Origin of the sequence: Acaryochloris sp. IP29b_bin.148, assembly GCF_028285565.1 — a bacterium.
GTDB lineage: Bacteria > Cyanobacteriota > Cyanobacteriia > Thermosynechococcales > Thermosynechococcaceae > Acaryochloris.
Genome location: NZ_JANQOY010000001.1, coordinates 1 through 41,611, shown reverse-complemented (window position 1 = coordinate 41,611; position 41,611 = coordinate 1). Strand labels below are relative to the sequence as shown.

Sequence of the window (41,611 nt, the reverse complement as noted above, 5' to 3'; positions counted from 1 at the left end):
TAGGGGATAACTTTACCCACCAAGGAGGTGATTTTTAATGGGCAAGAAAAAACCTCACGAACACTCCCAAAAAGCACTAGAGGTAAGCGTTAGCGAGGCGGGCCTAAAAATCCTAGCCCCTATACTCATTGCAACTGCATTAAGTCTATGGGGTATCAAGGTATCTGGTGTCAGTTCTTACAACCAGATCAGCCGAACACAGAGGTTCAACAGAACCACGATGTGCAATAGCTAACGACCTCTTCAAGCCTTAGGCTGTGTCAGCAGTCTAAGGCTCTTCTAGGATAGTTATTGCTCAAAGTTGTATGAGAGTATTACCCCTCTTACAACTATTTTAGCGTCACTTCACTACGGTTGAATTGACCTTGACCTCATAAATTGAACATCAAGCATGGTGGTAGACCGTGAAGATAATGAACATCTCTTCATTGGGCGTTAGCAACTGTAATAAGATTTGAGGTATGGCGACACAAGTCCCCTCCTATCGTTCATTGCAGAGTCCTACTGGTTATGTTTCCCACCCATCGCCCGCGCCGTCTTCGCAGCCATCCTCAATTGCGCCGCATGGTGCAAGAAACCGTTGTCACCACCAACGATCTGATTTATCCGCTGTTTGCCGTACCGGGTGAAAGCGTGGCTCAAGAAGTCTCATCCATGCCAGGGGTCTACCAGCTTTCCATCGATAAGGTGGTAGAAGAAGCCAAAGAAGTCTATGACCTGGGCATCCCCGCCGTGATACTGTTTGGGATTCCCACAGAGAAAGATACCGATGCCACTGGGGCTTGGCATGATCATGGCATTGTCCAAAAAGCGTCTACCGCCGTCAAAGAAGCGGTGCCGGATCTGATTGTAATTGTCGATACCTGCCTGTGTGAATACACTCAGCATGGGCATTGTGGCTATTTAGAAACGGGAGACTTAACCGGCCGCGTCCTCAACGATCCGACCCTAGAACTGCTGAAGAAAACCGCCGTCTCTCAAGCGAAAGCAGGGGCCGATATTATTGCCCCTTCTGGGATGATGGATGGTTTTGTGCAAGCGATACGGGCCGGATTGGATGAGGGAGGCTTTGAAGACATTCCGATTATGTCCTACGCCGCTAAGTATTCCTCTGCCTACTATGGGCCGTTTCGCGATGCGGCTGAATCTGCGCCTCAATTTGGCGATCGCAGAACGTATCAGATGGACCCGGCCAACTCCCGCGAAGCGATCAAAGAAATTGAGCTGGATATCGCCGAAGGAGCCGATATGCTCATGGTCAAACCTGCCCTCGCCTATATGGATATCATCTGGCAGGTGAAGCAAGCCTCTAACTTACCCGTCGCGGCCTACAACGTGTCCGGTGAATATTCCATGGTCAAAGCCGCAGCCCTCAAAGGTTGGGTCGATGAAGAAAAAGTCGTCATGGAAACCCTGACCAGCTTTAAACGCTCTGGAGCCGATATGATTTTGACCTACCATGCCAAAGATGCGGCGCGGTGGCTGTCGTAATGGTGGCCCAGATATCAATCCCCCATCCTATTGCTGATCAATCTCTTTCATTAGTAAAAGGGCGCGGGGACGATATCCTAACTTTTCATATAACGCTAACGCAGGCTGGGCAATGGTAAAGACCTGTAAGCCAATCTGATCATCGCCCTGTTGAGCAGCCCAGTCCTCAGCCACTTGTAACAGCGCCGTGCCGAGTCCTTGTCTCCGATAGTTAGGATCGACAAACAGCATAAACAGATGGGTATAGGCCTCTCCTGAAAGTTGGTCGATAGCGGTTCCCAACCAGAGGCCAGCCACAAACTGTTGGTGGTTGGTGGGAGAGGTGACCCACCAGAACGGGGTCTGCTCGGACCAATATTGATCAATCACATCCTGGAGATGCTGATAGTCATAACCGGGATACAGTTCGGCATAAGTACGCTGCATAAACCGGAGTAACAGATACCGCTCATCCTTCCTGCCCAAACGGAGGCTATAACCTGAGACAAACGCGCTAGCCAAAATTTATCCAGAGGTTCAACGACACACATCAAAAAACATTTAAAGATGGCTCTAGCTCGTTTGGAGCCATGCAGGCGCTAACTTCTTCCATCGGAGCCGGTTGAGCCATATCATCTGGCAAAAAGATTCGGGCACTAACCGCCACTAAAGCCATGACAAAAATCAAAACAATTAAAAAAGGCGCAATATTTTGGCGAAAAAAGGTCATGGCTCTAGCAAGAAAGACGTCTACTGTTATCCTACCGCTGTCCTGAGGAGGACAGGGTGGGTCTGCAGGTAGAATGTAGCTACCCTGGCGAATAAAGGATCTTGCTATGACGTTGGCAGTTGGTGACGATGCACCCGACTTTACCTTACCCGATGCAGAGGGCAACGCTATCCACCTGCAAGCCTTCCAAGGACAATGGGTGGTGCTATATTTTTATCCTCGCGATAACACCCCAGGTTGCACCAAAGAAGCCTGTGGATTTCGCGATCAATATGAACATTATCAAACAAACCAGGCTGTCATTTTAGGGGTAAGTGGAGATGATGCCAAGTCTCATCAAAAATTTATTCAAAAGCAGGATTTGCCCTTTTACTTACTCTCAGATCTAACCCTAGACGTGGCAAAAACCTACGAAGCCTATGGGCCGAAAAAATTTATGGGGAAAGAGTATGAGGGCATCTATCGACATACTTTTTTGATTAATCCTGAAGGAAAACTCGCCAAGATTTATCGTAAAGTCAAACCGGCTGATCATGCTGAAGCAATTCTAAAAGACTTAGCATTACTACAGAAATAAATTGCAAAAGATGCTAGCTTTAAAGCAGTCTTTATGGCTAAAGATAGGCAAAGCCGTAATGGATAATTAAATCACTTTAAATTCATTCATCAAAAGGTTAACCCAGTCCTTTTTCGATGCATTTTTATAAGATCCCGCAGTCTGGGTTATATTTTTTGCTGGTTAGGTTATGAGACGCTTCGCGTATGTTGTCCAGACAGTACTGGGCTTACTGTTTAGGCATCCCCTATTAGGAGTCTGCCTAATTCCCATTCTCGAAGATGGACAGATCGTCTTAGTGAAGCGGCGTGACAATGGGTGTTGGAGCTTACCCGGCGGCATGGTGGATTGGGGAGAGCAGATTCAGGACAGTATTAGCCGTGAACTAACGGAGGAAACGGGGTTAACCCTGGAGAGGATTGGACGATGCGTAGGCGTTTATTCCGATCCCTATCGAGATCCTCGGGTGCACTCCATTTGTCTGACCTTTGAAATTCACGTCCAAGGCGAATTAAAGGTCCATGATATCCATGAAATCGCCGAGGCCAACGTATTTGCCCTCGATCAAGCGGCACAGATGCCCCTCAGTCACGATCACACTCAGCAACTCGCAGACTATTTACAGGGGCAATGGGTGATTCGCTAAAACTTAAATAGCGCTGCTATTCCTCACTCCAACTGACGCAAGCGTTGAAGGCCACGCCCTGGGAGTAAGGGGTCTAGGATCAGACCCTCCATCAGTGGTGCTGTTGCAGGCTGGCCAGCCAAGTAGCGATGGAGCATGGCGGCATCTCCCCCTGTGATCACAATCTTGCTGGTGGGATACTCGTCTAACCAGGCTTGGATAAAATCCGTCATGCCTGCAATCAAGGTATGCAAAATACCACTTTGGATGGCCGAGGGGGTTTCTAAGGCCCACCGCTTAGGCAGCTGAGGTGGAAGAGCAACGGCAGGTAAATCTGAGGTGGCTTGGTTAAGCGATCGCAACTGCAATCCCAACCCTGGCAAGATAGCGCCCCCCACACAGTGGGCTGGGGAAGTAGCCCCCGTATAGGTCATAGCAGTCCCCGCATCTATAACCAGGACAGGCCATTGATAGAGTGTACCAGCGGCCCAGAGGGCTAAGGCCCGATCGAGACCGAAGGTCGGATAAGGTTGCTGTAAAGGAATATCGGCATGGCTTAAAACCTTCGCCTGAGGATAGGTTTGCCAAAACAGGGTTTGGGATGACACCACTGAGACAATCCATAACGCGGGTAGGGGGTGGGATACGGGATGATCGGCAAAAGCGGGAGAATGCTGTTGCCACTCTGCCCAGCGTGCAGGCGCTTGATCAATCGGTGTACCAACGTGAGGCGTATCCCACGTGCGATCGAGCTGTGACCCTTGGTAATAAAACCAGTGCAGTCGCGAATTCCCAATGCTGAGCCCAATCCAGGGGGCCAACACCTTAGCAGTTAGGCGCATACTAAGGAAGATATTTGATAATCGACAGGCAATTACACCGATTATTGACTCTCCGATACTGCAAATGATCGGCAATTCGATTGATCAGCAGCAACCCTCGACCACTGTCTGCGTCCTGCCCCGGGAAGGTGGGATGGTGTCGCAAATACTGACACAGATCAAAGGTGGGGCCTTGGTCCCAAATGCGGATTTCAATATGATCTAACTCAATCCCTAACTCTAATTGAATCGGTGTGTGAGTAGGAAGGGACTGATGGGCATGACGGACAGCATTAGTAAATCCCTCTGCTAGGGCAATTTGACATTCTATCCACTCCCGTTCTGGGATCAGAGTCGGATGACTCTGATGAAACCAGTCTAGGACTTGAGCCAAGTTATTGAGATCAGTATCAACGCTGAGATGGTAATGCTTTGGCATCTGCTGTGGGGAGGTCAACACCTCCATTGCCTGGGTCCAAGGCTATGCATATCGGAAGGAGTACAGTGGATGAAGGGAATTACTTTAGCTTAATTATAGGAAACTCATACCCTCAATCCCTACTTTTATGATCGATATTGCCCCTTGTGAAATGCCAGGGATGAGCGATCGACTTGATCTCTGCACTGCTGATCTAAACCTTAGGAGCCTGAGTGTTGACTCGCAATAATGCTATGGTGCAAATTTTGATCATCGATGATGATCCCATCACCCAGCTCCTGATCCGCCGTGCATTAGAGAAACAAGGCTATCAAGTGGCGGTTGCGGCCAATGGTCAAGACGGGCTAGCGAGGGCAAAACAGACTCAACCTGCCTTGGTGATCTGCGACTGGATGATGCCCGTATTGGATGGAATTGAGGTGTGTCAGCACTTAAAATCTACTCCTTATTTATCGGCGACGTTTTTTATTCTGCTCACCTCTCGCTCTGACCTAGAAGATCGAATTGCGGGCCTGAATGCTGGGGCCGATGAATTTCTCACCAAACCCATTGATATGAGCGAGCTGCAGGCTCGGGTAAGGGCGGGGTTACGGATCTATCATTTGCATCAAGACTTACAAACTCAAAAACAAAAGTTGGAGACAGCGCTAGCGGAGGCCGCGCAATATGTGCATTCCATCCTGCCTGCCCCCTTAGAGTCGCCCATTCAAATTACGTCTCGGTTTATTCCGTCCCAGCAATTGGGAGGAGATTGTTTTGATTATTACTGGCTGACGCCAGAGACACTCGTTGTCTATTTACTCGATGTGTCAGGACATGGGTTAGGCGCAGCGCTGCCGTCTGTTTCTATTTTGAATATGTTGCGATCGCAAGCCTTTCCTGGGATTAACTACGAACATCCCCATGAAGTGTTGCATGCTCTCAATCTGCAATTTGCCATGAGTCAGGAAAATCCCAAATATTTAACCATTTGGTATGGGGTCTATCATCACTTACGCCGGGAATTAGTGTATGCCAGTGCGGGGCATCCTCCAGCCTTGCTGGTATCCAACTCACAAACACTCGACATTCAGCCGTTGAAAACGCCGGGTCTCCCCTTAGGCATGTTTACAGAGTCCCAATATGTCAGTCACCGCTGTCATATTGCCCCTGAGCAGATTCTCTATATTTTTAGCGATGGCATTTATGAAATCCACCAACCCAATGACGCCATGTTGGGGCTAGAGGGATTCTCCACTATACTCAAACAGCTCCATCAGCAAGGCACCCCGTCTATCGAGCAACTGTTGGCTCAAATTCAGCAGCGTTGCAATAGCCCAGGTTTCACCGATGACTTAGCCCTGATGCAAGTCTCCTTCTGCGAGGATGCATCCTCCGTACCCTACAATCCAGTACCTAGGCATTGAGCAATCCGCTTTGTTCAAACTGCTGCCGATTTTTATAAATGTGAAAAATTTGCGCAATATCCGTTAACTGGAATAACGTCTCGACTTGTCGATTCAGAGAACACAGGGCTAGCTGGCGCTCTGCTGCTCGCACCGACTTGAGGGCCAGGACTAACGCGCCCAGCCCAGAACTATCCATAAATTTCAGATCTTGACAATCCACCAAAATAATATCGGCTCCCGCTGCGATCGCAGCGGTAACATCTTGGCGAAAAGTGATACCTGTAACACCGTCTAAAATATTATGAGGTTGTAGGGTTGTGACCTTAGGATGCGTCATAGATTAGTCGGATAACGATTAAACTGAATCCGCAGAAAATCACCCTGCACTCCAGTCCCAATCTTAGGTTGAGTTCTACACCCCTTTGAGAGCAGTGCCCTTAAAGAATGACATCGATTGAGCAGAGAGCCGTTCCTCAGAATACTCTTTTTTCTCTTGAGATCGCCACACTCGATGGCTTTTTGTTATCCTCAATGCATCCTCTATCCTGTTGGCCTGGATATCCGAAAAGCCATCGACGTAGGATAATAACGCTGAGGGAAATAATTTTCTGCTTATATGCCTTGGGCTCGAATCATCAGTGGACTAATTGCCATCGTTTTAGCGTTGGGCATGATTTTATTGGGTGGATGGTACTTTACCCTGGGATTTAGCATCTTGGTGTACCTTGCCCAAGTCGAATATTTCGATCTGGTGCGAGCCAAAGGGAATCGGCCTGCGGGTAAAACCACCATGATTGTCAGTCAATTACTGTTGATCACGGCAACGATTAATGCAGAACTTGCCGATGCTGTTTTACCCGTTGCGGGCACTTTTATTTGTTTTTATCTTCTCTTTCAACCCAAGCTGGCCACCATTTCAGATATTTCCAGCTCTATTCTAGGACTGTTTTACGGCGGATATTTACCCAGCTATTGGATCAGATTACGAGCACTGGGCGCGGGTGAAGCCAGTAATCTCCCCCTTTGGGGATATTGGCCAGAGCAATGGTCCAACATTAATCTCCTCCCCACCGGACTCAGCATCACCCTGTTAGCCTTCGGATGTATTTGGGCCGCTGATATTGGAGCCTATACCTTTGGTCGCTTGTTTGGTAAAACGCGCCTATCCGATATTAGTCCCAAGAAAACGGTAGAAGGAGCGGTATTTGGAGTAGCAGGTAGCGTCAGTATCGCAGTCATAGGAGCCAGCGCCTTTGTCTGGCCCTTTTGGTCCTTACTCGGTGCCGCCTTAGGTTTACTTATTGGGATTGCCAGTTTGTTAGGAGACTTAACCGAGTCAATGATGAAGCGAGATGCAGGCGTCAAAGACTCCGGACAGCTGATTCCCGGACATGGCGGCATCCTTGACCGTGCCGATAGTTACGTGTTTACGGCGCCGTTGGTTTATTATTTCGTCACCCTGCTGCTGCCCATTGTTAAAACTCTTTAGTACCTGTTGGCAAAAGCCTGAAGTCGTCTGCACGGAAATTCCCAAGAATGTGGAGACCACTATATGCACTCATCTGGATTGACGAGCACATCGCAGCAAGAAAGCTAACTTCTTCAAAAGCAGCTTTACGAAAAATTTATCTTGTTTGAGTGAAAAAAAGCAGGAGTGATCGAGACAATGTTCAAGCACAAGTTCGGCATTGATCACTGACTCAATGGGTAAGCAAGACTGATTACCTTGCATCATTCAAGCGAAACCATCAACAAACTGATAATTTAATTTGCTTTAAATGGGATATAGGCAAGTATCAATCCAAAAAAAACTAAGGCGCAACTTTCTCTTTAAAGAGTTTCCCAGCGCTAAAGGCAGGTACTCTAGTCGCAGGAATTTTTAGTTTTTTGCCTGTTTGTGGATTACGTCCATTTCTGGCTTTGCGATCGCGCGGCTCAAAACTGCCAAAGCCTACTAGCGTGACTTTATCGCCATGACTGACTGCATCAATAATGACATCAACAGCAGCACTTAGAGTGACATCTGCTTGCTTTTTAGTCACCCCAGTTTTATCAGCAATAGCATCTACTAATTCACCTTTATTCATTGAGGTATCCTCAAAACCTTGCTGAGCATTCTATCTCAAGTTTTTAAAAAGTGAACATAGATAGCAAAGAAATTGCACAAAAGTAACAAAAAAGCCGAGAAAAAGTAACATTGAGGACCTTTTCAGGCTCTTTTGATCCTCAGAATTAAACGCATTAATTTCTCTCATGATTGAAAATAGCTAACTCACGCAAAGCAAGCTTTTTCATATATATGAACCTATATGACTAAAGAGGGGGCAAACCATTAGCTGGCTCGGCGAGCGAAGGCGTCGCAAGCTTCTGACATTTGGAAGGGAACGGTTTGAGAAAATCTGGCTCGGCTCCCCTTTTGCTGCACTTCCACATGTAAATGGGGACCCGAAGACCATCCAGAATTGCCACTATATCCAATCAGCTGACCTGCTTTCACCCAATCTCCAGACTTGAGTTGAACCTGACTGCGAAACCCCTGCTGTAAATGGGCGTAAACGGAGCGATAACCATTGTCATGCTCTATCCACACATAGTTGAACTTAGACGCACTGGCTTTTGAGCCACCGGTATCTGGGTATTTATCTTGCAGTCTGATCACCCGGCCTGACCGCATGGCATAAACCGGTGTGCCAATCGGGCTCGCTAAATCATAGGCATATTCCATACGATTTTGATGGGTCCGACCCCGAATCCCTTGAGACAGATACCCTTTGCCCTTCAGCGGATGGCAAAATCCTCGCAGTGGAGAGGCAACTGTCGGGTGAGGATTAACCGCAACGGTTGTGGCTCGCTTGAACGGTTCAGAAAAGGCTGGCCTTTGAACCGTAGGGGGCTGAGCATACCGAAGGCGATCGGGATGGGTTCCACCCACCGCTGACTGAGAGGAATTCAATGTGTTCTCACGGGTTTCAGAATTCTGGAGACTCGCCGATTTGGGTGGAGTGATCCAAAAAGCGGGTCCTACCGTACTGAGCGTTAATAAAGAACAAGCAACCCAGTTGCGATATCGTTGCTCTAATAAAGCTTGCTGAAGCTGTAAACGGGTGACATGCCCTTGCTGAATCAGGATCTCACCCAGTTTCTGGCCATTTTGCTGTTGGACCTGAAGGGCCTGCTGGAGTTGAAAGTCGTTAATAAGTCCTTTTTGAGTCAGGACTTTGCCAATACGCACTGGATACATCGTTAAGGGAAAGAGGGAATCAATAAGAACGACTGTGGAAGGCAGTGCAGCTGGTTCTCAACTGCTATGGTGGTGCTTCAATAGACAAGATCTGGCACCGATAGCTCTACCTTAACCATCCGACCTAAGAAATGAGATCCGAGTTGACACGGATTTTCAAGAAAACTTTTAGAAACAAAAATATTGTCTTTTCACCTACAGAGAAGCACAATGAAATACTTACAGAGAAAGCACTTCAGATTAAGTTCTCATTAAAATCACTCCAAACATTAGACCGTATAATTACTGTAATCTACCTATTTTTTGAGCCGATCCTAAATATTATAGAAATCAGAAATCAAGTCGCCATTCACTTCTTGATAGATCCAAACGCCTGACGGACGCCTTGGCACATCCCCCTAGCAAGTAAGTTTGTTTTGTACGCTTAGAAAGACTAACCCACCTGTTTTGAGCGTGATTATGGCGGATTTCGAGATCATTGTGATTGGTAGTGGCATTGGCGGACTGGTGGCGGGAAGCTTGCTGGCCCGTTATGGCAAGCGAGTTCTAACTTGCGAAAGCCACTCGGTTCCGGGCGGTGCTGCCCACGGTTTTCAACGCCAGGGATTTCATTTTGATACGGGGCCTTCGTTTTACTGTGGCCTTAGCGATCCACAGAGCTTAAATCCCGTTCGCCAAGTCTTGCAGGCCTTGGGGGAAACGGTGGATGCGATCGCATACGATCCCCTAGGCTACTATCACTTTCCCGCCGATGACCCTGCAGGACAGTTACAGGCGGGCTTTCCGATCTATGGAGATGCCCAAAAATACCGTGAAGCCGTTGCCCAAATCACCCCCGACGGTGCCCACCAACTCCAGCAATTAGAGCAAAAATTTCTGGCTCTCTTTGCCCCACTCCAACAGATTCCATTGCTGACCTTACGCAGCAACTGGACGTTGATTCCCTGGCTCCTCCGACATCAGCCCATGGCCCTCGCCCAGCTCTTGCCTCAACTCCGCAACATCCAAAGCTCAGCCGGGGCAATCCTGAATCGAACCGTGCGCGATCCGTGGGTGCGGCGGTTGTTTGATCTGGAATGCTTTTTACTCTCGGGCTTACCTGCACAAGATACCGTTGCCCCAGAAATGGCGTTTATGTTTGGCGAACGATCTCGCTCTACTATCGACTATCCGCTGGGCGGTAGTCCCGCTATTGTCAATGCTTTAGTGCGAGGATTGACCCGTTGGGGCGGACAACTCCGTTTAAAGACTCACGTGGATCGGATTATCGTCAACGCAGGCAAAGTTCAGGGCATTCAGCTTAAGAATGGCGATCAAATCACTGCCCCCGTCGTCATTTCTAATGCCACCCTTTGGGATACCTACACCCAGTTATTACAGCCAGAGGATTTACCTGCCACCTATCGGCAAAAATCTCTGTCGACGCCTGCTGTAGATAGCTTTATGCATCTGCACTTAGGAATTCGGACGGAGGGATTAAGGCCCCTGCCTGGGCATCATGTGGTCATTCACAGCAATCAGCAACCGATTACCCACCCCGGCAATACCTGTATGATTTCTATCCCCTCCGTTTGGGATGAAAGCTTAGCGCCTGAAGGTCACCATGTGGTCCATGCCTATACGCTAGAACCCTTTGCTCACTGGGAGCACTGTGAGGACTATGAAGGACTCAAGCAGGAACGCGTGCAGCCGTTGTATCGAGCGGTAGAGACCGTCATCCCGGATCTGCGATCGCGCATCACTCTAGAACTGATTGGTACACCTCTGACTCATCGTCGCTTTTTGCGGCGGTTTCAGGGCTCCTATGGTCCAGCGATTGCGGCGGGCAAGGGCACTTTCCCCAGTTGTCACACCCCCATTTCTGGTCTATATCGAGTGGGCGATTCCACCTTACCTGGGATTGGGGTGCCAGCAGTGGCGGCCTCCGGTATCCTCTGTGCCAATACGCTGGTCTCTCCCCAACAGATCCAGGAACTGCTGCAAACAGTGGCTGAAACTTAAAACCAGGTTTAGCAATGAGGCCCGCTTTAGCTAGGGGCTTGATTTTCGTGTTATGACCCGCGCGATCGCATCCACAATCCCGTCTATCTTGTAGAACTGGGGCGTGACTTTACATCCGCTCTAACACTTCGATGCCCAGTAGGGACAGCCCCAGCTTCAGCGTGCGGGCTGTCAGATCAGACAGCACCAGGCGCGATGTTCGGGCTGGTTCTTCGGCATTAAGAACCGGACATTGATCATAGAACTGGTTGAACTTTTGGCTCAGCTCAAACAGGTACTGACATAGTCGGTTGGGTAATAGGTCAGCAGCGACCTCAGATAAGATATCCTGCATTTGCAATAGATGCTTCGCTAAAGCCAACTCGGAAGGCTCGGCAACGATAAGCGAAACATCATCTAACTGGGAAAAATCAATACTTCCCTTGCGACTAATTCCCTGTACTCGAACATAGGCATAGATCATATAGGGAGCCGTATTCCCCTGCAACGCCAGCATTTTGTCATAGCTAAACACATAATTGCTGGTGCGGTTTTGACTCAGATCCGCGTACTTCACGGCTCCCAAACCGATGACCTGGGCAACATTGGCGATGAACTCTGGGGTTTCAGTTCGTTCGTCCTCCGCCAATCGTGATTCAACATCAACCTGAGCACGATTAATGGCCTCATCCAACAGACCTCGTAAACGAATCGTTTCGCCCGAGCGAGTTTTCAGCTTTTTCCCATCTTCGCCCTGGACCATACCAAAGGGAACATGGACAACCTGGACAGTATCAGGAATCCAATGTGCCCGCGTTGCAACTTGAAAGACCTGAGCAAAGTGGTTAATCTGCTCCGCACCCGTGATGTAAATAATTCGTGTAGCAGATTCAGTAGTAATTCGGTGCCGTAAAGCGGCTAAATCCGTGGTGGCGTAGTTAAACCCCCCGTCGGATTTCTGGACGATCAACGGTTGAGGATCGCCCTGTTTATTCGTGAAACCGTCCAAGAAGACGCATTTTGCCCCTTGATCTGTTTCTAATAGACCTGCTTTATCCAAGTCGTTGGGGACATCAGCCAGTAAAGGGTTATAAAAAGACTCCCCTCGCTCCGTCAGCTCAATATCCAAATCTCGATAAATCTTCTCAAACTCGCGCCGAGATTGATCGCATAAGAGTTGCCAAGCTTGAGTCGCCTCTGGATCACCTTGCTGTAGCTTGACGACTGCGTTTCGGGACTGCGCCTGAAAGTCTTCATCCTCATCAAAGCGCTGCTTGGCTTTTTTATAAAACGCGACTAAATCACCTAAATCTAGAGCATCCGAAGTGGTTAACGCTGCGGGATGAACCTCAGATAGGTAAGTAATCAGCATGCCAAACTGCGTTCCCCAATCCCCCACATGGTTGAGCCGCAACACATCGTGCCCCTGGAATTCAAGGATTCGGGCAATACAGTCACCGATAATCGTAGACCGCAAGTGGCCCACATGCATTTCCTTGGCAATATTAGGGCTGGAGAAATCGACGATCACCCGCTGCGGATCAGCAATCGGCGCAATCCCTAAGCGCGGATCCGCCTGCATTTGCTGAAGTTGATCTGCCAGGAAAGCGGGCTTGAGGGTTAAGTTGATAAATCCCGGTCCAGCAATGGTGGGCAATTCGCAGAGATCCTCCACCTCTAGGTGGGCCAGAATCTGATCTGCGATCGCACGTGGTGGCTGACCTAAGGGCTTCGCTAAGGCGAGGGATACATTCGATTGATAGTCGCCAAACTTAGGATTACTGGCAACCCCCACAACCGGAACCGAAATCGTTATCTCAGACCCGAACGCAGCATCTAACGCTCGATCGAATCGAGCCTCTAGGGTTTTTAAAATGGACTTCATGAGCTTAACTGCGTTTTCTTCTACCTGCACGCTGATCGCGATCGCGCCGTCTGCGATCTCGCCACTCGGCGGCAGTCAGATAAACAATGCCGCCAGAGACGATGACTAACATACTAAGCGCGACTAACGCCAAGACATTGGTGATTGAGAAGTCCACAATAATTGGGTTAAGGATAAATGGATGAACAGAGGCCGATTACATGCCGTGGCGACCCCACACCACCATAGCGATGGAGTAAGTGAAGAGAGTAAGAACTGAAACCCAACCCAAGGTCAAGATATCCATTATGCTGTTTGTGAACCAATTACGACGTTTAGCTATTCTATCCTGAAACCCCGTGATCACGGCAAGCATCTCCCTCTCACCGGGCTGAAAATTTTTTCTCCACTGTGCCACCAACCATGCCTGCAACGCTCTCTCAGCAAATTCAACAGTTCTATGACACCTCTTCTGGTCTGTGGGAGCAGGTTTGGGGAGAACATATGCACCACGGCTACTACGGCCCGACCGGACAGCAGGCCAAACCCCGACGCCAAGCCCAAATTGATTTAATCGAAGAATTGCTGGCCTGGGGACAGGTTCAACAGCCACAGCAGATTTTGGATGTGGGCTGTGGCATTGGGGGCAGTTCCCTCTATCTCGCCCAAAAATATAATGCTCAAGTGACAGGTATTACCCTGAGCCCCGTACAGGCCGATCGGGCTCAGGCCCGCGCGACAGAGGCAGGGCTCTCTTCCCAAGCGGCGTTCAAAGTGGCCGATGCTCAACATACGTCCTTTCCTGATGCCTCCTTCGATCTGGTTTGGTCCTTAGAAAGTGGCGAACATATGCCCGACAAGACCCAGTTCTTGCAAGAATGTTGTCGGGTGCTCAAACCAGGGGGAACGCTGCTCGTTGCCACTTGGTGTCACCGTCCTACCCCACCAGTATTGACCTGGAGTGAACAACGGCTGCTGAATGATATCTATCGGGTCTACTACTTACCCTTTGTGATGTCCTTGCCAGAGTATCAAGAGATTGCACAAACCCTACCCTTGTCAGGGCTACAGACGGCAGATTGGTCTACAGCCGTTGCCCCTTTTTGGGATGAGGTGATTACATCGGCCCTTGACTTACAGGTTATCCTCGGCATTTTGAGAGCAGGACTGCAAACACTACAAGGCGCGTTGGCCCTCAGCTTTATGGCTCGGGGATATCGGCAAGGTCTGATTCGCTATGGACTCTTAAAGGGAACGAAAACGTGACTGCCGACACCAGCCCCCTTAAACGGTGGCTGCACGCCCTATGGAAGTTCTCCCGTCCCCATACCATTATTGGCACGAGTCTAAGCGTGATCGGTTTGGCATTGATTGCCCTCTCCACTCAATATCGAGGGAGTGCATTGATCACGGGGCTTCCCATCCCTGCACTGGCGTTTTACCAGCAGTTCTTGCTATGGATAGTCGCTGTCCTGATACCCAGTTTGGGAGCCAATATTTATATTGTGGGCCTCAATCAACTGACGGATATCGAGATTGATCGCATTAATAAACCGAAATTGCCTTTGGCATCCGGTGAGTTTTCCCCTCAACAGGGCAGATGGATTGTAGGTGGGGCCGGGCTTTTGGCTCTCGCACTCTCTTCTGTCCAAGGTGTTCGATTACTCTGGACGGTGGGGTTGAGTATGCTGATGGGGACGGTATATTCCATTCCCCCCATTCGCCTTAAGCGGTTTCCTTTTTGGGCCGCACTGTGTATTTTTGGGGTGCGTGGGGGAGTGGTCAATATTGGTTTCTTTCTCCACTTTCGCCATTTACTAGGAGGAACGGGCGAGATCCCGCTGAAGGTGTGGGTACTGACGGGGTTTGTGATTTTGTTTGCCTTTGCGATCTCAATCTGCAAAGACATCCCTGATTACGAAGGAGACCTGAAATTTAACATCCGCACCTTAACCGTTCGCTTAGGGGGACAATGGGTCTTCAGATTGTCTTGTTGGGTCCTCAGTCTGGCATACCTCGGCATCATCGGAATGGCCCTCTGGGGATTACCCGAGACGTATCAAAGCGGGTTACTGTTCACCCACCTTGGCCTTCTATTTCTGTTTTGGTATCGAAGTCAACGGGTCAATCTCAAGCATCATCAGCAAGTGACCCAGTTCTACCAATGGATCTGGAAGCTCTTCTTCTTAGAATATATAATCTTCCCTTTAGCCTGCCTATGGCGATAGCCCGTTAGCAGCGGCCTTTCTTGCCTCGTTTACCGTTGGGATAAACCGTTAACCAGTTGGTCTGGGCAAAGGATAATTGCGACTCAGTCAGTTTAGCTCCCGACAGATCTGCCCCACAGAGGTTAGCCCCTCGCAAGTTGGCATGGCTCAGATAGGCATCGCTGAGGTTTGCACCGCGCAAATCGGCATTGGCTAAATCGGCATGGCTCATATAAGCCTGCATTAAATTAGCATTACGCAAATTCGCTCCAGAGAAATTCGCCCGGCCAAAATTGGCATTAATGAGAATGGCATCGCGCAAGTCGGTATTTTGGAACTTGCCTTCATGGAAGTTGGCACTAGGGAGTTGGAACTTACGAAGATTCAAATTGCGCAAATCTTGACCACTAAAGTCGCGCTGTCCGCGGCCATAAGCATGCTGAATAGCATTAGGCGTTAAGCGTGCTTGTCCCCGTCCCTTAGAACTCAAGCTAGAGGAAGAATCCAGTCCTGTATAAGTCGAGCGAGGGGTTGAGAGATGACCAGATACTTTAGAAAAAGAGTCTGTCAAGGGCGGCTGAGCACCGGATCTCGTATTGTTATACTGGCGGATTCGGGAGGCTGATCGTGCCGAGGGAGAATGGGAACGAGGTCGAGTAGGCGAATAGGACCGAGCCCCCGACGGTGAGCGATTCGGCGGTTGTGAAACTGGAATACCCGATGAGTTGCCAGCTGAATAAGGACTTTGTTTCGTCAGTGCTTGCAACACTTCTCTAGCAGAGCGATAGCGATCTCGCAATGAGACCTCTAGCATATTGCCTAATAAGTCCTGGAGATCAGGGCTGACCCTAACATGCTCCCGCCAGCTTAAGTCGCCAGAAACGGGGTTATAACTCAAATCTTTAGGAGACTTTCCCGTCAGTAAGTAGATACAGGTGACACCCAAACTATAAATATCACTCGCATAGACGGGACGCATGGCCATTTGCTCTGGCGGCGCAAAACCTGGCGTTCCTACCGCAAACGAGGTCAGCGTGCTGTGTTCATCAGGATTGGCAATGGCTGTTTGGTTGACTTGATCTTTGACCGCACCGAAGTCAATCAAAACGAGCTTGTCATCAATTTCCCGGCGAATAATGTTAGCAGGCTTAATATCGCGATGGATCACTTCCCGACCGTGCAGATGCTCCAGCAAGGGCAAGACTTCCTCTAGGACGTTATACACCATGGACTCATCAAAGGGACCTGAACGGCGTACTTCTTGCTGAAGCGTCGCCCCTTTGACATATTCTTGAACGAGGAAAAATTCTTGATCCAGGTCAAAATAATCGAGCAGACGGGGCAGTTGAGGATGGTTGCCAATTTTACCGAGGGTCTCTGCTTCACGCTGAAACAGTTCCCGTGACATTTCCAAAATATGAGGGGCAGTGACCACGGGGCGAAGCTGTTTAATCACACAGGTAGGCTTGCCGGGTAGACCTTCATCTTCAGCCAGGAATGTAGTTGCAAATCCTCCACGGCCCAAAATCCGAGTGGACCGATAGCGATCGCGCAACACCAATTTACTCCCACAAGCCTGACAGATGGTTTGCCGTGGTGCATTATTAGGATTCGTACAAGCTGGATTTAAGCAATAGCTCATTCAGCATCTCTCAGGTGATTGTGAATCAGGCGTGACATTGCGGAGGGCGCAAACTGTCCTATAGTCATTCTGCCCGTTTTTGTTCCCTTCACACGCATACGCCTTGAATTCAATTGGCTGAGTTAATGAATCAGTGGTGATGTGTCAACACTAGGAATAGCCCCTTCTCTACCCTCAGAGTTTTTACCCTACATGAAAGTTATAGAGCATACCCCTGTCTTGCTGGTTCTACAAGAACGCCTACTTGGAATTCGGATGCTGGGAGGAGCCACCGCTTTGTTAGGATTTTTGATTTTCATTATTTTCGAATTTCCCTTCGATCTGTTTGGCTGCTGTTGCATTGCGATCGCAGCCTTGATGAGTACCGTCAGTCCCGTCGAGATTTGTAGTTTTAATAAACATGACGACCTAGTGACGTTAGAAAAACACCGTTGGTTTAGCCGTCAGATTCAGCGGTACACCATCACCCAAATCGAAGCCATTGAGGTTGAAGAAAAAAGCTGGCTAGGGACTCCGTTTTATCAAGTTAAACTGAACTTCGTATCAGGGCATCAATCGACCCTCACTCAGTTTGCAACCACCGATAAAATTGCCCAACATAGCCTCGCTGCCAGAATTAGAGATTTTCTGAAAGTTGGTTGCCTAACAGTCGTCTCATAACCCTTCAAGAGCGGTGCTGTGACGACAGGTTTTGAATTTAAAAACTCCCCAGGTAGGATTCGAACCTACGACCAATCGGTTAACAGCCGACCGCTCTACCACTGAGCTACTGAGGATAGCGAATCTAATCCTAGCGATAAATAGATCACTTTGGCAAGGTTCATTTGCAGATTATGAGTCAGGAACGTTAGAAGGCTGGTTACGCAGCCAATCCTGGCCGACCCGAATGGTCAAATCGGATCCTAAGTCACCGGTCGAATTCGCTAAGAGTTGACTCTCCTCAAGCAATGTTTGCAAATATTCCGCAGATTCCAGATCACCCCACTGGGGAATAACTTGCGTTTTAGAGAGGGGTTGGGGCCAGTCTTCATCGGCGTAGTGAACATTGTAAAAGCCCTGGGTTTGCAAATACTCAATCATCACAGAATCCCCCTCCGGATCATCCGTCGCATTTTGCACCACAATTCTGATGTCCTTAAACTCAGACGGATCTCTAGTCGCCACTTCGTAGCCAACGGGTGGAGAAACCTCAAAATAGGTCTGCATCACTCGATCCATGCCCACTAAGTCCATTAGCCAAAAACTTAGTTCGTACTCCTCTGGACCACTAAAACGGCCGGGTAGCAGAACCATTTGCAGTTGATCAGAATCCACCTGCAAACCAAACTGCATCAAGGCCAGCATTTCTCCCACACTTAGATTGGAATCAATATGCTTCTGTAAAACCGATAAAATTTGAGGCAGGCGAGTCAGCATCGTGGGATTGGCCATTTTCTTCTGCAACGCTTTTAACAAAATTTGTTGGCGCTGGGCACGACCAATATCTCCCAGATTATTGTTGCGAAAACGAACAAATCCTTCAGCTTCTTCGCCATTGAGTTCTTGTAGTCCTGGTTGAAGGTCAATCTTGAGCTTCTGAGTCTGATCCTCATACTGCATAGCAATCGGGACATACACTTCCACTCCGCCAACCACATCAACCAACTCCCGAAAAGCGCCCGTACTGACGCGTACGTAGCGATCAATTTGGACATCGTTGAGTGTTTTGCTCACCACTTCGGTGACTAAATCAGGGCCACCCCACCAGTTAGCAGAATTGATCTTGGTGATGCCAACATCTGGGATTTCGACACGGGTATCACGAGGAATCGAAAGAATACTGACACGATCTTCCCCCGGATTAAGGCGAACCAGCAACATCGTGTCGCTCCGGCTTTTGAACGGATCAAAGACTTCCCCTTCTTCAGGCTCTTCTAAATTGAGATCAACCCCCATCACAATGATATTGACGGGGCGAGAGATACCGTAGCGCAAGCCGCCCTGAAACAGTTCTGGCAATGAGACAGGACCATCCTTATCTCCTAATAAACGAACAGGTGCGACTAAAGCCAGTGTGGCCCCTAACCCTGCCGAAAGAGTCATGGCAAACGAGAAAATAACCCCCCAAGTTAACCATCTGAATACCTTATCCATCCGGTTCGTTCGCTGGGGCTGAACGATTTTCGACGTTTTGTGCTGACGCGACGCTCGCGATTCACTTGCAGCTCGACGTTTGGATTGGCGTTTCGTGGGAAATGCTCCTTTTTTTACGTTGGCACTATTCAGAGTATTATCGGCCACGGTAATTTTGTGTGAAGGGTTAACAAAAGGCGACGGTTCTTAGCTTTCGACGGTTCCCTTTGCGCTTAACGCTACGATTCTACACAATTGGGTTTGAATGGCAAGGGGATTGGTTATATTGACTGACAGTTTACCCAGATCCGTCTTTGAACTTAAGGTTATTAACTATGCAAGCTGTAATCATTGCTGGTGGGAAGGGAACAAGGCTGTCACCCTTGACATTACGGAGTCCTAAACCCATGCTGCCCCTTTTTGAGCGCCCTTTTCTCAGTTGGATGGTGGAGCGGTGTAAAGAAGTCGGATTAACCGATATTTTGATGAATATTCGCTACCAGGCGACTCAAATTCAAGATTATTTTGGGGATGGGCAAGCCTTTGGTGTAAAGATTCGCTACGTGATTGAAAAAGAAGCTTTGGATACGGCAGGAGCCATGAAGCTAGCGGAACCATACTATACGGGAGAACCGTTGGTTGTGTTTAACGCGGATATCCTCACTAACCTCGATCTGCGGGCGTTGATGCAAGCTCATAAACAAACGAACGCCCAAGCGACTATCGCCTTGGCAAGGGTAGACGATCCCACGGCGTTTGGGTTAGTGGAGTTAACAGATGTCACCGCTAGCGAGCATTCATCCACCGGCACCATTCAATCCTTTCGCGAAAAGCCGACGCCAGAGGAAGCAGCCACGTTAGGCATTGATACGATCAACGCAGGGACGTATGTGCTCAATCCCGAGATTTTTGCCCAGTATCCTGCCGATCAGCCCCTGAGTTTTGAACGAACGGTTTTCCCAAATCTCTTAGCGAGTCAACAAAAAATTGCTGGCTTTGTCTGGGAGGGCTATTGGATGGATCTCGGGACACCGGCTAAATTCTACGGGGCTCATTTAGATATATTGCAGGGAAAAATGCCGTTCCCTTTACCTGAAGCCATGGAAGAGCGTCAGCCTCAAGTCTGGGTTGCAAACAATGCCACCATTGATCCCCAAGCGAAGATGTCTGGACCTTGCTTTGTGGGTGAGAACGCTAAGCTTGGTCCCGAAGCAGAGATTTCTAGTGGGGTCATTTTAGGGGCCAGTGGGTTAATTGATCGCCCCTTGTCGCCGGGCATCTATCCCCCTGGAACCGTTGCTGTATAGATATTAGGTATGAGGTAGGATAACAGCTTTGATGGTTTTGCGATCGCGCATATCTGCAAAGACCTGCCCCAGATGATTGAGGGGTTGAGTATCGTTCAGGAGTTGCTCAAACGGCAGCTCCTGGCTGGCTAACAAGGCTAGGGATTCTCTTACAAACGTGGGGGTATTGTGGAAGACTCCTTTCAATGTGAGTTCGCTGTAGTGCAGCAAATCCGTATTGACGGTAATACTCGTATCTCGGGGACAGCCGCCAAATAAATTGATGGTTGCTCCTGGCCGTCCACAGGCAATGGCCGTTTCCCAAACGCTAGGCACTCCTGTTGCTTCGATTACCACATCAGCCCCGTAGTTTTCAGTTAGCTCCAAAGTGGTGGCTGTTAGGTCGGTGTGATGATGATTAAAAATATGGGCAGCGCCTAGTTTCTGTCCTAGTTGTAACCGCTGATCGGATCCGCCGAATAAAATCACTTCTGCACCACGATGGGCTAAAACACCCACAAACATCAGGCCAATGGCACCATCCCCAATGACAACCACTCGTTGGGCAGGACCGTCCTTTTGTTTAGGCTTAAAACCAGAGCGAGCAATACCATGAAGAACACACGCTAAGGGCTCGGTCAAAGAGGCAGCCGCCATGGACAAATGTTCTGGAATGGGGAGCAAGTTCTGCTCAACAATGGCGGCAGGAATTCGTAAATATTGGGCAAAGGTGCCGTTATTAAAGGTTAAATCAGTACAAAGGGAATATTCTTGGCGTTGGCAAAAAAAGCATTGTCCACAGGGCGCTGAATTATTGGCAACGACGCGATCGCCAAGGGACCAGCCTTGAACCCCCGAGCCTATGGCTACAATCTGACCGGCTGCTTCATGGCCAAATAGCGTGGGCGGTTTGAGCATTTTGGCATGACCCCCACGTCGCCACACTTTCAAGTCCGTGCCACAGGTCGTCGCGACATCCACTTGAATCACAACTTCACCTGGCTCAGGGGTAGGGTCAGGAACTGTTTCTAGGCGGAGATCGGTTTGGCCATGTAATACCGCTGCTAGCACGTTACGTCAGTCCTCTATTCGGCTTCATCATCTTAACGGGAATCGCTGAAGTCGTAATTCCTGAATTTCAAGCAAGTGGGTCAGGAAGGGATTGGCGACGATTTATACTGAGCATCTGATAAGTGCTGTATTGCTGGTGCTGCTTATAGATCTCCTGCTAGGCGGATGCCTAAAGGTTTAGACTGTGTCAATGGCATCTTGGGCAATCATACAGAACTCTTCCCAAATTCTTCTGATTCAAAGAAGCAGGAAAACAACCAGAGCAGATCAGTGGTGTTTCCCGGGGGGTGGAATCAAAGCGAACGAAACACCCAAACAAGCTTGCATTCGAGAAGTTTTTGAGGAAACACAACTCGTCATCAGAGTGGTGAAGACTGCTGCCAAAATTGGTGACGATTACTACTTCCTATGCAAACTTGAGGACCCTCTTCAGTCAGTAATCTTGAAGCAAAATGAGTGCAGGAACTATGTATGGATTAATCCCAGAAATTTGACGAATGTTGGTATCATCATGAATCTGAAAGTCATAGTGCCACTATTACGCTTTTTGGGTTACAAGATTAATTTATCGGATGATTTAGAACGATACATCGCGTGATCTCTTCATTACCTTTAATCTCCTTAAAGAATCCGTTACCCGATCAATTTTAAGGTCATATAACCAGAGTTATGCTACTTCGTTTGCGGGTGTTGGCGTAGTTGGGAAGTACTGAGTCACTACATATAGAGCCATCGTGTTATGAAGCGGATTCATGAGTCGATATCCTGTCGTTAGCTAGAGAATTTAGCCCAGTTAATTACATCTACCACGTTAAAATTTAGTTCAAAACTTAATTCTCTATGATGGTTGAACAGAACAAAGCCCTCGTTCTCCAGTTCTACAAAGCTTTTGACGATCGCAAGATAGAACAAGCTTTAGCACTTCTAGCTCCAAATTTTGTTGCTCATCTCGCAGGTATGCCTGAGCCGTTAGATGGACAAGCTTTCAAGCAGTTTGGAATGTCATTTTTTTTAGCTTTTAGCCAAGGAGAACACGTTTTTGACGAAGTTGTCATTTCGGGCGATAGAGTGGTGACTTGTGGAACATTCACAGCGATACATCTAGGAGAATTTCAGGGCCTGCCGCCAACAGGTAAGCAAATCAGCTTGTCCATTATGCATATTGATCGGGTGGAAGACGGAAAGATTGTCGAGCATTGGGGGCAAGGTGATGCACTCGGATTGATGCAACAGTTGGGGATAGTCTTCTTGCCAGGGCCAAAGCTATTGCCTTTTATTTTGAGAGGAGCCGCATCCAAACTGTTTAGAAAAGCTGGAACGTAGTTTCCAGAAGCAATATAGTCCGCTTGAACACCAACCATATCGAGTCTCGTTGTTGAGTTCGAAAAATTGCTAACGGTGGGAGAAGCAGAACGTTATGTGACATTAATTCGTGAAAAACAGACAAATAAATCTGGATTTTACGCCTTTGCAAACCTGAACCACATCAATCAACGGTTGCTAAAGGTTGTTTTATTGTGAAGTCCACCACCCATTATCTAGAGATTCGCTAAGGTTTAAGGGGTAAGTCTCCTGACCATTAGTCACACGTCTTGTAATTCTTACTGTGTTGCTTCCAATAGTCATCCAGATCGTGTTCTCATCGTCAATTCAAGATCGGTATTTGTGATCTATGGATTTTGATCATATTCGTTTCTACGTTCATGATGCGAAGCAATGCCGTCGTTGGTTTACCAACGTTCTAGGGTTTCAATATCTTGATAGCACCACAACTGTTAATCAACAGATTGAAGTGGTCTTCTCTGGAGCCATTGTCTGCATCATTTGTAGTCCTCTAAATGGGGCGGGTCCGGTAGCAAAATATCTCCAGTACCATCCTCCTGGCGTTGTTGATCTGGCGTTTCAAGTCTCTGATGTTAGGGCCACCTTCACCCGTGCTGTTCACCAGGGAGCTATTCCATTGCATCCCTTGACTGAAGAGCAGCAAGACAACGATACGTTGATTTGGAGCAGAGTTAAAGGATGGGGGGCGCTAGAACATACGTTAGTGGAGCGAAAAGGCCAGACCTCAATTTTGCCATCTGACCTCATTCCACTCTCAGCCCAAACGATATCTAAAGTTGAAACGAGTCGGCGTTTATTTAACCAGATTGATCATGGCGTTTTGAATGTTGGTAAAGATCAACTGCAAGCCGCTGTGAATTGGTATCAGCAAGTATTTGGATTTGAAACCCACCGATACTTTGATATTCAAACGCATCGTTCGGGTCTGCGCAGTGAAGTGTTAACCCATCCTCAGGGCCAGGTTAAGTTTCCGATCAATGAACCGACATCAGACAATTCCCAAATTCAAGAATTTCTGGATTTCAATCAAGGTCCTGGTATTCAACATATTGCCTTGGGGACCTCAAACATTCTAGATACGGTCTCTCAACTCAAACGCCAAGGACTATCCCTGCTAGATATTCCACCCAGTTATTATCAGCAATTGCGGCACCAGGTTGCCCAGGCTCACATCAACTGGTCAGCTCTAGAACAGCACCAGATTCTAGCTGATTTTGAGGAGGATGCCGGAGCTGGGATTCTATTGCAAACCTTCACGAAGCCTATTTTTCCACAGCCTACCTTTTTCTTTGAAATCATTGAGCGCCAGCGACAGGCCCAAGGGTTCGGGCAGCGAAACTTTCTAGCCCTGTTTCAAGCAATGGAGCGGGAACAACAGAAACGGGGGATATTGCTATAGCTTTACTTTGGTTTGCTGGCGTTGGCGAACTAGGCTAGCAGCGAGTTGAATCGCAGCAATCATACTCGTGGGATCTGCAATCCCCTTGCCAGCAATATCGAATGCTGTGCCATGGTCTGGAGATGTGCGGACAAAGGGCAAACCAATCGTGGTGTTGACAGCTCGGTCAAAAGCCATCAGCTTCACGGGAATTAAGCCTTGGTCATGATAGAGGGCTAAGTAGGCGTCATAGGTGGTAGGTTGTGCCATTTGATCGCGGGGACCGTACCAAGCTTGCCCTGGGCCTACCCAAAGGGTGTCTGGGGGAACGGGATCCGACAAGGTTAGGTCAGGATGTTGCGATCTCATCTCTTCCACCCAAGGTATCAGCCAATCGATTTCTTCCCGACCTAACTGTCCCTGCTCGCCGCTATGGGGATTTAAACCTGCGATCGCAACTTTCGGCTTCGCTATGCCAAACTCACGCTGCAGCGTCTTCTTCAGCAGCTCTACCTTCATCGTCAGCAACTCAGGAGAAAGCTGGTGAGGGACCTCCGACAGAGGGATATGGGTGGTTGCCAGCAAGGACCGAAGTTGCCATCCAGTATAGGGAGAGGCCCCCACAAAAAACATGCCATATTCTGAAGTTTGCGATCGCTCCGCCAAATATTCGGTTTGACCTGGATAGTGATGTCCAGCTGCTTTCCAGGCCGATTTGGCAATGGGGCCAGTGACGATGCCATCAAATCGCCCTTTAAGGGCACCGGTAATCGCAGTAGACAAACATTGAAAACTAGCCGCCCCCGTCTCTGCCGAAGGCTGTCCCCACGGAATAGGCGATAGATTCAATCCAACCTCCAAAAAATCGAGATCCCTCGGATTCGCGAGGGCCTGATCAGCCTCCAAACCTTCCTGCTGTTGGAGATGGTCATAAGCAGCTTCAAATAAAGACCGCTCCCCAATGACGTAAATATGCGCTACGTCCTTGAGAAGCGGTGCACTTAATGCTTTGAGAATAACCTCAGGGCCGATTCCTGCAGGATCACCCATCGGAATTGCAAGCTGGGGCAGAGGATGAAAATCAGTCATTACGATTCATCATCCAGCCAAACTGATGCATCGAGTAAAGTAACGGCCCTTATGCGGGAGACGTGACTTCCTCTGGTTCTGTGGCAGCTTCATCGGCAGAATCGGCCTCGACTTGACCACCTTCCTGTTGGGCCATCATTTGCTGACGATATCGCTCAGCCATTTCCTCTGCTTTGTCATAAACCAACTGAGGATTCTTGACCATATCTCCAGGCTCAGGCTCTAACTGCTTAGTAGAGAGGGAGATCCGACCGCGCTCAGCATCCAAATCAATGATCATGACCTTCAGATCATCATTGACATTAAAGACGCTGTGAGGCGTATCGATATGGTCGTGGGAAATCTCGGAAATGTGCAACAGACCACTGACGCCACCGATATCGATAAAGGCACCGTAGGGCTTGATACCGCGAACCGTACCGATCACCACTTCGCCGACTTCTAGACGGTTCATCTTCCGTTCTACCAAGGCTCGGCGATGGCTGAGCACGAGGCGGTTGCGCTCTTCATCTACTTCTAAGAACTTTAGCGGTAGCTCTTCACCAATTAAATCTTCCTTGGCCGCCCGCGTACTGATATGAGATCCAGGAATAAAGCCACGTAGCCCTTCAATTCGGACTAAAGCACCACCACGGTTGGTTGCAAATACCGATGAACGAACCGTTGCATCTTCTGTTTGTAGTTGCCGAACTCGCTCCCAAGCCCGCATATACTCAATGCGGCGGATAGAGAGGGTCAGCTGCCCATCTTCATTCTCATCAGCAAGAATGAAAAACTCACGTGTCTCATTGGATTGCAAAACCTCATCTGGGTTCTCAATCCGATTAATGGACATTTCCTGAATCGGAATATAAGCTGCGGTTTTCGCACCGATGTCAATCAGAGCCCCTCTCGGTTCCAGGCTAAAGACCGTACCTGCTACGACATCACCGGGGTTGAAATGGTAATCATACTTGTCAAGTAAGGCGGCGAAATCGTCGTGAGTAAAGCCAATATCTGGCAGTGTGGTTTCCCGATTGACCATTCTCTAATTTTCCTAGGTTTTTTCTTACTAATAGTGAATAATGACGTCTCCTTTGTCGGTAAAGACCTGAATTTAGGAGCGCTGGGTGGATACCAAGAGCAAACTTGATATCATTCTAGCTAGATTTGGCACTAGATCTATCATCCTAGCGCAATATCTGAAACCTGAACGATATATTTCTGTAATTCTTTAGTAATTATAAAGAAGACAAATCGCCCTATAAACGGCCCTGACTAGCATTGGCGACTGTGAGAAGCCAGATAAGCGGTGTCTTGAGCCGAGTGTATGGAATCCTGCAAACTATCATTCTCGCAAGGAGTCGGTAAGACCATGTCACCGGCTTCTTTCAACTGGTCGAGTTCATCCACGAAATCTCGAATTCCACGAAACTGTCTATAAACAGAAGCAAAGCGGACATATGCCACCTCACTTAACGTTTTCAGCTTGGTCAGAACAGATTCTCCTAATTCCGTACTGGTCACTTCTTTGACCGCTTGCTGCTGCAGTTCAGCTTCAACATCATCCACGAGCGTTTCCAGTTGAACGGCTGCCAGCCCTGTTTTTTGACAAGCCGTCACCACCCCCTTAAGCAGCTTAGACCGATCAAACAGCTCTCTATCCTGATTACGCTTGATCACCATAATCGGAACGAATTCGATCCGTTCATAGGTGGTGAATCGACGATTGCACTGCAAACATTCTCGTCGCCGCCGAACGCTTTGCCCTGCCTCTGCTGAGCGAGATTCTAGGACTCTGCTATCTGTATGCTGACAAAAGGGACATTGCATACTAGCGGTTGCGATAATTGCAAAGGGACAATGCTAAAGACGCAAAAGCACATAACGACATCACTAGACTTCAGAGGCCTGAGAAGCGCTAGCGGGTACATTTTGGAGTGCTTTGGCCAAATACTCTGCCCATTGTACTGCCAATGTTACGTCAGTGAAGGGAATTTGAGCCGATGTGCCATCCTCTTTATGCTGTAACTCCAAAACAATGTTCTTCCCTCTACTGGGAGGATTGCGATAGTCCACAGATTGACCATCCACACGAACCAAGACCTGGCTAATGTCATCGAAGGAAGTCGAACAAAGATGGGCTGGGCCCGCTAGGGTGGGTTTTCCCCAGGTTAGGGTCTGCTCTTTCTGTCCTAAGACAGCATAAATATCGTATTTGGCACGTTCATAGGACTGTGCCCATAGACGATACGCCTCCACTTTGCGATATTCAATCCATCCTGATCGCGCTAACGCAATGAATACGCCCAATAAGGCCAACCATACTAGCCCTTCTGCCATGATGTTTGCCTATATAGGCATGGATAAAAACTTGATTACTAGGTAAGGATTGGTCGCTAGGCCAAAGCTGACCTACAACGGGTGAATGTCCTAGTCCCAATCCTTATGTTCCGTCGCTTTTAGTCAACCCAGATGGATTGGTAATACGGATCACCGAAGAAGGGAACTACCCCTGTTGCTGGATAGTGATCATCATTAGGCGCAAATATACGCCCCACTGCCTCAGATAAATATTTTATGCCTTGAGAAAGTAAATTGATGAGTTTCATAATTGACTCCCATAGTTGAGATCGAATGAGAAATTGGAGCTTCCCATCCTGATGTGGATCAAAGGCTGCAGTCTTTATGCTTTCGATCATAACTTGATTGATTAGCAAATCAAATAAATCTCATAACTCTAAATATGTATTTTTTATAAATAGCGTGAACTAAAACTGCATTTAGTAACGCTTTGTGAGAAAAACACCGACCTTCGTCGTGTTTTGTAACGGTGTTTTGATGAAAGTTCTTGACGATAGAAGGTCTTTCAAGGCATGATGATATTCGCGTTCGGGGTTATAGCTCAGTTGGTAGAGCACCTCAATGGCATTGAGGGGGTCAGCGGTTCGAATCCGCTTAACTCCATAATCTAAGTCACCGAAACGAGCTGCCCCCACCTTTATAGCAGGGGTGTCGGTGGCCACCGTCTACTGCCTAGGCTGGGATAATGCCGGGCAGCTTATCCAGCTTGCCCACCTGAAAACTCAGCGGTTGGACCTGATTGGCGTCTAAACAGGGTGGCTCGATTCACCTATCCCGTGTTTCTCATACCCGCAGCAATACCGTTAATCGTCAGTAGAGCACCGCGAAGGAGGTCTTTCTCACTCACGTTACCGCCACCGAGGGCAATTCTCTGCTGACGTTGATATTGTCTTAACCGTCGCAGCAGTGATACTTGTAAAAAACCTAAGGGGACAATGGTGCCGTTACGGAGGTGAACAGAGCGTTTCAAATTGGGATCACCATCTAGAAGTTGGGAATTGCCCGTAATCTTAGAAACCATTTCGCGGGTTAGGTAGTATTCTTGAGAGATTTGCTCAAATAATCGCTCAAAGCGTTCCACATCTTCGGGTGTCGTTAATTCCTGGAGATAGTGATGCGCAATTTGCAAATCGACTTTTGCCAGGGTCATTTCCACCTTGGAAATCACCATCTTAAAGAAGGGCCACTTTCCATAGAAATATTGGAGTAAGGTGAGATGCTCTGCAGATTTATCATCTAAAAAGTCTTGGAGGGCGGTACCAACGCCATACCAAGCGGGGAGCAGAAATCGACTTTGCGTCCAGCTAAATACCCAGGGAATTGCTCTCAAGCCATCGAGCGTTCTACGATTGTCTGCTCGTCGACGGGCCGGTCGAGCGGCATGCTGAAGTTGGCTAATTTCATTAATGGGGGTCACTTCATAAAAGAAATCAACGAGATCTTCTTGTTCATGAATTAAGGCACGGTACCGTTTGCGCGATCGCGCGGCCAAATCCTCCATAATGTCATGCCAAGGTTCAATGCTATCGATTGTGGATCGCAATAAACTGGACTGAATCACAGCAGTAGAGATGGTTTCTAAGTGATATAGAGCTAGCTCTGGCAAAGAATATTTAGAGGCGACGACTTCACCCTGTTCCGTAATTTTGATCCGACCATTAACGCTATAGCCAGGCTGGGCCAAAATCGCTTCGTAAGCAGGACCTCCTCCACGCCCCACAGAGCCGCCCCGTCCGTGAAAGATACGTAAAGAGATCCCATAGGGTTCAGCGGTTTCCTGGAGTCGCTGCTGAGCCTTGTAGATTTCCCAGTTACTGCTAAGAAAGCCAGAGTCTTTATTGCTATCAGAGTAGCCCAACATAATCTCTTGAAGAGAGAGGTGGAGGTTAACTGCCTCAGCCTCCTCAGGATCGGGCTGTGGATCTTGAACCTGAGCGGCTGCCACCGGATCAATCAGATAGTTGCGATACAGCTCTAAATCAAAGAGTTGGGTCATTACACTGGGAGCCCGCTGCAAATCATCCACGGTCTCGAACAAGGGAATAGCGTGCAAGGTGCCCGTAGCGGTCGCCGGATCAAAGAGTCCTGATTCCTTAGCAAAGATCAGCACCTCCAAGAGATCACTGGCCTCATGGCTCATGCTGATAATATAGGTGCGGCAAATCTCAATGCCAAACTCCTCTTGCAGCCGCCGAATCATGCGGAATGTATTGATCAGTTCTCGCGTTTGATCTGAGAAGGGCAGTTCCGGAGGAATCAAGGGTCTGCGAGTTTGTAACTCTTGGACCAGCCACTGCAGCCGTTCTGATTCCGATAACTCGTTATAGGGTTTAGGCAGGATTTGTAAATAATCAATAATTTCAGTCAGAGCATCAGAATGGCAGGAACTTTCCTGCCGGATATCCAATTGAGTGAGATTAAACCCAAAGATTTTCACTTGGGCCATCAAGATATCGAGTTCACGACAGTTAATGTCCGTAGCCTGCAGGTTTTCCTTAACCACCTTAAGCTCTGCCAAAAAATCAGCGGCCGCAGGATAGTAAATCTGCTCATTCATCCCTTGAGGATGAATAGGCTGGGAAAAGTCGATCAATTGGGCCTGTTGTTGATTGCGATCGCGGGTATTCTCCAGACGTTTCAAGATGTAGGACAGCTTGAAACGATAGGGTTCTCCCAAAAATCGAATGGAAAGTTGGTCATACACCTCTGGCATTTGCAACTGATCTTGCCCCAAGGATTTTTCCAAACCAGGCGGGACTTCGCACCAATATTGAGATAAGGTCAACAGATTAATCAGCTTTTTGACCGAAGCGATATATTTTTCTAAAACGAGATTGCGCTGATAGCACGAGGTTTGCCAGGTGACCTCCGGGGTCACATTGGGATTCCCGTCGCGATCAGACCCGACCCAAGAGCCAAATTGGCAAAAGTGATAGCGGGGCGGATTTAAGTTGGGAAATGCCTGTTGTAGATGCTGGGTTAAGCGGTGATAGAGCTGGGGAATCGCATCAAACAGCACCTCACGAAAGTAGTGGAGACTATACTCCACCTCATCTAAGACCGTCGGTCTGAATTGATGAAGCTCATCAGTGCGCCACCAAAATCGCACTTCCTCAGTCAGTTCAGCCTGCAAAACATCCACTTCCCAGGGGGAGCGGGTGTTACGCGCCAAACCTGCTTCAGCTTCATCGAGTTTCCCTAGTATTTTGGCAATTCGCCGTTGTTTGGCCCGAATCGTCTGCCGGACGATCTCCGTCGGATGGGCGGTGAACACCAGCTTAATATCTAACGTTTGAATAATGTTATGGATATGACGAGGCGGCACATTTAACTGCTTGAGTTTAGGGAATAGCCAAGCAAAGGTGCCGGCATTAGGCTCTCGCAAGCTCATATCGAATAAGCTTTGGGCGGGCATCTCCGACGAACCCTTCTGCCCCCCTTGGCCTTTAGAGTCAGCGATCGCCCTGGCGTCCATCCCTTCTGAAGCAGCATCAGTGGAGTCCTGAATGGCACCGCGCGTCCGCACAATGCTCTCCTCTTGCTCATAATGTTGTTCAACGATATTAATAAGCTGAAAATACAGCGCAAAGGCCCGCGCTGCCCGAATAGCTTCGTCTAATTGCAGTGTCTCCACTACTTTCAGAACTTCCGCTTCCGGTACGCTAGGCGCTTGCCCTTCTGGAGAACACATGGATCGCAGCTGACGGAGGAGATCCACTAACTCTTGGCCGCACTCATCTCGCAGAACGGTCTCCAACAAATCTTCAATAACTGTAATCCGATGTAGCAGTAATTTCTCTAACTTAGCCTGCATTATTCACGCTGATCTCCTGAAAAGTTCTCAAGATCTGGATAGGTATGATATCTACCCAATCTTAAGAGACAACAAAGTGGGTACTCTACGGGTTACTAAAAATACTACACAGCAAAGGCTACAGTCACTGTCTTAGATGCTTATAAGAGATTGAGATTAAAAGGGGGACGAACGGACCATAAGGGCCAAGGGAAGAACACATAGAGGTTGCTCTGAATGGAATCTGTGAAAACGAGGGGGCTGAACAGCGATCAAGCGGAACGCGATCAGAGTGCTACCCAGCCAGAGTAACGATATCTCCACCCCAATTCTAGGGGGTAAACCTCGATTTACTCGTTTCAGTTCAGCGTTAGTGGATGACGACAGGTTGATGCCTCCAGAAATGCCTCTGACTGAGTGCGCCCACTGTGTCGCGTTTCAGGTACCCTGAGTGTTACGAGACGCCATCTATTCGGCAATCTCTAAAAAAGGCAGGGCCATGCCTTGCAATAAGCCTTCACACCAGCCGCCTAGCGTTAAAAAGCCTCTCAACAGCTGTTGCTGACCCAGCAGCGCCAATAGCAAGGGCAAAATAGCGAGACTAATCAGTACCTCCAAACACTCTGGCTTTAATAAGATTGAGGGTTGATTGGATGAGGAAGTCGTGGATGAAGACATAGCGAGACCTTCTGAAATTTAGCGGAGTGCCCACTCTTTTGCCCAAGCCAGGATTTGAGCCATTTGTTCAGGCTGATGCGATTCGCAGTAGAGGCGGAGAACAGGTTCAGTACCACTGAAACGGATCAGTAACCAACTGTGATCGGCGAGCAGAAACTTATAGCCGTCGATGGCAAGGACATCGGTCACAGCTTGGTCGAGAACTTGGGTAAAGGGGGCAGATTGCAGTTGGGCAATCAGCTTTTGTTTATCTGCTTCAGAGGCGAGGGGCAGATCAATCCGATCATAGAAGCTGGTGTACCCCGTTTGAGCTTGTAGCTGCTGATATAAATGGGTGAGATCTTGCTTCGTTTGGGCGGCCGCCTCCAGCAAATACAGGGCTGACAGCAAGCCATCTCTTTCAGGAATATGGTTGCCATAGCCAATACCGCCTGACTCTTCACCTCCCAGCAATACGGCTTCGGTTTCTAACATATGATCGGCGATATATTTATAGCCAATGGGCGTTTCATGCAAGGGCAAATGGTGGAGCGCTGCAACCCTAGGGATCAGTTCAGACCCGCTAATGGTTTTGATTACTTCTCCCTTCATCTGCCGACGGGCAGCTAAATGTTCAATCAGAATGGGAATCAAAATTTGGGAACTGAGAAACGTCCCTTGTCCATCCATCGCGGCGATCCGATCGCCATCACCATCAAAAATAAAACCAACGACCGCTTCTTGTTCGGCGCTTTGTTGGCGGGTTTGGATGGTTTGGATCAAGGTTCCGAGGTATTTAGGCAAGGGTTCTGGCGCGCCGCCCTCAAATAAGGGATCGCGATCGCTGTTGAGTTCAGTGATCTCAGCCGTAAGGAGACGTTGGAGGCCACTGGCCGTCGCCCCATGCATGGTATCCACAAAGACCGTTAACTGCTTTTGGGTAATGGCCCGATTAATTAGATCAATATCAACCTTCGAGGCCAAGACTTGGCAGTAGTCTGGCCAAGGATCAAAGGTATCGAGCGTTCCCGGCTTAGGGGCAGTGGTAGAGGAAGCAGTGGCCAATCGATCTTGGATCGCCTGGGTTACAGGGGGCGGCACAGACCCCCCAAAGGCACCTTTGACCTTAAGTCCCGAATAAATGCCTGGGTTATGGCTAGCGGTAATCACCAGAGCCCCCAAGGCCTGGCGGTGATAAGCCGCCCAACTAAAAGCAGGGGTAGGGGCAAAGGTGTTGGCAAGCAGCACGTCATAGCCTGCCTGCTGGACGACTTCGGCAGTCGCCTGCGCAAATTCTTCGGATAAAAATCTGCGATCGTAACCCACAATAATCAACCGTTGGGAGTCGGGGCTACTGTAGGTGTCCTCCAATACCTCCGCGGCTACAGGTGCCACTTTGATTAATCGTTCAAAGGTAAACTCTTTGGCAATAATGCCCCGCCAGCCATCCGTCCCAAATTTAATGGGAGATATGGATACGTGAGCGTTAGAAGACGCAGAATCGTTAGGCATAGCGAAGTTATTAAGGGCACATTGTCTCTATCCTACACACCAAAAGTTAACCCGCAATTGCTAACAAAACTTAATCTTTAGTTTATGATTTGGAATGGAACGCAGTTTAGGGAGGTTTATTTTGACTCAACACCAAGATGCTATCGCACCCCATGGTGGCTCATTGATCAATCGGATCACCTCTGAGGCCCAAAAACAAGATTTTCTGGCCAAAGGAGATAGCTTACCTCGTGTACAGCTGGATAAGCGCGCCACCTCAGACTTGGAAATGATTGCCATTGGTGGATTTAGCCCACTGGCAGGCTTTATGGGGCAGGCTGACTATGAACAGGTCGTCCATCATATGCACCTAGAGAATGGATTGCCCTGGTCTATTCCAGTGACTTTATCGGTTGCTGAAGACGTGGCTGCTTCCCTCAATATTGGTGATTTAGTTCGTCTGGATGATCCCACGGGAGCCTTTGTGGGTGTCCTCGAACTGACCGAAAAATACACCTATGACAAAACACAAGAAGCGCTTCAAGTCTATAAGACTGACGAGATGAAACATCCCGGCGTTAAAGTGGTATTCGAGCAAGGTGCGGTTAATCTGGCGGGGCCAGTATGGTTATTAGAGCGACAGCCCCATCCCCAATTCCCGGCCTATCAAATTGATCCTGCTGTCTCGCGGCAACATTTCCGTGAAAAGGGCTGGAACACCATTGTTGGCTTCCAAACCCGGAATCCCATTCACCGTGCCCACGAATATATTCAAAAATGCGCCCTAGAAACTGTGGATGGGTTATTCCTTCATCCACTGGTGGGAGCAACGAAGAGTGATGATATCCCTGCCGATGTACGGATGCGTTGCTACGAAATTATGATGGAGCATTATTTCCCTGAGGATCGGGTTATTCTGGCCATCAACCCTGCAGCCATGCGCTATGCAGGCCCTCGGGAAGCTATTTTCCATGCTTTAGTCCGCAAGAATTACGGATGTACCCATTTCATTGTCGGTCGAGATCATGCGGGCGTGGGGGATTACTATGGCACCTACGATGCTCAACACATTTTCGATACCTTAGATACTCAGGCCTTGGGCATTATTCCCATGAAGTTTGAGCATGCCTTCTACTGTAAGAAGACCTTATCGATGGCTACGACGAAAACCAGTCCGAGTGGCCCTGAGGATCGGGTGCATCTATCCGGTACCAAGGTGAGGGAAATGCTGCGTCGGGGTGAGTTACCCCCACCTGAATTTTCTCGTCCCGAGGTGGCGTCTGAATTAGCCGCAGCGATGAAAGCTTGAGGCTTGCATTCGCAAACGGCGATATAGTGAAAGCAGGAACCCATTACTGATGATGGGTTCTACCTTTTTGCCCTGCAGTAGGCCCTCTCCATAGATATTGATTATGGCCCTGACTCGACGTGCTTTATTGCAAAAAACTAGCTTAGCGCTTGCTGGTCTAGGTTTGAGTGATTTATATCTATGGAAGTTTGCCCACCAATATCAGCAGGTTCTGGCTCAACCCACCTCACGCAAGCTAGCGTTATTAGTTGGCATTAATCAATACCGGGACTTGGGCAAACACTCAAAGCTAAAAGGGTGTTTAACGGACTTAGAGCTGCAGCGAGAGTTGTTGGTGCATCAGTTTGGGTTCCACCCAGACGATATTGTTGTCCTCAAAAATAAGCAAGCAACGCTGAAGAATATCGAGACGGCCTTTGCTACTCATTTAATTGAGCAGGCACGGCCTCAGGATAGTGTGATTTTTCACTTCAGTGGCTATGGGTGTGTTTTGCATCAGTACGCAACCGATATACCAGAACGCAAAACGCCTCCATCCTGCAATGTGCTGATCCCCTTTGACGGGACCGTCGAAGACGCTAAGAGTTCTCAAGCGATTGAGAATTTGCTGCTGGAGGATCAACTGACATCGTGGTTCCGCTCGCTCAATACTCAGAAAAGCTTTTGTGTGTTGGACGCTGGATTTACCTATCCTGGCAAAGCCTTGCTGGGGAATTTGCGCGTGCGATCGCAGCCTGCAATCCCCCAAGAAATTAGCTTGCCAGGCGATCTAGAACAACAGGAAAAATTACTGAATCAGTCGCAGAGACGGTCGACCCCTGCTGAATTGATCCTGGCTGCCTCTCAAAATTCACAAACGGCGGTTGAAGCCCAGTGGCATGACTTCTCTTCAGGCCTCTTCACCTATATACTCACCCAGCATCTGTGGCAACAGTCTGCCTCTAAAAAGCCCTCTGTTAGCTTTACTCACATTGTCTCTGATCTCGAACATCGAGTCGGCCGAGTGCAACAGCCAACGTCAAGAGGGCAGACGAGTGCAGATATTCTGCCCGCTTTATCTCTAGGAGACAGTGCGGATGGAGTGGTGACCGATATTGAAGACAATGGTGAAGAAGCCACACTTTGGTTGGGCGGCGTGCTGCCCCAAGTGGTCGATCACTATGAAGCCATGACTTGTTTTAAGATTGCTGCCACTGAGAATGGCTTTGTCCGTGCCCAATCTTTGCCAGAGCGTTCGGTAAATGCACGCCCTGCATCTGGGGATCTGTTGATTCGTTTAGACTCTCATCGAGGTTGTGTGGGGACAGGACGTTGCAACCAAGAAGGGCAAATCACTTCAGGGCAAAAGATTCGCGAGGCATTTCGCGTCATCCCCAAGACGATCACGCTGAATGTTGCCCTTGGATCGCAGCTCAATCGAATTGAACGGGTGGACGCCACCAGTGCTTTTTCTGATATGCCCAATATTAATCCTGTAATTGCGGGTGAACAACATGCAGATGTTCTGTTTACACAGGCTCCATCCTCCTCACAGGTGATTGTTAATTCAGTCTCCAGCGATATTTCTGAAGCAGATGAACAGTCCGCACCTCCGCCCCAAGCCCAGTATGGGTTGTTCTCTCAGGGGGGAGAAGAATTAGCAGATACGCGGGGGGAGTCGGGAGAAGCGATTAAAACAGCGGTCAATCAGCTCCATGACACCTTAAAGTTGCTGTTGGCCTGCAAGACCTTAGATCTCACGGTCAATGACTTTTCCTCTCGGATCGGGGCTATGGTGTTTTTGGAAGGCGTTGATACTGAGAAACCGCAAGTATTGGCACGACAAAATACGTCCAGAGCCCCTTGGACTTTGAAAGAGACCAGTTCTCCTCTCTCAAGCTTTGAAAAACAGGGGCAAGTGGTTCAGCTTTCCAGAGGGCAACACATTCAATATCGGATTCGCAATTATAGTGATGCCCCGCTCTACTGGCTGGTCTTAGGCGTGGATAACCGCACCCAGTTTTTTACCATTTACTCACCAGAAGCGCTTCTGGCTGTACCGGAGACGGAAACGACAAACCAGGATACCGTAGCGGCGGGTGGGTCATTAGCGGTGCCATTCTCAATGAATGAATATGTGGTGCGCGGACCCACAGGGCTGGCAACGACTTACGTTATTCTCAGCCGATCGCCTTTTGTAAAAGGACTCAGTGAGATTGCGGGTAAGATCCGCCAATCCTCAAGCAATACCTCACCCGTGGTTGTGCGGTTGACGAACCCCCTAGAGGTGACTCAGCAAGTCTTGCAAGATTTACATGATGGCAGTGCCCCAACGGCTGAACAGATAGGGGTTGCGTCTGATAACAATTGGGTTTGGGATGTAGACCAGTGGGCAACCTTTCAGTTTACCCATGAGGTGGTTTAAGAAAGGAATCCGTTGCTAGCGCTGTGGTAATTCTCGGAGCTGCGCCTATAGGCATCTGGACGGGTAGAGAACAATCCTTTCTCTGTACAAACGGCCTGCAACGGTTGATCCCAAGGTTCAGTGGGGAGTTGGTCCAGTAGATCTTGACCAAAAACGATGCCAATAGTGGGAATAGAGGACCAATCAGGCGAGGCAAGTAATCGGTCGTAATATCCACCCCCATAGCCGAGGCGATAGCCGTTGCGATCGCACGCCACTGCCGGGACCAAAATTAAATCGACCTCATCAGCCAATAGTTCAGGACAATCAGGATAAGGTTCCAAAATCCCATACTTGCCCTTTATCAGCATTGTAGAATCCAGCGGATTGCAGCGATGCCATTTCAAGTCTCTACCCACACAACGAGAGAGACCCCATTCGCGGTCTTGTCCTCGTAAAAACAGCCAACTCAGATCAGGTTCTTGCCGAAACGTCATATAAGCCAAAACCGTCTTCGCTTGCTGCCAAAGGGATGATTCCAGCAACTGCTGACAGAGGGTTTGACTGAAAAGACGCCACTGCTCGACTGGCATCGATTGACGCTGTGTCAGCAATTGACGTCTGAGATGATTTTTTTGAATCAGGGGATTAGAGTCAGAGGATTGCACTAAAACTGGGTTGCCACCAATAAGAACAAACTGTCCACTAACAATGTTCCCAATACCGATCCCGAAAATGCCCACCAACAGAGCTGATCTTTTTGCCCCGTCCAGGTATCTGGGGGCAATAGGGGCCGAATGCTAATCACACAGAGGCCCACCACCAAAACCATTGCCCAAAACTTTCCCCAAGGGGTTTGGGTATGTTCCAAAGCTTGAGGCAACAAAGCCATCGCCTCGGTTTGATCCGTTTGAATCAACACTCGCCAAGTGGGCATTAAATCCACTAAGAAGAAATACACATCCGTGACGGTCGAACCAATCAAAGATCCTAAGAAGAAGAGCGAACCAATTTTGAATCGGGAATTGAATAACGCCCAAACAGCCACAGGCAAGCCAATCGCTTCCATCGGCACATGCCACAAGGGCTCGGCCCGAAACCAACCCCAATAAATCGAGCCAGAGAACCAGGCTAAAGCAAAGCCAAACAGCAAATCACCCCAGATTCGAGTTCTGTCTTGCCGCATCAACCCGTAACTTCCCAAGAGCCACCCGCCTGTGGCGACCAGACTGAGCCATGGCCAGGTCCTGACCAAAGGCGCTTGAATCAGTACAGGTAAGGACACCAAAAACATTGCGGCACTAAACAGCAGCCAGCTCTGAAATGTCCCCATGCTTTGGATAGTTTGTCTGAGGGAGCTTTGAAAAGTTTGTTTCAAGGATTGTTCTCCAGATTTTTCAAAGTTATGAAAATGCTATTAATTCAAGACGATTATTTAGGCAATATTTGTTAATATTCGTTAATATTTTTGCGTTTGTTGAACCATCCTTGGGTTGGCATTCAATTTTGATTAGTGTATCACGGGAAGGGAGAGTGGCTAAGCCTTCCACGATCCGGCCACAGCCTGCTCTCTCCTATGAATAATCCATAATTATGCCCAGACTATCTCGTCAAATCCAATGCGCGTTATTTTGCAAAGAGTTAATAAATCACGGGTCGAAGTTGCGGGCCAAATTGTTGGCAAAATCCAAAAAGGTCTCAATTTATTAGTAGGAATTACCCCCTCTGATACGGCACAGGAAGTGGCTTGGATGGCTCGTAAATGTTTAGAGCTGCGGATCTTTCCCGATTCCTCCGGCAAGCTGTCGCAGTCCGTTCAGGATATTGAGGGAGGCGTATTGGTGATTAGCCAATTTACCTTGTATGGAGATTGTCGCAAGGGGCGGCGGCCCTCCTTCGATAAAGCAGCACCTGGAGCGATAGCAAAACAGATTTATGAAGAATTTGTGACTAAACTGCAAGAAAGCGGCTTACAGGTGGAAACCGGACAGTTTGGCGCCATGATGGATGTTTATATCGAAAATGATGGTCCTGTAACCTTAATTTTGGAACGAGAGGCTGAAGGATCCATACGGTGAAAACCTGCTATCCTCTGCCCTAACATAAGGGCTCGCTGACACAGTCAAACCAGGAGATAGTCAAGATAGATGACATTAGGGATTGCCATTTTTAGGGAAGTTGAGTCAAACTGCCTGTGTGGTAATCAATAGCGAGTCTCTCTAGAATCATGTGCGGTATTGTCGGTTACATTGGCCCTCAGGCAGCTAGCGGAATTTTGCTTTCGGGTTTACAGAAACTAGAATATCGGGGCTACGATTCAGCAGGAATTGCCACTGTCTTAGAAGCACAACTCCAGTGTATTCGGGCTAAGGGTAAGCTCCATCATCTGGAAGAAAAGTTAGCCAGTTGGGAAAATCCTGCGGTTTTAGGCATTGGTCACACCCGCTGGGCGACCCACGGCAAGCCAGAAGAACATAATGCCCATCCTCATCGAGACGCCCGCGAACGATTGGCCGTCGTGCAAAACGGTATTATCGAAAATTATCGAGAACTGAGAGAAGAACTGAAAGAACGGGGCTGCACGTTTCGTTCGGAAACCGATACGGAAGTTATTCCTCATCTGATCGCAGAAAAGTTGGAAGGCTTGCAGGCTAAAGGAGACCCCTCTCTGCTAGAAGCCGTGCGACAGGCCGTCAATCATTTGGAAGGGGCCTTTGCGATCGCAGTGGTCTCCGCCGACTTCCCGGATGAACTGATCGTGGCCCGTCAGCAAGCTCCTTTAGTCGTGGGATTTGGCAATGGCGAATATTTCTGTGCCTCCGATACCCCCGCTTTGATTCACCACACCCGCACGGTTTTAACCCTAGAAAACCAAGAACTGGCTCGCTTGACCACTCAAGGCGTAGATCTTTATCACTTTGAGGGCAACCGCGTTCGCCGTCCACCTCGCACCCTCAACTGGAACCCCGTAATGGTGGAAAAGCAGGGCTTTAAGCACTTTATGCTCAAGGAAATCTATGAGCAGCCTGGGGTGGTGCGCACATGCCTGGAACAGTATGTGGATAGCAACTGGCAACCCGGAAAAGAGAAAAGTCCCATTCGCCTTAATTTGGCACCAGACTTAACCGCGAACTTGGAAAACATCCAAATTATGGCCTGCGGGACGAGTTGGCACGCCAGCTTGGTGGGTAAACATCTACTGGAGCAGTTAGCCGGTATTCCCACCGTGGTCCAATATGCCTCTGAGTTCCGGTATGCCCCTTCCCCCATAACGGCTAATACCCTCACCATTGGCGTCACCCAGTCGGGAGAAACTGCTGACACCCTAGCAGCCCTGGAAACGGAACAGCAACGTCGGGCTCAGCAACCTGCCCATTTGCAAGCGCATCTGCTGGGCATTACCAATCGTCCCGAAAGCTCTCTGGCGCGTTTGGTTCCCGCTATTATTGATACCCATGCCGGGATTGAGATTGGCGTGGCGGCCACTAAAACCTTTATGGCCCAACTGATGGCCTTTTACTTTTTGGCGATTGAGTTGGCCTATCAGCGCAAAACCGTTGCCCCCCAGCGCTTGGGTGAAATCATTGATGGTTTGCAACAGCTTCCCGCACAGCTAGAGCAGGTGTTGGAGAGTCAAGAACGATATGTGGAAACCCTAGCTCATGATTTTGTCGAAACCCAGGACTTTATCTATATCGGTCGAGGCATCAATTTCCCCATTGCCCTGGAAGGTGCGCTGAAGCTCAAAGAAATTAGCTATATCCATGCGGAAGGATATCCGGCAGGGGAGATGAAGCATGGCCCGATCGCATTGCTGGATGCCAAGGTACCCGTGGTTGCGATCGCAATGCCAGGAACCGTGTTTGAGAAAGTACTCTCGAACGCCCAAGAGGCACGGGCACGGGATGCTCGGCTAATTGGGGTCACTCCCATGAATGAACAAGAAGCCAAAGAAACCTTTGATACGTTACTCCCTGTCCCCGCAGTGGATGAACTGATTTCGCCGTTGCTAACGGTCGTGCCCTTGCAATTGTTGTCCTACCATATTGCAGCCTTGCGAGGCTTAGATGTAGATCAACCTCGGAATTTGGCCAAATCTGTCACCGTTGAGTAATCGCTCCTCTTAAGCAGATAGGGAAACCCTGCATGCGTTGGCATAAGCCTGCCGTAGGGATCGCTTCACGATTGGGCAAAGGTCACAAAAATAGTGTCTTGATGGCAGGCACTGTAAAATACGCAACTATAAAGTCTGTGCTGATCAAAAAAATATGCCAGAACAAATCCTGGGTGGACGTTAGTTCGACCATAGGGATGCCCTCCTAAGAGTGGGATTTTAATGGAGACTTTCGAGTTTGTTGCACTGCCTTCTGGAGGCGTGCCATAAGTTGTTCA

Annotated in this window: 40 protein-coding genes and 2 tRNA genes; 18 read left to right on the top strand and 24 right to left on the bottom strand. The window is 48.7% G+C overall.

What is annotated here, in order from left to right:
• Positions 1–510 precede the first annotated feature (510 nt).
• Positions 511–1,491 carry a porphobilinogen synthase gene (hemB, locus tag Q0986_RS00205; protein ID WP_299402084.1) on the top strand — a complete coding sequence of 327 codons (981 nt, stop codon included), beginning with the start codon at positions 511–513 and terminating at the stop codon, positions 1,489–1,491.
• 27 nt (positions 1,492–1,518) lie between these two features.
• Here hemB and Q0986_RS00200 read toward each other — a convergent pair whose 3' ends face one another.
• The gene (locus tag Q0986_RS00200; RefSeq protein WP_299402082.1) at positions 1,519–1,992 is read right to left on the bottom strand and encodes a GNAT family N-acetyltransferase; all 474 of its coding nucleotides are present in this window, start codon (positions 1,990–1,992) and stop codon (positions 1,519–1,521) included.
• 28 nt (positions 1,993–2,020) lie between these two features.
• The gene (locus tag Q0986_RS00195) at positions 2,021–2,200 is read right to left on the bottom strand and encodes a hypothetical protein (protein WP_299402080.1); all 180 of its coding nucleotides are present in this window, start codon (positions 2,198–2,200) and stop codon (positions 2,021–2,023) included.
• A gap of 106 nt (positions 2,201–2,306) precedes the next feature.
• Here Q0986_RS00195 and bcp point away from each other — a divergent pair, with 106 nt between their 5' ends.
• Both bcp and Q0986_RS00185 read left to right on the top strand, forming a co-directional pair.
• Positions 2,307–2,777: a thioredoxin-dependent thiol peroxidase gene (gene bcp, locus Q0986_RS00190; RefSeq protein WP_299402079.1), complete on the top strand. Its 471-nt coding sequence runs from the start codon at positions 2,307–2,309 to the stop codon at positions 2,775–2,777.
• Positions 2,778–2,946: 169 nt separating this feature from the next.
• A complete protein-coding gene (locus tag Q0986_RS00185) occupies positions 2,947–3,402 on the top strand; it encodes an NUDIX hydrolase (protein ID WP_299402077.1) in 456 nt (151 codons plus the stop codon).
• A gap of 23 nt (positions 3,403–3,425) precedes the next feature.
• Here the strand turns inward: Q0986_RS00185 and Q0986_RS00180 are convergent, their stop codons facing one another.
• Both Q0986_RS00180 and Q0986_RS00175 read right to left on the bottom strand, forming a co-directional pair.
• Positions 3,426–4,223 carry a pantothenate kinase gene (locus Q0986_RS00180; protein ID WP_299402076.1) on the bottom strand — a complete coding sequence of 266 codons (798 nt, stop codon included), beginning with the start codon at positions 4,221–4,223 and terminating at the stop codon, positions 3,426–3,428.
• Position 4,224: 1 nt separating this feature from the next.
• Positions 4,225–4,668, bottom strand: coding sequence for an anti-sigma regulatory factor (locus Q0986_RS00175; protein WP_299402075.1), 444 nt, complete (start codon positions 4,666–4,668; stop codon positions 4,225–4,227).
• 188 nt (positions 4,669–4,856) lie between these two features.
• On the opposite strand from Q0986_RS00175, the gene Q0986_RS00170 reads away from it, so the two are divergent.
• Entirely contained in the window at positions 4,857–6,047 is a 1,191-nt protein-coding gene (locus Q0986_RS00170; protein ID WP_299402074.1) for a SpoIIE family protein phosphatase, read from the top strand.
• Here Q0986_RS00170 and Q0986_RS00165 read toward each other — a convergent pair.
• A complete protein-coding gene (locus tag Q0986_RS00165) occupies positions 6,037–6,366 on the bottom strand; it encodes an STAS domain-containing protein (protein ID WP_299402071.1) in 330 nt (109 codons plus the stop codon). The genes Q0986_RS00170 and Q0986_RS00165 overlap by 11 nt on opposite strands.
• A gap of 279 nt (positions 6,367–6,645) precedes the next feature.
• On the opposite strand from Q0986_RS00165, the gene Q0986_RS00160 reads away from it, so the two are divergent.
• Positions 6,646–7,518 carry a phosphatidate cytidylyltransferase gene (locus Q0986_RS00160; RefSeq protein WP_299402070.1) on the top strand — a complete coding sequence of 291 codons (873 nt, stop codon included), beginning with the start codon at positions 6,646–6,648 and terminating at the stop codon, positions 7,516–7,518.
• A gap of 322 nt (positions 7,519–7,840) precedes the next feature.
• On the opposite strand, the gene Q0986_RS00155 is transcribed toward Q0986_RS00160, so the two are convergent.
• On the bottom strand, positions 7,841–8,116 hold the full coding sequence (locus Q0986_RS00155) for an HU family DNA-binding protein (RefSeq protein WP_299402068.1): 276 nt from the start codon (positions 8,114–8,116) through the stop codon (positions 7,841–7,843).
• Positions 8,117–8,361: 245 nt separating this feature from the next.
• Positions 8,362–9,270, bottom strand: a complete 909-nt coding sequence (locus Q0986_RS00150; protein ID WP_299402065.1) for a M23 family metallopeptidase — start codon at positions 9,268–9,270, stop codon at positions 8,362–8,364.
• Between the two features lie 459 nt (positions 9,271–9,729).
• Here Q0986_RS00150 and Q0986_RS00145 point away from each other — a divergent pair, with 459 nt between their 5' ends.
• Positions 9,730–11,271 (top strand): NAD(P)/FAD-dependent oxidoreductase, encoded by a 1,542-nt coding sequence (locus Q0986_RS00145; protein WP_299402063.1) that lies wholly within the window; start codon positions 9,730–9,732, stop codon positions 11,269–11,271.
• 109 nt (positions 11,272–11,380) lie between these two features.
• Here the strand turns inward: Q0986_RS00145 and argS are convergent, their stop codons facing one another.
• Genes argS through petN form a run of 3 tightly spaced genes read right to left on the bottom strand, consistent with a single transcriptional unit; the run spans position 11,381 to position 13,421 of the window.
• Positions 11,381–13,135: an arginine--tRNA ligase gene (gene argS / locus Q0986_RS00140; protein WP_299402061.1), complete on the bottom strand. Its 1,755-nt coding sequence runs from the start codon at positions 13,133–13,135 to the stop codon at positions 11,381–11,383.
• A gap of 4 nt (positions 13,136–13,139) precedes the next feature.
• Complete coding sequence (locus Q0986_RS00135) at positions 13,140–13,292, bottom strand: hypothetical protein (protein ID WP_299402059.1); 153 nt, start codon at positions 13,290–13,292, stop codon at positions 13,140–13,142.
• 39 nt (positions 13,293–13,331) lie between these two features.
• Positions 13,332–13,421 carry a cytochrome b6-f complex subunit PetN gene (gene petN / locus Q0986_RS00130; protein ID WP_010472049.1) on the bottom strand — a complete coding sequence of 30 codons (90 nt, stop codon included), beginning with the start codon at positions 13,419–13,421 and terminating at the stop codon, positions 13,332–13,334.
• A 116-nt stretch (positions 13,422–13,537) separates the two neighbouring features.
• Here petN and Q0986_RS00125 point away from each other — a divergent pair, with 116 nt between their 5' ends.
• Together Q0986_RS00125 and Q0986_RS00120 are read left to right on the top strand one after the other, a co-directional pair.
• On the top strand, positions 13,538–14,380 hold the full coding sequence (locus Q0986_RS00125) for a methyltransferase domain-containing protein (protein ID WP_299402057.1): 843 nt from the start codon (positions 13,538–13,540) through the stop codon (positions 14,378–14,380).
• Positions 14,377–15,342 (top strand): homogentisate phytyltransferase, encoded by a 966-nt coding sequence (locus Q0986_RS00120; RefSeq protein ID WP_299402055.1) that lies wholly within the window; start codon positions 14,377–14,379, stop codon positions 15,340–15,342. Before Q0986_RS00125 ends, Q0986_RS00120 begins: the two co-directional genes overlap by 4 nt.
• Before the next feature lie 4 nt (positions 15,343–15,346).
• On the opposite strand, the gene Q0986_RS00115 is transcribed toward Q0986_RS00120, so the two are convergent.
• Complete coding sequence (locus Q0986_RS00115; protein WP_299402054.1) at positions 15,347–16,963, bottom strand: serine/threonine-protein kinase; 1,617 nt, start codon at positions 16,961–16,963, stop codon at positions 15,347–15,349.
• A gap of 192 nt (positions 16,964–17,155) precedes the next feature.
• On the opposite strand from Q0986_RS00115, the gene Q0986_RS00110 reads away from it, so the two are divergent.
• The gene (locus Q0986_RS00110) at positions 17,156–17,623 is read left to right on the top strand and encodes a hypothetical protein (RefSeq protein ID WP_299402052.1); all 468 of its coding nucleotides are present in this window, start codon (positions 17,156–17,158) and stop codon (positions 17,621–17,623) included.
• A gap of 44 nt (positions 17,624–17,667) precedes the next feature.
• Here the strand turns inward: Q0986_RS00110 and Q0986_RS00105 are convergent.
• Positions 17,668–17,739: transfer RNA gene (locus tag Q0986_RS00105), tRNA-Asn, on the bottom strand.
• A 55-nt stretch (positions 17,740–17,794) separates the two neighbouring features.
• Complete coding sequence (locus Q0986_RS00100; RefSeq protein ID WP_299402050.1) at positions 17,795–19,243, bottom strand: LCP family protein; 1,449 nt, start codon at positions 19,241–19,243, stop codon at positions 17,795–17,797.
• A 167-nt stretch (positions 19,244–19,410) separates the two neighbouring features.
• Here Q0986_RS00100 and Q0986_RS00095 point away from each other — a divergent pair, with 167 nt between their 5' ends.
• On the top strand, positions 19,411–20,382 hold the full coding sequence (locus tag Q0986_RS00095) for an NDP-sugar synthase (RefSeq protein ID WP_299402048.1): 972 nt from the start codon (positions 19,411–19,413) through the stop codon (positions 20,380–20,382).
• Between the two features lie 3 nt (positions 20,383–20,385).
• Here Q0986_RS00095 and Q0986_RS00090 read toward each other — a convergent pair whose 3' ends face one another.
• On the bottom strand, positions 20,386–21,432 hold the full coding sequence (locus Q0986_RS00090; RefSeq protein ID WP_299402047.1) for an alcohol dehydrogenase catalytic domain-containing protein: 1,047 nt from the start codon (positions 21,430–21,432) through the stop codon (positions 20,386–20,388).
• Positions 21,433–21,622: 190 nt separating this feature from the next.
• Here Q0986_RS00090 and Q0986_RS22795 point away from each other — a divergent pair, with 190 nt between their 5' ends.
• The 3 genes from Q0986_RS22795 to hppD all read left to right on the top strand — a co-directional run bounded on the left by Q0986_RS22795 (position 21,623) and on the right by hppD (position 24,175).
• Positions 21,623–22,030: an NUDIX hydrolase gene (locus Q0986_RS22795; protein WP_366918470.1), complete on the top strand. Its 408-nt coding sequence runs from the start codon at positions 21,623–21,625 to the stop codon at positions 22,028–22,030.
• Between the two features lie 242 nt (positions 22,031–22,272).
• Positions 22,273–22,755, top strand: coding sequence for an ester cyclase (locus tag Q0986_RS00085; RefSeq protein WP_299402044.1), 483 nt, complete (start codon positions 22,273–22,275; stop codon positions 22,753–22,755).
• A 349-nt stretch (positions 22,756–23,104) separates the two neighbouring features.
• Positions 23,105–24,175: a 4-hydroxyphenylpyruvate dioxygenase gene (hppD, locus tag Q0986_RS00080; protein WP_299402042.1), complete on the top strand. Its 1,071-nt coding sequence runs from the start codon at positions 23,105–23,107 to the stop codon at positions 24,173–24,175.
• On the opposite strand, the gene pdxA is transcribed toward hppD, so the two are convergent.
• The 5 genes from pdxA to Q0986_RS00055 all read right to left on the bottom strand — a co-directional run bounded on the left by pdxA (position 24,170) and on the right by Q0986_RS00055 (position 27,834).
• On the bottom strand, positions 24,170–25,243 hold the full coding sequence (pdxA, locus tag Q0986_RS00075) for a 4-hydroxythreonine-4-phosphate dehydrogenase PdxA (RefSeq protein ID WP_299402041.1): 1,074 nt from the start codon (positions 25,241–25,243) through the stop codon (positions 24,170–24,172). The two genes, hppD and pdxA, sit on opposite strands and share 6 nt — an antisense overlap.
• Positions 25,244–25,292: 49 nt before the next feature.
• Positions 25,293–26,267 (bottom strand): 30S ribosomal protein S1, encoded by a 975-nt coding sequence (locus Q0986_RS00070; RefSeq protein ID WP_299402039.1) that lies wholly within the window; start codon positions 26,265–26,267, stop codon positions 25,293–25,295.
• A 233-nt stretch (positions 26,268–26,500) separates the two neighbouring features.
• A complete protein-coding gene (gene nrdR, locus Q0986_RS00065; protein ID WP_299402037.1) occupies positions 26,501–27,055 on the bottom strand; it encodes a transcriptional regulator NrdR in 555 nt (184 codons plus the stop codon).
• A gap of 63 nt (positions 27,056–27,118) precedes the next feature.
• Positions 27,119–27,565 (bottom strand): hypothetical protein, encoded by a 447-nt coding sequence (locus Q0986_RS00060; RefSeq protein WP_299402035.1) that lies wholly within the window; start codon positions 27,563–27,565, stop codon positions 27,119–27,121.
• Positions 27,566–27,684: 119 nt separating this feature from the next.
• Positions 27,685–27,834, bottom strand: coding sequence for a hypothetical protein (locus Q0986_RS00055; RefSeq protein WP_299402033.1), 150 nt, complete (start codon positions 27,832–27,834; stop codon positions 27,685–27,687).
• A gap of 282 nt (positions 27,835–28,116) precedes the next feature.
• Between Q0986_RS00055 and Q0986_RS00050 the strand changes: the two genes are divergently transcribed.
• A tRNA-Ala gene (locus tag Q0986_RS00050) sits at positions 28,117–28,189 on the top strand.
• A gap of 166 nt (positions 28,190–28,355) precedes the next feature.
• Here the strand turns inward: Q0986_RS00050 and ppc are convergent.
• The 3 genes from ppc to Q0986_RS00035 all read right to left on the bottom strand — a co-directional run bounded on the left by ppc (position 28,356) and on the right by Q0986_RS00035 (position 33,548).
• Positions 28,356–31,400, bottom strand: coding sequence for a phosphoenolpyruvate carboxylase (gene ppc, locus Q0986_RS00045; RefSeq protein WP_299402031.1), 3,045 nt, complete (start codon positions 31,398–31,400; stop codon positions 28,356–28,358).
• Between the two features lie 447 nt (positions 31,401–31,847).
• Entirely contained in the window at positions 31,848–32,057 is a 210-nt protein-coding gene (locus Q0986_RS00040) for a hypothetical protein (protein WP_299402028.1), read from the bottom strand.
• An 18-nt stretch (positions 32,058–32,075) separates the two neighbouring features.
• The gene (locus Q0986_RS00035) at positions 32,076–33,548 is read right to left on the bottom strand and encodes a phosphoglucomutase/phosphomannomutase family protein (RefSeq protein WP_299402026.1); all 1,473 of its coding nucleotides are present in this window, start codon (positions 33,546–33,548) and stop codon (positions 32,076–32,078) included.
• Between the two features lie 121 nt (positions 33,549–33,669).
• Between Q0986_RS00035 and sat the strand changes: the two genes are divergently transcribed.
• Both sat and Q0986_RS00025 read left to right on the top strand, forming a co-directional pair.
• Complete coding sequence (sat, locus tag Q0986_RS00030; RefSeq protein ID WP_299402024.1) at positions 33,670–34,836, top strand: sulfate adenylyltransferase; 1,167 nt, start codon at positions 33,670–33,672, stop codon at positions 34,834–34,836.
• Positions 34,837–34,939: 103 nt separating this feature from the next.
• Entirely contained in the window at positions 34,940–37,240 is a 2,301-nt protein-coding gene (locus Q0986_RS00025; protein WP_299402022.1) for a caspase family protein, read from the top strand.
• Here the strand turns inward: Q0986_RS00025 and Q0986_RS00020 are convergent.
• Entirely contained in the window at positions 37,237–37,887 is a 651-nt protein-coding gene (locus Q0986_RS00020; RefSeq protein WP_299402020.1) for a 5-formyltetrahydrofolate cyclo-ligase, read from the bottom strand. The two genes, Q0986_RS00025 and Q0986_RS00020, sit on opposite strands and share 4 nt — an antisense overlap.
• A complete protein-coding gene (locus Q0986_RS00015; RefSeq protein ID WP_299402018.1) occupies positions 37,887–38,597 on the bottom strand; it encodes a DUF3120 domain-containing protein in 711 nt (236 codons plus the stop codon). The genes Q0986_RS00020 and Q0986_RS00015 overlap by 1 nt, the downstream gene beginning before the upstream one ends.
• A 241-nt stretch (positions 38,598–38,838) precedes the next feature.
• Between Q0986_RS00015 and dtd the strand changes: the two genes are divergently transcribed.
• The gene (dtd, locus tag Q0986_RS00010) at positions 38,839–39,297 is read left to right on the top strand and encodes a D-aminoacyl-tRNA deacylase (RefSeq protein WP_366918469.1); all 459 of its coding nucleotides are present in this window, start codon (positions 38,839–38,841) and stop codon (positions 39,295–39,297) included.
• 149 nt (positions 39,298–39,446) lie between these two features.
• A complete protein-coding gene (gene glmS / locus Q0986_RS00005) occupies positions 39,447–41,333 on the top strand; it encodes a glutamine--fructose-6-phosphate transaminase (isomerizing) (protein ID WP_299402014.1) in 1,887 nt (628 codons plus the stop codon).
• The last annotated feature ends 278 nt before the right edge of the window (positions 41,334–41,611 follow it).

Bases quoted from the DNA above. Each gene is read 5' to 3' on its own strand.
- Q0986_RS00095 (WP_299402048.1), top strand. From the start codon at position 19,411: ATGCAAGCTGTAATCATTGCTGGTGGGAAGGGAACAAGGCTGTCACCC.
- Q0986_RS00150 (WP_299402065.1), bottom strand. From the start codon at position 9,270: ATGTATCCAGTGCGTATTGGCAAAGTCCTGACTCAAAAAGGACTTATT.
- Q0986_RS00110 (WP_299402052.1), top strand. From the start codon at position 17,156: ATGAAAGTTATAGAGCATACCCCTGTCTTGCTGGTTCTACAAGAACGC.
- glmS (WP_299402014.1), top strand. From the start codon at position 39,447: ATGTGCGGTATTGTCGGTTACATTGGCCCTCAGGCAGCTAGCGGAATT.
- hppD (WP_299402042.1), top strand. From the start codon at position 23,105: ATGGATTTTGATCATATTCGTTTCTACGTTCATGATGCGAAGCAATGC.
- Q0986_RS00155 (WP_299402068.1), bottom strand. From the start codon at position 8,116: ATGAATAAAGGTGAATTAGTAGATGCTATTGCTGATAAAACTGGGGTG.
- Q0986_RS00165 (WP_299402071.1), bottom strand. From the start codon at position 6,366: ATGACGCATCCTAAGGTCACAACCCTACAACCTCATAATATTTTAGAC.
- Q0986_RS00175 (WP_299402075.1), bottom strand. From the start codon at position 4,668: ATGGAGGTGTTGACCTCCCCACAGCAGATGCCAAAGCATTACCATCTC.
- ppc (WP_299402031.1), bottom strand. From the start codon at position 31,400: ATGCAGGCTAAGTTAGAGAAATTACTGCTACATCGGATTACAGTTATT.
- Q0986_RS00085 (WP_299402044.1), top strand. From the start codon at position 22,273: ATGATGGTTGAACAGAACAAAGCCCTCGTTCTCCAGTTCTACAAAGCT.
- Q0986_RS00125 (WP_299402057.1), top strand. From the start codon at position 13,538: ATGCCTGCAACGCTCTCTCAGCAAATTCAACAGTTCTATGACACCTCT.
- Q0986_RS00185 (WP_299402077.1), top strand. From the start codon at position 2,947: ATGAGACGCTTCGCGTATGTTGTCCAGACAGTACTGGGCTTACTGTTT.
- Q0986_RS00145 (WP_299402063.1), top strand. From the start codon at position 9,730: ATGGCGGATTTCGAGATCATTGTGATTGGTAGTGGCATTGGCGGACTG.
- hemB (WP_299402084.1), top strand. From the start codon at position 511: ATGTTTCCCACCCATCGCCCGCGCCGTCTTCGCAGCCATCCTCAATTG.
- petN (WP_010472049.1), bottom strand. From the start codon at position 13,421: ATGGATATCTTGACCTTGGGTTGGGTTTCAGTTCTTACTCTCTTCACT.
- Q0986_RS00055 (WP_299402033.1), bottom strand. From the start codon at position 27,834: ATGAAACTCATCAATTTACTTTCTCAAGGCATAAAATATTTATCTGAG.
- Q0986_RS00025 (WP_299402022.1), top strand. From the start codon at position 34,940: ATGGCCCTGACTCGACGTGCTTTATTGCAAAAAACTAGCTTAGCGCTT.
- Q0986_RS00070 (WP_299402039.1), bottom strand. From the start codon at position 26,267: ATGGTCAATCGGGAAACCACACTGCCAGATATTGGCTTTACTCACGAC.
- Q0986_RS00195 (WP_299402080.1), bottom strand. From the start codon at position 2,200: ATGACCTTTTTTCGCCAAAATATTGCGCCTTTTTTAATTGTTTTGATT.
- bcp (WP_299402079.1), top strand. From the start codon at position 2,307: ATGACGTTGGCAGTTGGTGACGATGCACCCGACTTTACCTTACCCGAT.
- Q0986_RS00040 (WP_299402028.1), bottom strand. From the start codon at position 32,057: ATGTCTTCATCCACGACTTCCTCATCCAATCAACCCTCAATCTTATTA.
- dtd (WP_366918469.1), top strand. From the start codon at position 38,839: ATGCGCGTTATTTTGCAAAGAGTTAATAAATCACGGGTCGAAGTTGCG.
- Q0986_RS00035 (WP_299402026.1), bottom strand. From the start codon at position 33,548: ATGCCTAACGATTCTGCGTCTTCTAACGCTCACGTATCCATATCTCCC.
- nrdR (WP_299402037.1), bottom strand. From the start codon at position 27,055: ATGCAATGTCCCTTTTGTCAGCATACAGATAGCAGAGTCCTAGAATCT.
- Q0986_RS00115 (WP_299402054.1), bottom strand. From the start codon at position 16,963: ATGAGCTATTGCTTAAATCCAGCTTGTACGAATCCTAATAATGCACCA.
- Q0986_RS00060 (WP_299402035.1), bottom strand. From the start codon at position 27,565: ATGGCAGAAGGGCTAGTATGGTTGGCCTTATTGGGCGTATTCATTGCG.
- pdxA (WP_299402041.1), bottom strand. From the start codon at position 25,243: ATGACTGATTTTCATCCTCTGCCCCAGCTTGCAATTCCGATGGGTGAT.
- Q0986_RS00180 (WP_299402076.1), bottom strand. From the start codon at position 4,223: ATGCGCCTAACTGCTAAGGTGTTGGCCCCCTGGATTGGGCTCAGCATT.
- argS (WP_299402061.1), bottom strand. From the start codon at position 13,135: ATGAAGTCCATTTTAAAAACCCTAGAGGCTCGATTCGATCGAGCGTTA.
- Q0986_RS22795 (WP_366918470.1), top strand. From the start codon at position 21,623: ATGGCATCTTGGGCAATCATACAGAACTCTTCCCAAATTCTTCTGATT.
- Q0986_RS00160 (WP_299402070.1), top strand. From the start codon at position 6,646: ATGCCTTGGGCTCGAATCATCAGTGGACTAATTGCCATCGTTTTAGCG.